Genomic DNA, 57,671 nt, shown 5'->3' on the forward strand with positions numbered 1-57,671 from the left:
ACAGCCAGGTTTGGATGAGCCATAGCGATAGTATCAAGGCTTTACCAACAAATGCGGTAAAATTAGCAAGCACACATGATGTAGAATTTGCGGCTTACAAAATTGAAGGTGAAACTACTTATGCTATTCAATATCATCCGGAGGTTTTCCATTCTACAGATGGATCAAAAATGCTAGAAAACTTTTTAGTTAATATTGCTGAAGTTCCTCAAAACTTTACACCTAACGCTTTCGTAGAAGAAATGGTGGGAGAATTAAAAGAGAAATTAGGAAACGACAAAGTAGTTTTAGGATTATCCGGAGGAGTTGATTCTACTGTAGCAGCAGTTTTATTGCATCAGGCAATTGGTAAAAACCTATACTGTATTTTTGTAAATAACGGTTTACTTCGTAAAAACGAATTCCAAAATGTATTAGATCAATACAAAGGAATGGGCCTTAACGTAAAAGGAGTAGATGCAGGAGATCGCTTTCTGGGCGAATTGGCCGGCATCAGTGATCCGGAAACGAAACGAAAAACAATTGGCCGTGTCTTTATCGAAGTTTTTGATGATGAATCACATTTGATCGAAGAAGTAAAATGGCTGGCACAGGGAACTATTTATCCTGATGTTATCGAATCGGTTTCTGTAAAAGGACCATCGGCAACTATTAAATCGCACCACAATGTTGGTGGATTGCCGGATTATATGAAATTAAAAATTGTAGAACCACTTAGAATGCTTTTTAAAGATGAAGTAAGAAGAGTTGGTGCTACTTTAGGAATAGATCCTGAACTATTAGGAAGACATCCGTTTCCTGGACCAGGGTTATCCATCAGGATTTTAGGGGATATTACTCCGGAGAAAGTTCAGATTTTGCAAGATGTTGATGCTGTTTTTATCGATGGATTAAAATCTTGGGGATTGTACGACAAAGTTTGGCAGGCTGGAGCTATTTTACTTCCGGTTAATAGTGTAGGAGTAATGGGCGATGAGCGAACTTATGAAAAAGTAGTGGCGCTTAGAGCGGTTGAATCTACAGACGGAATGACAGCTGACTGGGTTCATTTACCTTATGACTTCCTGATGAAAGTTTCAAATGATATTATTAATAAGGTAAGAGGCGTGAATCGCGTTGTTTACGATATAAGTTCAAAACCACCTGCAACAATTGAGTGGGAATAGTACTGTTTTTCAAATTAAGGCGTTACATTTGTAACGCCTTAATTTTTAAACCTACTATTTATGAGAGAACTTTTAACGATTTCTCTTGTGTTTATTTTGTTTTTTAACAAAATAGCTGCGCAAGATTTAGTTATTGAACACAAAATTCAGAAAGGGGAAACCGCGTATTTTATCGCACAAAAATATAAGGTTTCAGTGGATGAAATTTATAAACTCAATCCCGAATCACAAAACGGAATCAAAGACAATCAAATTATTAAGATTCCGGTTCACGCTGCAGAAAAAACAAATCAAGGCCAAATTACTCATGTTGTTGGAGAAAAAGAAACCCTTTTTGGTTTATCAAAACAATACGGTATTTCTGTAGAAATGATTCAAAATTCAAATCCAATTCTTGCCAATGGACTTCAAGCTGGTCAGGAATTAATAATTCTGCAAAACAATTCAAATCCTTCAAAACCTGCAGCGATAGCTTCTTCAAAAGGATCACATCTAGTGGTTGCCAAGGAATCATTGTTCAGCATTGCCAGACAATACAATGTATCGGTACAGGATTTAGAAAACCTTAATAAAGATTTACTTCAAAACGGATTGCAAATTGGTCAGACCATTGCCATTCCAAACAAAAGAAAAACACTCGATGGAAGAGTTCGTGTAATTAATCAGGAAACCATTTTCCATTTGGTAGAAGCTAAAGAAACCAAATTTTCAATTGCAAAAGAGCATGGTATTTCTATAGATCAGTTAGAATCTCAAAACCCTGAAATTGTTAATGGATTGGTTGTCGGTAATAAACTGGCCATCAATACAAAAGAAATTAAACCAATCAACGAGACTGAAGAATTGATGTTGGCTTTAGCCGAAAAGCAGGTCGTTCTTGAAAAAGGAAAAGCCAAAACAGTTGAAATTGATGATTTAAAAGACAGATTGATTGTTCAGAAGGAAATGAATCAGAAGATTATAAAAATCAATGATTTGAAACTGAATCTGAATGATATGAACGGTTCTAAAGACAATTCAGTTGAAAAATTGCGTTTGGTTTTAGAAGCCAATAAAAATGTACAGGATATTTTAATGTCAAAACTGGATTCATTGGTCAATACGATGAATAATGATTTAGTTGAATTAAAAAGAATGGACGTTTTGAATGTGGATGAATCAAAACGATTAGAGAAACAATCCTATGTAAGTATTGGAAAAACGAATGAATTATCTTCTCAACTCAAAAAAGAACTGGCTGAAAACCGAAAAGCATACGCTGGTTTGATGAATAAGGTAGAAAGAATTGCTGTTGAAGAAAATCAGGAATACAAGAAAAAAATCCGCGAAGGCGAAAAAAATAATAAAGTCACCTCATTGCAACAGCGTCTTTCGTTGGAAGAAATAAAAAGATATAAAATTGAGCAGGAAAAAGGAGATGTGCAAAATCAATTACTAATTTCTAAAATTGATTCTTTGGATACTCAAAAAACAATCGAAGTAAAACGTCACATTAGCAAAGCTTCTTATTATAGTATGGAGGCTAGGAAGTTTGATGATAAAGTGGCTTTGATTAAATTGAAAAAATATCAGGATGAAGCGATTAAAAATCAGAATAAAGAAAATCCGGCTGTAGTTTCTAAATCAGTTTCATTAGAAGAAATGAATCAGGAACTCAAAGAAAATCCTCTTAAAAATGAGAAGAATATTAAGATTGAAGTTTTTGAAAATCTTAAAGAAGTTTCTAATGGCTATTATCTGGTTTTAGGCATTTTTACAGATGCAATACCAAGAGATAAATTAATTATGAAGCTTATTGATTCAGGTGATTTTAACGCCAGCTTCTTCTTTAATATAAACAGTCTTTCTTATTATGTATACTCAGATAAATACAATAATATGGAAGAAGCATTATATCAATGCAAGAAAAAGGAAGAAAATGAGTTATATAAAAATGTTATTATTGCTAAGTCAGAAATTGATCTAAGGGAATAATTAGTAAAGAATTAACTAGTGGTCTGATTTTTGTTTTAAGCAGAAATTAGTATCTTGTCCGCATTAAGAATTAATTGTTTTAACATCTATTTATGAAATATTTTTTCACCCTATATTCTCTTGTTTTTTTTATTACCTGTTCTGCTTTTTCACAAGAGAAAGTAATTAAATACAGTGTTTCAAACGGAGAAACTATAAGTCAGATTGCTGAAAAATTTAAGGTTACACCTTATGATATTTACCAGTTAAATCCAGATGCCAGAACTTCATTAAAACCTAATACTGTTTTATTAATACCTAATACAAGTGGTAAGAATGTTGCAGTTAAAAAAGAAATTACAGCTAATAAAAAAGCAATACCTCAAAAAGTAAAAATTCATGAAGTTCAGCCAAAAGAAACACTTTTTGGTATTGAAAAGAAATATGGAGTTACTGATGAAGCCTTAAAAGCTGCAAATCCTTTTTTAATAACTGACGGTTTGCAAATTGGCCAGACATTAACTATTCCCTCAAATGGAACTGTTATAAAAACAAATATTGCCAAAACAGCAAGTCAGGAAAAATATGTATTTCATGATGTTTTGGCAAAAGAGACCAAATATTCAATTGCAAAAAAATATAAAACTACTATTGAAGATTTAGAAAAGCGTAATCCTGAAATTGTTGCCAATCTTCCTGTTGGATATAGATTAACTATAAAAGGAAATGCTCCTAGATCAGAAGTTCCAACTTCAGTTGCAGTAAATGATTCTAAACCAATTGAAGCTAAAAAACCGGTAGAAACTCCTAAAAAAGTTACTACTTATATGGAGTATCAGGTAAAACCAAAAGAAACTTTTTACAGTTTATCAAAAACCTTTCACACCTCCCAGGAAGAATTAACGGAGCTAAATCCAGCACTTTCTGAAGGAGTAAAAGAAGGTATGGTTTTAAAAGTTCCTTCAGGTTATGTTGCAGCTGTTCCAATTATTGCACAACAGCAACCAGCTGAAAAAACTTTGGATAAACCTATAGAGAAACCAGAAGAAAAAGCCTTAGATAAGCCTGCTTCTGGTGGAATAAAAATCATTGAAACTGTTAAGTCTGATGAAGCTGATCCGGAAGTAGTCGCCTTAACTAAAAAGAGAGGCGAAAATGACCGCAAAAAATTAGTTTTATTGTTGCCTTTTAATTTGTCTAAAATTCAAAATGATACATCAGACTCTGCTAATCAGATAAAAAATGATAAATTTCTGAATATGACTCTTGATTTTTATTCAGGTGCTTTAATGGCAATTGATTCGGCTAAGGCCTTAAAATTACCAATTGATATATCTATTTATGATTCTGAGGAAACCAAAAGTACTTCTAATGTTTCCAGTTTAATTTCCCAGAATAAACTACAGGATGCTAATGCTGTTATTGGGCCTTTTTACCAAACTAACGCTGAAACAACTGCTAATTCTTTACGCTTATATAATGTGCCGGTAATTTCACCCTTATCAAAAGATTCCGCTAATCCAATCGAAAATTTATATCAGTCAATACCAACAAATGATGTTGTTCGTAATTCGATTTTTGATTATATGCGTTCTAAAAACGGAAATATCGTCGCTGTTGTAGATAAGAAAAAAGAATCAGTAATCAGTTATATCAAACAAAATCAAAAGGGCGTCATTCTTGCTTCATTGACACAAACCGGAGGTTTGGATGTAGCCAATTTAAAAAGTTTATTACTGCCAAACAAAATGAATTATGTAGTAATGGAAACTGCCAATACAGCTATGGTTAAATCCACTATAAAAGCTCTAATTGAAGCTCAGAGAAGCTGTCAGGTACAATTGGTGATTTTAGAACCCAACAGCACTTTGGATACTGATGAAATTTATTTTGAAAACCTGGTAAAACTAAAATTAATGTATCCATCTGTTTCACGTGAGAGTGATGAACCTGCAGTGTTGATTTTTGAAAAAGAATACAGATTAAAAAATAAAGTAAATCCAAATACTTATGCAACCCGTGGATTTGATGTGACTTTTGATACAATGATGCGCTTAGTTCAGGGCAAAACCTACCAGGAAACTGCGGATTTGATTACGACCGAGCAGGTTGATAATAAATTTCAATATTATAAAAAGGAAGATGGAGGACACGCTAATAAGGGTGTTTATATTTTATATTACGATTCTGACTTAACTTTAAAAGTAGCAAATTAATGACATCCAAAGTAACTTATTTAGGCGATTTAAGAACAAAATCCGTACATATACACTCGGGGAGCGAAATTATTTCAGATGCACCATTGGATAATAACGGAAAAGGAGAAGCATTTTCTCCAACAGATACAGTAGCAAATGCTCTGGCAAGCTGCATGTTTACCATTATGGGAATTAAAGCACGTGACTTAAACGTAAATTTGGTTGATTCGACAGCTGAAGTAAAAAAAATCATGAATGCAGAACCACGAAGAATTGGCGCAATTGAAATTGTTTTTGAACTGAAAAGTGATGCCGATGAAAAAAGCAGAACAATTTTAGAACGTGCTGCAATGACTTGTCCGGTTTTTTTGAGTTTGAACTCTGAAATCGAAAAGAGGATTACTTTTAACTGGAAATAAAAGATATTAAAATAAATAAAGAAGCAGGAAAAAAGAGTTTGTACAATCTTTTTTCTTGCTTCTCTTTTTTAAAATGGAACAAGACAAAAAACAACTTATAAAACTAGCCCATACCAAAATGCCTTTCGGTAAATATGAAGGCTGGTTTCTTATTGATATTCCTGAATATTACATTGTCTGGTATCACAATAAAGGATTTCCAAAAGGAGAATTAGGGCAGCAATTAGCATTGATTTATGAGCTAAAATTAAACGGTCTGGAAGAATTAATCCGAAATATTAAAAAGCAATTTCCAAAGCCATAACAGATAGATAATTTAAAATTTAGTCCTGTTATAAAATAAAAATTATGGATTACGGAAACAGGTAATCATTCTAATTAAAAATTTGCAAATTATCTCATTCCTTAATTGAGAAATTATCTAATTAAATTTGTACTTTTGCCAAGTTTTTTACACAACTACAATACAAACAACAACAGAATGAATCAAACAAAATATATTTTTGTTACAGGCGGTGTGACTTCTTCATTAGGAAAAGGAATTATCGCGGCATCTTTAGCAAAATTGTTACAAGGAAGAGGCTACCGTACAACCATTCAAAAATTTGACCCTTACATAAACGTGGATCCGGGTACATTGAATCCGTATGAGCATGGAGAATGTTATGTAACAGATGATGGTGCAGAAACGGATTTGGATTTAGGTCACTACGAGCGTTTTTTGAACGTTCCTACTTCTCAGGCTAATAATGTTACTACAGGAAGGGTTTATCTTTCGGTTATTGAAAAAGAACGAAGAGGAGAATTCCTTGGAAAAACGGTTCAGGTTGTTCCTCATATTACAAACGAAATCAAGGACAGAATGCAATTACTGGGAAAATCCGGTGATTATGATATTGTCATTACTGAAATTGGAGGAACAGTTGGTGATATTGAATCACTTCCTTACATTGAGTCTGTTCGTCAGTTGGTTTGGGAATTGGGTGAAAATAACGGAATTGTTATTCATTTAACTTTAGTTCCCTATTTGGCTGCTGCAGGGGAGTTAAAAACAAAACCTACTCAGCACTCTGTAAAAACGTTGATGGAAAGCGGTATCAAAGCAGATATTTTAGTTTGTAGAACAGAGCATGAATTGTCTCCGGAACTACGCAACAAATTAGCTTTGTTTTGTAATGTAAAAAGAGAAGCAGTAATTCAGTCTATTGATGCTTCAACAATATACGAAGTTCCAAATTTAATGCTTGAGGAAGGATTAGATGTTGTGGCTTTGAAAAAATTGGATTTACCTAAAAAAGCAGCTCCGGATTTAAAAACATGGAATACTTTTTTACGCAGGTTAAAAAATCCCAAACACACCGTCAATATTGGTTTGATTGGTAAATATGTAGAAATGCAGGATTGCTACAAATCTATCTTAGAGGCGTTCATTCATGCAGGTGCTTCAAATGAAACTAAAGTAAATGTAATCTCAATTCACTCAGAACACATTACTACAGAGAATGTGGAGGAAAAATTAAGACCTCTTGACGGAGTTTTAGTTGCCCCTGGATTTGGTGAAAGAGGTATCGAAGGAAAAATCGAGGCCGTTCGTTTTGCACGTGAAAATAATATCCCGTTTTTCGGAATTTGTTTAGGAATGCAAATGTCAATAATTGAATATTCCAGAAATATTTTAGGTTATTCTGAGGCAAATTCTACAGAGATGAATGAAAAAACAAAACATCCGGTCGTGAATTTGATGGAAGAGCAAAAAACAATTACCGATAAAGGCGGAACAATGCGTCTTGGAGCCTGGAAATGTGATATTAAGCCAAATACTTTAGCGTATAAAATTTACGGAGAAAAAACAATATCAGAGCGTCACCGTCACCGTTATGAGTACAATAATAAGTATAAAGACGAATTGCAGAAAGCTGGGTTAATTGCATCAGGAGTTAATCCTGACACAGGTCTAGTTGAAATTATAGAGTTAGAAAATCATCCATTTTTCATTGGTGTTCAATACCATCCTGAATACAAAAGTACGGTTGCTAATCCCCACCCAATTTTTGTAAACTTTGTGGCAGCTGCGGTTAATGCACATAAAAAAAATAATAATTAATATTTTAACGATGTAACTTTTTAGTTAAACTCGTAACTAATACTATAACGAATAACTTTTTAAACTATAATGGAAGAAAAAAAATTTGATCTTAATTCAATCATAGGTTTTGTATTGATATTTGGAATTTTGATTTGGATTATGTACCAAAATCAACCTTCTGATAAAGAAATTGCTGCTGAAAAAGCCAAGAAAGAATTAGTAGCGAAACAAGAAGCTCAGGCTAAAACTGATAAAACAAAAACTGCTGTTTTGCCAGTTGCTGCAGTAACTCCAGGAGATACAGTTCAGTTGGCACAACTGCAAAAAACATTAGGTGGTTTTGCATATTCTGCTACGCTTCCTTCAGCAAAAGAATCTTTTACTATAATTGAAAACGAAAAGATCAAACTAAAAATCGCTAATAAAGGTGGTTATGTAGTTGAAGCGACACTAAAAGAATTCGAAAGATTTGAAAAAGGTTCAAAGCAATTAGTTGAATTGATTAAAGACAATAATGCTAATTTGAATATTCAGTTGCAAACAACAGATAACAGAACTTTAAATTCTAAAGATCTGTTTTTTGAGCCTACGCTAACTAAAGTAGGTGGTGATCAAATTCTGTCAATGCGTTTGAAAGCAGGTGCAAATGAATTTTTAGAATACAAATATATTTTAAAACCAAATGATTATTTAGTTGGATTTGATATACGTTCTCAAGGCTTAAATAAAGTTTTAAATTCTTCTAAACCGTTAGATTTAGTCTGGGATTTGAAGACCTATAGAAATGAAAAAAGTATTTCGTATGAAAATCGTTATGCTGAGATTTATTATAGCTATGAAGATGGTAAGGAAAGTTATGTAGGTCAGGGAGATAATAAAGAAGAAACTCCTGAGAAAGTAGATTATGTTGCATTTAAACAACACTTTTTTACAACAATTCTACATACAAATACTTCTTTTGAAAAATCGAAATTGGTATCTCAAAACTTAGTTAAGGATGAAAAAATAGATACGGTTTTTACAAAACAATTTAAAGCGACTATTCCTTTAGCATTTTCTAATGGAGAGATTGATTATAAAATGAATTGGTATTTTGGGCCTTCAGATTATAAAGTATTAAAATCTTACGACAAAAATTTCCAAAAAATTATTCCGCTTGGTTGGGGTATTTTTGGATGGATTAATAAATGGATTTTTATTCCTTTATTCGGATTTTTAAGCTCCTATATTGCGTACGGAATTGCTATTATTATTTTTACAATTTTGATAAAATTAGCGATGTCGCCAATAACCTATAAATCGTTCCTGTCTCAGGCTAAAATGAAAGTTTTGCGTCCTGAAATTGCAGAGTTGGGAGAAAAATTCAAAAAAGACCCAATGAAGAAACAACAGGAAACGATGAAGTTATACAATAAAGCAGGCGTAAACCCAATGGCAGGATGTATTCCGGCATTGATTCAGCTTCCTTTTATGTATGCGTCATTTCAGTTTTTTCCATCAGCTTTTGAATTAAGACAAAAAAGTTTTCTTTGGGCAAACGATTTATCATCATTTGATGCAGTAGTAAAGTTGCCATTTCATATTCCTTTATATGGTGATCATATCAGTTTGTTTCCAATTTTGGCAGCCATTGCAATTTTCTTTTATATGAAAATGACTTCCGGTGATCAACAAATGGCGGCCCCACAGCAGGAAGGTATGCCGGATATGGCGAAAATGATGAAAATCATGATTTATGTTTCACCATTAATGATGTTAATCTTTTTCAATAGCTACGGTGCAGGATTGAGTTTGTATAACTTTATTTCTAACTTAATTACAATAGGAATTATGTTTGTTATTAAAAATTATATTGTAGATAATGATAAAATTCACGCTCAAATACAGGAGAACAAATTGAAAGAGCCTAAGAAACAAGGTAAATTTCAACAAAAACTTCAAGAGGTAATGGCGCAGCAGGAAGAGGCTAAAAAAGCTCAGAATAAAAAGAAATAATTTTCTCTACTATATTAAAAAACAAAAAGGCTAAAATCTAAGATTTTAGCCTTTTTTTTAAGAAATCTAATGAATTAGTTCACATCTACTAAATCTTTACGATAGGTTTTTCGTTGGCAGTGTATCTTCGGGTCAAAGTTTTTCCAGAGCAAATGAATGGCATTATTCTCTAACAATTCGGGCGTTCTGATACAGTTCTCAATTCCTTTTGCTGAAAAGGTCTTATAGTATTCATCAAAAATAATAGCAGTAACGCCTTTATTTTGGTAATCGGGATGAACTCCAATAAGATAAAAAACAACATCCTTACTATACTTTCTGGCACGTAATAAATGAATAAATCCAAATGGGAATAATTTTCCTTTTGCTTTTTGTAAAGCTTCCGTAAAACTAGGCATTACAATACTGAAGGCTATTAATTTATCATCTTTATCAACAACAAATTTTATATATTCAGGATTTATAAAGCTGATGTATTTCTTTTTAAAGTACTCTTTCTGAACATCTGAGATAGCAACAAAGGAAGCTAGTTTTTCATATGATTCATTAAACAAATCAAACATTTTGTCAACATATGGCATAATGTCTTTTGTTTTGGTAAAAGTCAGGGATTTTAAACCATATCTTTTTTTGATGAGTTCCTGAGCTTTGAGGAAAAATTCAGGTTTTACATTGGAAAACGGAAAAATACTTTCAATATATTCCTTTTCAACCCTGAAACCAAGCTGTTCAAAATGAGTTACATAATAGGGATTATTATACCATGTAATCATAGTTCCTATTTGATCATAACCTTCTGTAAGAACTCCAACCTTGTCTAAATTAGAAAATCCCATTGGACCTTCAACATGTTCAAGATTGTTCTTTTTTCCCAGTTCATATACTTTTTCAAGTAAGGCTTTCGTAATTTCAATATCGTCAATAACATCAAACCATCCAAAACGCACTTTCTTTTTATGTTGGTTGTTTACTTCTCCCCAGTTGATGATAGCAGTAATTCTCCCTACGATTTCATTATTTTTATAAGCTAAATAAAAATAAGCTTCAGCATTTTCAAAAGCTGGATTTTTAGTTTTGTCGAATGATTCTAACTCATCAGAGATAATAGGTGGCACCCAATATGGATTGTCTTTGTATAAAGTGAAAGGAAATTTAATATATTGAGTTAATTCCTTTTTAGTTTTCGCTTCTTTAATTGTAATCATTTAAGCTTAGTTTATAATTTATTTCCTTTAAGGATTTTGCAAAAGTATTTATTATGCTACATTATTCATATTTGGATTTTCTCTTTCTTTCCTGCTCCTGATAATCAATGTTTTTTTGATCTTCTTCTTTTATTTTTTCGTCTTTAGATTTTTTGCTTTTTGACTTTTTTTCTTTGCCAAATTGCATTTGCTGCTCTTTATATTTTGTGTCATAACGCCATGAAAATCCAACACCACCATACAGAACCGAAGGTGTGTTTTTAAAATTACTGCTTATCGAAGCATCGATTTGCATGTTTGCTGAAAGTAAATAAGCAGCCCCGCCTCTAAGAATAGCATCACTGTATAAATCACTTTTATAACCCTGGTTCTCAATGAATCCTGACCATGTGCTGTTAAAACCATGAGTAAGTGTTACAACATATCCATAACCTGAGTAATCTGTTGTAATATAATCAGCGATAATATTGGATACTAAAACCCATCTTCCATCACCAAAATGGTTTTGTGTAATTAGCATTACTTTTGGAGAAATGCCAGACTCAGCTGAAGAAAAATTTAATGTATTGGAGCCATATGCATAAGGATTGTCCTCAAAAACAAAATTGGCACCAGCAAATACAGAAATTGCGGGAATCAATTGATGCCAGTCAAATCTTTTATTTTCTTTATAACTATAAATGTTGACATCTTTTTTATAATTTTTGAATGGATCATAAATCAAATATTTAGCTCCTAATATAGTCTGCCTAAAATCATTTTTCTTAAAACTGGTAAATGGTGTAGTGAATTCTTCGCTTTGATATTGTATATCTGCAATAAGCTCCAGTTTTTCAAGAAAAAGCCCCCATCTTAACGTTAAATCTGTACCAAATCCATTGGCTGTATAATTTTGCAAATCATGTTTTTGACTAATTCCGTAAAAACCAATTTCAGCCTGAATAACAGATTTTCCAACAGAGAATGCCGACATTGTTTCACCTGGACGGTTTGAATTGATGTCATCCGTGTATTGTGCAAAAAAAAGTTGAGGAATAAAACAAAGACCAGTTATAAAAAAGTTTTTAATTTGTAACATACCTGCATTTTTTGATTAAAAAGTTATAACGCATTTCAAATGTACTATATTTTATTATTTATTTAAGATTGATATTTTAAATTTGAACGTTTGATTTATTAATTTTGGAAAAAATATACAATTATGCAAGAAGCATCTTTTTCAGGTTTGATGAAAGCTATTTTTTATATGATAGCCTTTTATTATATTTTTAAGTTTTTAGCTAAAATATTTTTACCTGTATTGGTCAAAAAAGCAGTTGAAAAAGCAGGAGAAAATTTTCAGAGACAACAACAATATAGTCATGATAATTTATGGCAAAAAAAACATACTAATAATGAGGACATAATCATCAATACTGCTAACGCAAAAAATCCCCGCGAAACCAAAAAAGTAGGTGATTATGTGGATTACGAAGAAATAGATTAAGTTTGTGCCAATTATCATAAATTTTATTCTTTAACCAAACCTGCCAAAATTGAAAGTAGTAAATAAGTTTTATCCGCATGTCCTTGTAATACTAGGATTTATTCTTGTATCCTTAATTTATTTTTATCCTGTTTTGCAGGGAAAGCAAATTTTTCAGTCCGATATAGCACAATATACCGGAATGGCAAAGGAGCAAAATGATTTTAGAGCTGCTGAAAATAAAGAGCCATATTGGACAAACTCTGCTTTTGGAGGTATGCCAACTTATCAGTTAGGAGCCAATTATCCAAATGATTATGTTGGTAAATTAGATGATTTATTACGCTTTTTGCCACGTCCTGCCGATTATTTATTTTTGTACTTCTTAGGTTTTTATGGACTTTTATTAGTTTTGAAAACAGATCCTTTAAAAGCATTTATTGGCGCCATTGCATTTGGTTTTTCAACGTACTTAATTATCATACTTGGTGTAGGACATAATGCCAAGGCACATGCAATTGCTTATATGCCTTTGGTTATTGCAGGATTTATTCTCGTTTTTCAAAAAAAATATATTTGGGGAGGTATCCTCACAATGTTTGCGGTTGCGTTAGAGATTAATGCCAATCACTTTCAAATGACCTATTACCTGCTGATTTTTCTGTTGATACTTTCAGGTTATTTTACTTTCAATTTTATTAAAGAAAAAGAGTTCAAATCTCTTATGGTTTCTATTGGAGTTTTGACTACAGCCGGAATTTTTGCTATTGGCGCCAATGCAACCAATTTATTAGCAACAAATGAATATGCTAAATTTAGTACGCGCAGCAACAGCGAATTGACTTTTAATCCTGATGGAAGTAAAAAAACCTCTGAAAACGCTTTAAGTCACGAATATATTACAGAATACAGCTATGGAATCGCCGAAAGCTTTAACTTGATTTCACCAAGGCTTTTTGGGGGATCCAATCATGAAAATGTGGGCACAGATAGCCGTATGTATTCTTTTATGATTGAACAGGGTGTTCCTGCAGGCCAGGCTCAGGACTTTGTTTCCGGGATGCCTACTTATTGGGGAGATCAGCCAATTGTAGCTGCTCCTGCGTATATTGGAGTTATTGTTTTCTTTTTAGGAGTTTTGGCATTGTTTATTGACGATAGAAAAATTAAATATGTATTTCTTTCAGGAGCATTAGTAGCTTTAATATTATCATGGGGTAAAAACTTTGCATTATTGACTGACTTTTTTATTGATTACATTCCGATGTATGATAAGTTCAGGGCAGTTTCCTCTATTCAGGTTATATTAGAATTATGTTTTCCAGTTTTGGCTATAATGGGATTACAATCTTTTTTTAAAGCTAAAGAAGAACCTAAACTGCAACAAAAAGCATTAATTCAAACTGGAGTTTTTGGTTTAGGCATTATTATCATACTAGTAATAGCTAAAGGCTTTTTTCACTTTACAGGCAGCAATGATAATTATTTTTTACAAAGTTACGGACCTGATTTTGTCGAAGCTTTAAAAGAAGACAGAATGACTTTGTATTCAGCGGATTTGTTGCGCTCAGGATTTTTTATAATACTTGTTTTTGCACTTCTTTGGTTATTTGTCAAAAATAAACTGTCACAAAATACGACCTTGATTTTAGTTGGTCTCTTAATGATTTTTGATTTGTTCTTTGTAGATAAAAAATATGTTTCAGCAAAAGATTTTGTTAGTCCGGTAGAAATTGCGGCTCCTTTTCAGCAAACACCTTCTGATGCCCAGATTTTAAAAGATACAACTCATTACAGGGTTTTTGAAGTAAATGGAAATATGTCAAGTGCCCGTGCCTCTTATTTTCATAATTCGTTAGGAGGATATCACGCCGCAAAACCACGAAGAATGCAGCAGTTATTTGATTATCAGATTGCAAAAAATAACATGCAGGTTTTGGATATGCTGAATGTAAAATACATTATTCAAACTGACAAAGAAGGTAAAGAATTTCCAACAATCAATCCCAATACTAATGGTAATGCCTGGTTTGTAAATTCTGTTAAACTGGTAAATAAACCAGATGATGCTATGAAAGCGCTCGATTATATCGATACTAAAAAAGCAGCTGTTTTTAATGTACATGATTATGAGAGTAAATTTAAAAGTGCAAGATTAAAGAAAAAATGGGGCACTACTGGTTCAATTATAGTTATTGAATATAAGTCCAATTATATTAAATATCAGTCTGATAATACAAAAGAAGGATTGGCTGTTTTCTCTGAAATATATTATAAAAATGGATGGAATGCTTATGTTGATGGCAATTTAACAGATCATTTTCCTGTAAACTATGTTTTAAGAGCCATGGAAATTCCGGGAGGAAAACACACTATTGAATTTAAATTTGAACCTAAAGTAGTAAAAACTGGAAGTACTATTGCATTAATAAGTTCAATTGGAATGTTGTTACTTTTGATTGGTGGAGTTTATTTTGAAAAAAAGAAGAACAATACTGTTGATACAAAATTTATAAACTAAAATTAGTTATAGATTTTAGTACTATTATAGCAATCAATTTCAATAATTTTAAACGCAACAATTTTCTTGGAACAAAAAAAGCTTTTAATTATTACCTATTATTTTCCGCCTGCTGGAGGTCCTGGAGTGCAGCGATGGTTGAAATTTGTAAAATATTTGCCTGAATTTGGTATTCAGCCAATTGTTTATGTTCCTGAAAATCCTACTTATCCAATTGTTGATGAAAGATTGGTAGACCAAATTTCTGATAAGGCAGTTGTTCTTAAGAATAAAATCTGGGAACCTTATCAACTGGCTTCAGTATTTTCTAAGAATAAAATAAAAAAAATAAGTTCCGGAATTTTTCCTCACCAAAAAAAACAAACTTTTTTAGATAAGGCTTTTCTGTGGGTTCGTGGTAATCTTTTTATTCCGGATGCACGTGTTTTTTGGGTAAAGCCTTCTGTTTCCTATCTTGAGAAATATATTAAAAAGAACAATATTAATACAATTGTAACTTCAGGCCCTCCACATAGTCTCCATTTGATCGGTTTAGAATTAAAGCAGAAATTAAATGTAAAATGGTTTGCAGATTTCCGCGATCCCTGGACTACAATTGGTTACCATAAAGCATTGCGTTTATCCGGCTATGCAGCAAAAAAGCACAAAAAATTAGAGCATATAGTCTTGAATACTGCTGATACTATTATCGTAACAAGTAAAACGACAAAAACTGAATTCCAGGCTATAACTAGTAAGCCAATTTCAGTTATTACGAATGGTTATGATATAGAAAATGTTGAGAAACAAATTTTGGATACCAAATTTACTTTGGCACACATAGGATCATTTTTGTCTGATAGAAATCCTGAATTTTTGTGGGAATGCCTGATTGAATTACTTAATGAAATTCCTGATTTTAAATCTAGTTTGGAAATTAAATTAATAGGGGCTGTAAGCCAGGAAGTTCTTGATTCCATATCAGAGTTTAATTTGAGTGAATACCTGAATATTCTGGGTTATGTTTCTCATCATGAGGCTATTGTCCATCAAAAAAAATCACAGGTTTTGCTTCTTATCGAAATTAATTCTGAAGACACCAAAAGTATAATTCCAGGCAAATTATTTGAGTATATAGTTTCTGAACGCCCAATAATTGCTATTGGTCCAAAGGGTTCTGATTTTGCTGAGATTATAAAAGAAACAAATACCGGAGTATTTTTTGATTATTCTGAAAAACAGAAATTAAAAAGTGTAATTTTGGACTTTTATAATCAATTTCTGGAAGGGAGATTACAAGCAAATGGTATTGGTTTGCAACAATACGCAAGAAAAAACCTAACGAAACAATTAGTGCAGTTAATTAGTGAATAATAAGTTGCAAGAATCAGAAATCTAAATTTATAAGTCCAAAAATGGGTATTGTTTTAAATCAGTCCTTCAAAAATACGATTATAACCTACATAGGCTTTGGAATTGGAGCCATTAATACACTTTATTTATATCCGATATATTTAGGCGCTACCTATTATGCCCTTACAAATTATATTTTATCTGCAGCTAACGTCATCATGCCTTTATTTGCAATTGGAATGCAGAATACATTGGTAAAATTCTATTCACAATACAATACAGAGGAAGAAAAAGAGCAATTTTTGTCTTTTACTGCATTGTTTCCACTGTTAATGTGTATTCCGTTAGGAATTATTGGAATCTTTTTTTTTGATGATATAACAAATTTCATTTCTAAAGAAAATCCAGTTGTAAAAGAGTTTATCCTTTTAATTCCTTTTATCGGAATTTGTATGGCCTATTTTGAAATTTTTTATGCCTGGGCCAGAGTACATATGCACTCTGTTTTTGGAAATTTTATTAAAGAAGTGGGGCTGCGTTTATTTTCATCTGTAGCATTGATTGGGCTTTATTTTCATTGGATAACTTTAATAGAGTTTGTGTATCTAACTGCCGCCATTTATTTTATTGCTTTTTTGATTACTATGTTTTACGCTTTTTATATCAAAAAACCGAGATTTCAAATTACAATTCCGGAAAATGTGAAAAATGTAATGGAATATACTTTTTTCATTATTCTTTCGGGTAGTGTTGCCAATTTGCTTTTGGATGGCGATAAACTGATGCTGAACCAGTATATGAAAATAGAAAATATTGCGTATTATTCGGTAGCGACATATATTGCGCTGGTAATTTCTGTACCCAGTCGGGCTATGCATCAGATAGTATACCCGATTACTGCAAAATTAATGCATGAGGATAAACATGACGAATTGAATAATTTGTACAAAAAAACGTCTATCAATTTACAAATTGTTGGGGGTTTTGTAATGTTATGCATTTTTGTAAATATAAATCAATTGTATGAAATAGTTCCTGAGGAATACAGAGGTGGAATTCCAGTTGTTTTTATGATTGGATTGTCTAAATATTTTGACTTGATTTTAGGTAATAACAATGCTATTATTTTTAATACTAAATACTATAAAATGGTATTGTATCTCGGGTTAGGACTAGTCATTTTAACCATCATTTTAAATATGATTTTTATTCCGGTTTGGGGAATAATAGGGTCGGCATTTGCAACATTACTTTCTATCACATTTTATAGTTTGGCTAAGTTGCTTTTTGTGGTAAAACGTTTGCATTTGTACCCTTTTACTAAACAAACAGTAGAATCATTACTATTGACCTTCGTGCTTTTTTTAATGTTTTATTTTTGGGAATTCCCATTTTATCCTCTTATTAGTATTGTATTAAAATCGATAATCGTTACAATTTTATATGTTTATCTGAATTATAAATTTTCAATATCTGTTGAAATTAATCAGGTTATAAATAATCTGTTAAGAAAAATAAAAATTTAAACTCTGATTATACAATAAATAACTTAGGATTTATTTCAATAATTTAAAATTGGAAGAGCTGTCTTTAATTTAATCTGTTCATAGTATATTGCCTGGACAGAAATCAACCATTACACTAATTAATCATTATTTTACATATAAAGGCTTTTGTATGTTGATATTCCATAAGTTATTTTGCTAATTGTGTAAGTAATTATATCAAAACAGGTTTATTTTTGTTGATTATTAACTGTTTCTTTTTTATACTATTACATTTAGGATAATATCACTAAAAGTGGGTATTGTTAAAGAAGTTGTTATTTTTTAATTTTGTTAAACTAAATTTCAGAAAATTACTCTGATTTATTGAAGTAAAAATTATGATAGGTAATCAATTTAACAACGAGGAAGAAAGTTTGCAAGTGTTTTCTAATATGATATCTAAAAAGGTTCATAATGGATTTGTGCTTGAAGAAAGAAATGATAAAATGCTTTTCGCTGTACTTTCTAAAGGTGGAAAAGCTGTTGATCACGGATTTAATTTTGTTATTTTTTGTTTAACACTAGGGCTATGGTCTGTAGCATGGCTATACCTTACTATAGAAGCCTCTAAACAAAAAAAGATCTTAGTTGCCATTGATGAAGATGGCGTTCCTTTTGAAGAAAGATGTTTGGTTGCTTAAATAATCAGATGTTAAAACAAATATATAGAGCCACGAATTATTAATCGTGGCTTATTTTATTTAAGTCAGTTTTTCTTTTAGATATGCACCTGTAATTGACTTTTTATTTTTTACAATATCCTCCGGAGTTCCACTAGCTAATAAATATCCTCCGTTTTCACCTCCTTCAGGTCCGAGATCAATAATCCAGTCGGCGCATTTTATAAGATCAAGATTGTGTTCGATTACAATAATAGAATGTCCTTTTTCTATTAAAGCTTCAAACGAAGCCAGTAATTTTTTGATATCATGAAAATGTAAACCCGTGGTTGGCTCATCAAAAACAAAAAGCGCTTTTTCTTTTGTTACACCTTTTACTAAAAAGGATGCTAATTTGATACGTTGTGCCTCTCCTCCTGAAAGAGTAGAAGATGATTGGCCTAATTGTACATATCCTAAACCTACATCCTGAAGAGGCTGCAATTTCTGAGTAATTTTAGTTTGTTTGTTTTTTTCAAAAAAAGAAATTGCATCATCGATAGTCATGGTCAGAATATCATGGATGTTTTTATTATCGAAAGTGATTTCTAAAATCTCTTTTTTGAATCGTTTTCCTCCACAAGTCTCACATGGTAAAGAAACATCAGCCATAAATACCATTTCAACATTTATTGAGCCTTCCCCTTTACAGGTTTCGCATCTGCCTCCATCAACATTAAAAGAAAAATGTTTGGCCTGATAACCTCTTATTTTGGATAGTTTTTCTTTTGCATATAAATCACGAATATCATCATAAGCTTTTATATATGTAACAGGATTGGATCTTGAACTTCTTCCAATTGGGTTCTGGTCAACGTATTCTATATGTTTTATTTGAGAAAAAGAACCGCTGATTTCACTAAACTGGCCGGCTTTTTCGGAAGCATTCTCCAGTTTTTTCTGCATGGCAGGAAATAAAATTTTCTTGATCAATGTACTTTTTCCACTTCCTGAAACTCCGGTAATAACTGTTAAAACATCCAAAGGAAAAGTAACATCAATATTTTTTAGGTTATTTTCTCTGGCACCAATAATATCAATGTGATTTTTGAATTTTCTTCTTTTCTTTGGAACAGAAATTTCAAAATCTCCGTTTAGGTATTTTGCAGTCAATGAATCTGATTGTAAGATTTCATCATAAGTTCCCTGAGCGACCAAATTCCCTCCAAAAGTTCCTGCTTCCGGACCAATATCAATAATCATATCAGCAGCTTTCATAATATCTTCATCATGTTCAACTACAATTACGGTATTGCCCAAGTCACGAAGAGAAAGCAAAACTTTAATTAAGCGTTCTGAATCTTTAGGATGTAAACCTATACTTGGTTCATCTAGAATATACATAGAACCTACCAAACTGCTTCCAAGAGATGTTGCTAAGTTAATTCTTTGTGATTCTCCCCCTGAGAGTGTTGCAGAATTTCTGTTCAGTGTAAGGTAATCCAAACCAACTTCTGTTAGAAATGATAATCGATTGTTGATTTCAACCATCAAGCGTTTCGCAATTTGCTGTTCGTAAACATTCAAATCGATATTTTTAAAAAAAGTGACCAAATGTTTAATGGGCAAATCTACAAGGTCTGATACTGTTTTTCCGTTAATTTTTACGTAGGATGCCTCTTCGCGTAAACGTTTTCCCCGACAGGAATAACATTTTGTTTTTCCCCGGTATCGTGATAGCATTACACGGTTCTGAATTTTATAATTTTTTTCTTCCAGTTCCTTAAAAAAATCATTTAGACCCTGAAAGTACTGATTTCCCTTCCAGATTAAATCTTTCTGATCTTCTGTTAGTTCAAAATAAGGTTTGTGAATTGGAAAATCAAATTTGTAAGCGTGCTTTACCAATTCATCTTTGTACCAGCTCATACTATCGCCTCTCCATGGATAAATTGCGCTTTCAAAAACGGATAATGAAGTATTTGGAATGACTAAATCAGCATCAATACCAATAATATTGCCATAGCCTTCGCAAACAGGGCAAGCTCCATAAGGATTATTAAAACTAAATAGATGCACGTTTGGTTCCAGAAATGTAATACCGTCCAATTCAAAATTATTCGAATAAGTAAGTCTTCTCTCAGCACTTAATTCTTGTAAATAACAAATTCCTTTTCCTTCAAAAAAAGCAGTTTGTACAGCATCAGCCAGACGATTGTAAAATTCTTCTTCGTCTTTGACAATAATTCTGTCAATAACTAATAAGATATCCCGATTGTCCAATTTATGGAGATTGGTAGGTGTAAATTCGTCTAAACGAACCATTTCATTATCAACTAAAATGCGTGCAAAGCCTTGCTGTAAAAGAACTTTTAGTTTGTCTTCGAGTTGTCTGCCTTCCTCAAGATGAATAGGCGAAAGCAACACCCATTTACTGTCTAATTCGAAATTTTTTACATCAGTGACAACATCGCTTACCGTGTTTTTTTTGACTTCGCTCCCAGAAACTGGCGAGTAAGTACGACCAATCCTGGCAAATAGAAGTTTGATGTAATCATAAATTTCTGTGGAAGTTCCAACTGTCGAACGGGCATTGGTTGTGTTTACTTTTTGTTCAATTGCAATCGCAGGAGCAATCCCCTTAATATATTCTACTTTTGGTTTGTCTAACCGGCCTAAAAATTGTCTTGCATATGAAGATAGGCTTTCAACATACCGTCGTTGTCCTTCAGCATATAGAGTATCAAAAGCCAAGCTTGACTTTCCTGACCCTGAAAGTCCTGTAATAACTACAAGTTTATTTCTGGGTATGGCAACATCTACATTTTTCAGATTATGTACTTGTGCACCTTTAATGATAATATTATGTTTTGGGTCTAATGTTGAAAGGTCAATTTCCATAAAAAAGTCAATTTTTACAAAAGTAATCAATTTTGAATTGAGTTTTGTTAATGAGATTGTTACAAATTTTAACAGATTTACCACAAAAAAGAGAATGATTTCGAATTGATCTTTTTTATTAAAATTGACTGTTCTAATATAAAATGAGCTATTTTAGAACTGTTTTATAATAAATTAAAATCCAGCCAAATTTGAAAAATAAACTTTACATCTTTTGTTTTTTGATGAGTTCAATTATATTTTCTCAGGAATTACCTCCAATTGTAAAATATACACCTGCTATTTATGGTGCGGGAAATCAAAGCTGGATGATCTCACAGGACAATCAGAACTATATTTACTTTGCTAATAATGACGGGCTTTTAGAATATAATGGCACTAACTGGCAATTATATAAAACGCCCAATGAAACAATAATAAGATCAGTAAAAGTAATAGATAATAAAATTTATACAGGCTGTTACATGAATTTTGGCTATTGGACGCGACAATCCAATGGAAAGTTAAAATATACTTCATTAAGTGATGCCATTAAAAAAACGGTTTTAGATGATGAACAGTTTTGGAATATTTTGAAATACGATCAATGGATTTTATTTCAGTCCCTAAACAGAATTTACATATATGATACAAAAAGTAAGACTTTTAGAATTATTGCTCCTAAAAATGGTGTAGTAAAATCTTTTAACACTAAAACATCAATTTATTTTCAAACTCTTAAAGAAGGGCTTTTTGAAATTGAAAGCGGAAAAGCAAAATTAGTATCGAATAACCCTATTCTGAAAAAATTTACAATTGCCAATATCTTTGCAGCAGGGGAAGGATTATTGATTCAAACCCAATTGGGTGGTTTCTATAGATTAACCGCAAATGATTTAACGCCTTTTATAACGGAAATCGATACGGAATTAAAATCGAGTTTTGTTTACAGCAGTCAACAGCTTCAGGATGGAAATTATGCTTTAGGTACTGTTTCCAATGGGATTTTTATCCTGTCAGATTCAGGTAAGCTTAAATATCATATTTCGCAAAATAAGGGATTAAGCAATAATACCGCTTTATCGCTTTTTGAAGACAGGGATCAAAATTTATGGGTAGGGCTTGATAACGGAATTAACTGTATCAATATTCATTCTTCTGTCCATAGTTATACTGATGATACAGGTGTTTTAGGCACCGTATATGCTTCTGCAAATTATAAGGGAATGTTATATGTGGGAACCAATCAGGGATTATTTTGTAAAAAATATAACAGCGATTCTGAATTTAGATTTATAAACGGAACAAAAGGCCAGGTATGGTCACTTTTTATTCATGATGATACACTTTTTTGCGGACATGATTCGGGTACTTTTGTAATTACGAATGATTTGGCAAAAAATATATTTTCTGCTTCGGGAACCTGGAAATTTGAGAAAATCCCCAATATTAAAAATCAATTGCTTCAAGGAAATTACTATGGGATTGCAGTACTGGAAAAAGTTGGGAACCAATGGCAATTCAGAAATAAGATTAAAGGATTTGATTATTCTTCCCGTTATTTTGAAATTACAAATGATTACGATTTGTATGTAAGTCATGAATATAAAGGAATCTTCAGATTAAAAACAGATAAGCTGTTATTGGATACAAATGGTTTTTCAGCCTATTCCTCACCATTAAAAGGTAAAAATGCAAGCCTTACTAAATTCAATAACACCATTTATTATGCCTTCAAGAGCGGGATTTTTAAATTAAATAATAAAACAAAACAGTTTGAAAAAGATAAATTATTAAGTTCTGTTTTTGAAAATGACCAATATACTTCCGGTAAATTGATTGTAGATGATTCAAATAAAATATGGCTCTTTTCTAAAAATTATATTTATTACTTCTCTGCAAGCAAACTAAGTAATCAGTTAAAGCAAAATGTAATTCCAATCCCATCATCGTTAACTAATTCGATGCTGGGTTTTGAAAATATTACACAAATCTCAAAATCAACTTATTTAATAGGTACTACTGACGGATATTATACATTGAATATTGATGATTTGAGTTTTAAAAACTATACTGTTTTAATTTCAGAAATAACGACAAACAAGCTCAATCAAACTCAGAATAATGTTGCATTATCTGAAGAAGGAAGTTTTAGCTCTGATGAAAATAATATTACTTTTAATTATACAGTGCCTGAATATAATAAATACATCAATTCAGAATATCAGTATTTATTAGAGAGCTTTCAGGATGATTGGAGTGAATGGAGTACTAGAGCTACCGTAAATTTTAAAAACTTGCCACCTGGGAAATATACTTTTCAGGTAAGGGCAAAATATGCAAATAGTATATTAGAAAATACTGCCAGCTATACTTTTGTAGTTTTGAAACCTTGGTATTCTACAAATTTTGCTTATTTCATTTATTTTATTTTAATCCTTGTAGTTGCGTATTTTATAAACAAGGCTTATCGTAATTTTTATCAAAAACAAAGAGAAAAATTAATAGAGGAAAACAATCTTTTATTAGAGATAAAAGAGCTTGAAAATGAGCAGGAATTAATGAGGGTCAGAAATGAGCAGCTTTCTCAGGATGTTGATACAAAAAACAGAGAATTGGCAGTTTCTACAATGAGTTTAAACAGTAAGAACGAATTATTGGCTTTTATTAAAGAAGATTTAAAAAGAACTTCCCAAGATGAAAATAACAACATAAAATCTGTTATTAGTACCATTAATAAAAACATTACAGAAGAAGATTCATGGAAAATTTTTAAAGAGGCATTTGATAATGCAGATAAGGATTTTCTAAAAAAAATGAAACAGCTTCATCCTTTGTTAACACCAAACGATTTACGGTTATGTGCCTACTTAAGACTCAACCTTTCTTCCAAGGAAATAGCTCCATTATTCAATATTTCCGTTAGGAGCGTTGAAATTAAACGCTATCGTTTGCGTAAAAAATTAGATTTGACACATGAAAAAGGTTTAGTAGAATATATATTGTCTGTATAGTATTACTGAAACTCTTTAAATTGCCTATACAACACCACAACATTTTAATTTTTTTATGATTTTTTGGTTATAATGTTAGAAAAATTAACAATATAGATTTGTATATAAATCAAGGCTCCTTTTATGGTATATTTAATTTTCAATCATTTTTTTTATATTGTATGTTTTTTGTTGAGGTTAGTTTTGTCAAATTACTAATATGTTGTAATATTTTTATCTTCAATAAAAACTAACTAATTATGAAAACTAAATTATTACTAATTGTACTCGTGCTTTTTACATCATTTGCATTTTCGCAAAGTTTTGATGTAAACGGAACAGTACTGGATGGATCAGGTTTGTCATTGCCTGGTGTTAATGTAAAGGTTAAAAGTTCGTCACAAAGTACAACCACAGACTTTGACGGATCTTTTAAATTAACAGGTCTCTCAAAAGGGACCACAATTGTTTTAAGTTATATTGGATATCGAACACAGGAAGTGGTGGTTTCAACTAACAAAATTACTGTTAAAATGATTGACGATGCCAAATCGTTGGATGAAGTGGTTGTCATTGGTTACGGTAGCCAGAAAAAGAGAGAGGTTACTGGTGCAGTAGCTGTTATAGACAGCAAAACAATTGAAGCTTTAAAACCTATTAGGGTAGAACAAGCTCTGCAAGGAACAATTTCGGGTGTAAATGTTACCAGCCAATCCGGATCACCTGGTGCAGGATTAGATATTCGTATTCGTGGTATTGCTACCAATGGAGAAAATAAGCCTAGTGCAATTATTGATGGCTACGTTGGTGATTTAAGTCTTTTAAACCCAAATGACATAGAAACGATTACAGTTTTAAAAGATGCACAAGCTGCCATTTATGGAACGATTGGTGCAAATGGGGTTATTTTAATTACCACTAAAATGGGTAAAAAAAATTCAAAACCAAAAATTGCATATAACACTTATACAGGATTTCAGGAAACGTCCAGAAAATTACCAACTTTAAATGCTACAGAGTATGCCCTTTTATTAAATGAAAGTTATGCTAATGGAGGAAAACCGCTTCCTTATCCAAATGTAACTGGTTTGGGAAAAGGTACAAATTGGCAGGATGAGGTTTTTGGAAAAGGAGTTCCTATTATCAATCACGATATTTCTATTTCCGGGGGTTCAGAAAAAGTTACTTATGCAGTAAGTGGATCACATTTAGACCAGGAAGGTATTGTAGGCGGAGATAAATCCGGTTTCCTGCGAAACACTGCCAGAGTAGCACTTGGTGCTGATGTAAGTGATAAGCTAAAAATTAAAACAAACGTCATTTATACTTATTTCACCAGAAAAACATTAAACGAAAATGGTTTAGGTTCTGTTTTGTTTAATGCTTTGAATGTTCCCGCAACTATAAAACCTTACCAAAGTAATGGCGATTTTACAGTAGTGCCAAACTCAACTGGGTTAGGAAACGAAATAATAAATCCTTTAGCACAAATTGAAAACACTTATAATGATTACAATTATAAAAAAATCAATGGAAATTTTGGTTTTGACTATAAAATGTTTAGAGGATTTGTACTATCAAGTTCAATAGGTTTTAATACTTCAAATAGCGAAAGAAGAGAGTTTGCAAAACAAATAAGCTATGGAGGTAAAGTATTTGACGTAGTTCAAAGTTCTGTTACACAGAGCACTGTTAATGATAATGATTATTCTTTTGACCTCTTTGGGACTTACAGTAATAAAATTGGAGAGGATCATAATATTACAGGTACAATTGGTACAACAATCTATAAACAATATGGGAATGGACTTTTTGCAACAGGTTATGATGTACCATATAATTCCTGGGATTTTGCTGATCTCAATTTAATAACAACGATATCTAAAGTTAAGAATAATGATTCCTATACTTATGATCAAAGGAGACTGTCTTATTTTGCCAGAGCTCAATATGATTATAAAGGCAAATATTTGTTTTCAGCAATGATAAGACGTGATGCTTCTAGTAAATTTGGGCCAGGCAATAAAGTAGGATATTTTCCTTCTTTTACAGCAGGGTGGGTGGTTTCAGATGAAGGTTTTTTCAAAGAATCAAAAGCGATTAATTTTTTGAAATTCAGAGCTAGTTATGGAACTTTAGGAAATGATCAAATTCCTAATTATGGATATTTAGGAATTTTAAACGGAGAAGCAACTTATGTATTTAATGGCGAATTAACTAGTGGAAGAGCCCAAGGACAATTGCCAAATCCTAATGTAAAATGGGAAGAAGCCAGAAAATTTGATGTTGGTACAGATATAAGATTATTGGATGATAAAATTTCTATTGTTGCAGATTATTTTATCGACACCAGAAAAGATTTATTAATTCCAAATATCCCTGTTTCAGGAATTAATGGTACTGGAGCTCCAGGAGCTAGTGCACCAACAGTAAATGCCGGTACAGTAAGAAATTCTGGTTTTGAATTTGCAATAGATTATAAGGAGAAATTTTCTGATTCTTTTTCAATGAATGTTGGGTATAATGTAACATTTATTAAAAATGAAGTGTTAGAAGTTAACAATGGAACTGGTTTTATTGAAGGAGGAGCATTTGGAGTAGGACAGCAACCACCTTCACGTATGGAAGAAGGAAAACCAATAGGATATTTTTATGGATATAAAACCGATGGTATCTTCCAAAATAAAGCTGAAGTTGATGCACATCCTTCTCAATTAGCTTTAGGAGCTGATGCATCTCCAGGAGATATTCGTTTTGTTGATGTTAATGGAGATGGTATAATTGATATTAAAGATAAAACCAATATTGGTGACCAAATTCCTGAAGCTACAATGGGATTTAATTTACAAATGAATTATAAGAGTTTAGATTTTGGTATTTATACTTTTGCTTCAATTGGTAACGATATGGTTCGTAACTATGAAAGAAATTTAACTGACGTCAACCATTCAAATTATATCTTGGGCAGATGGACAGGAGAAGGAACTTCCAATTCAATTCCGAGAGTGACTACAGGAGCTACTTCAAATAATAATTTTTCTGATTATTACGTTGAAGATGCATCTTATCTTAGGATTCAAAACATACAATTAGGATATACTCTGAACCCTATGATTACTCAAAAAGCAGGAATCACGAAATTAAGACTTTATGGGGCAGTTAATAATTTATACACATTTACCAAATATAGAGGATTTGACCCAGGTGCCTCATTCGGTCCAACCAATAGAGATCAGGTTTCTCAATCTCCAATCGGAGCAGGAATTGATTATGGATTCTATCCAATTCCAAGAACGTATCTTTTGGGATTAAATCTTAACTTTTAATTGTTATCAAAATGAAAAAATATATATACATATTCCTTTTCACAGGAATGCTGTTTTCAACTGTTTTTATTTCCTGTTCAGATGATTTTGTAGAAACTAAGCCTGCATATTCAATAGATTCTGAAAATTATTTTAATTCAGAAGAAGATTATAATAATGCATTAATAGCAGCTTATGATTTACTTCAGTCTTCTTATGTAAATGTTTTATTGGGAGAAATTGCCTCAGATAATACATTGGCAGGAGGAGAAAGTGCTACAGATGTTATCGGTTTTCAGCAAATTGACGATATGATTCATACACAGGCCAACAGTAATCTTAAAAATATCTGGGACTGGATGTTTGCAGGAGTTCAAAGAGCCAATTATATACTTGAATTTCAGGATAAAATTGATTTTGAAGGAAAAACGCAAATTATAGCCCAGGCTCGTTTTCTTAGAGCCTATTACCAATTTGAATTAGTAAAATGGTTTGGAGGTATACCAATGAAAGGGGATGCCAGATTTAAACTAGGTGATGAAACTACAATACCACGTTCATCAGTAGAGGAAGTATATGCTGCTATCGAAGCTGATTTAACTTTTGCAATAGCTAATTTATCTCCAACTGCAGTTCAAAAAGGAAGAGTTACAAAAGGTGCTGCTCAGGCATTATTAGGAAAAGCGTATTTATATCAAAATAAATTTGCACAGGCGGCAACAACATTAGAAGGTTTGATAAGTACTTCGCCTTATTCCTTAGTGACAGATTATAATTCATTGTTTGAAATGGAAGGAGAAAACGGACCTGAATCTGTTTTTGAAATTCAGTATACTGATGTTGAAGGTGCAGGTTTTCCATGTTTACAATGTAGTGAAGGAAACGTAGCGGTTGGTTTTAGCGGTATACGAGGCTATGATGGACCATTGTTTACTTCAGGTTTTAGTTTTAATATTCCAACTCAGGAAAGTTCTGATGCCTTTGAGGTTGGAGACAAACGTAAAGATGTAGCAATTTTGGATATTACAGCCTGGGCTGCCGCAAATACAAATTATGATAATGCGAAGAAAGAGAAAGGAATCTTATACGGTAAAGGAAACGAAGATACCGGATTTTTTAACCGAAAATATATACCAAGAAAAAGAAGCACAACTTCAGCTGGAGATTTGAATTTAACGAATCCAAATAATTACAGAGCGATTCGTTATGCAGATGTACTTTTAATGGCTGCAGAAGCATATAACAGAGGCGGAATTGATGATGGCAAAGCCAGAGGATACCTTAATGAGGTTAGAAAACGTGCTTTTGGAGATACAAATCACAACATATCAGCATCAGGACCAGCATTAACTGATTTTATTTTGGCTGAAAGAAGACTTGAATTATTTGGAGAGGGGCATCGTTTTTTCGATTTAGTAAGAACTGGAAAAGCCGCAGGAACAATACCTGGGTTCAAGGCTGGTAAAAATGAATTATTTCCAATTCCAATCGAAGAAATTCAATTCGCTAATGGAAATTGGAAACAAAATCCGGAATATTAAAAAACATCAATTATGAAAAATATACATTTAATTATAAATCTTTTCGTTTTAACAATGTTGATTGCTTGTTCAAACGATAACCTTGACGTTGATTTAGATGGTGCTCCTGTACCGACTAACATTTCTGCTCTTACAACGGTAACGCAGGATAATACTGGAAAAGTAACTTTTTTGCCTAAAGGAGAAGGAGTAACGCAATACAAAATTAATTTTGGTGATGGTACTCCTGAATCAGCTTATATTGGATCTGGAGAAACCATTGTACATACTTACAAAGAAGGTACCTATAAATCCAAGATTACCGCAATGGGAATCAACGGAAAAACAACTGAAGTAGATCATGACGTTGTAGTTTCATTTAAAGCACCTGAAAATTTAAAAGTAGTTATTACCAATGATTTATCAGTATCCAAAAAAGTAACAATTACTGCAAAAGCTGATTTTGCATTATTTTATGATGTTTATTTTGGAGAAACAGGAAAACCCGATCCTGTTTCGGCTAACAATGGAGAATCAGTTTCATATACTTATAAAGACGCAGGAGTTTATACTATTAAGGTAGTAGCAAAAAGTGCAGCAGTTAAAACTACTGAGTATACAGCAGAGGTGACTGCAATACTTGTACTTAACCCAACAGCTTCAGCACCAATACCACCGAATAGACAAGTAGATGATGTAATTTCTATTTATGGTTCTAAATATACTAATGTAGCAGGAACTGATTTTTATCCGAACTGGGGACAATCTACTACTTTGACAGAATTTGATTTAGCTGGAGATAAAATGCTGAATTATAACAACCTGAATTATCAGGGAATTGCATTGGCAGATGGTATAACAATCGATGTTACCGGAATGGAGTATTTTCATATGGATATTTGGACTGCAGATTTAGAGAAAATCGAAACTTTCTTAATTAGTAAAACAAATGGAGAAAAACCAGTAGCAAAAAGCCTGACAGCAAACGGATGGACAAGTATTGAAATTCCGATTTCGGCATTTACAAGCCAGAATTTAACAGTTGCCGATATTTTCCAATTGAAATTAGTCGGAACTCCTGCGGGAAAAAATGTTTATATAGATAATATTTATTTCTATAAAGCAGCTTCGGAATCTATTAAATTGCCACTTGATTTTGAATCGGCTTTGTTAACGTATACTTGGGGTGGTTTCGGTAATGTTGATGCATCTGTTATTGCAAATCCAAATAAAACCGGAATTAATGTATCTGAGAAAGTTTTAAAATTAGATAAAAAATCAGGAGCAGAAACTTGGGGAGGAGCAAGTTTAAATCTTGAAAACACCCTTGATTATACTAAAGGGACGACCGTTAAAATAAATGTTTGGTCTCCTAAAGCAGGAGCCGATATATTATACAAAATGGAACTCTCAACATCTCCAAAAGACGGAAACGGTAACCCAACGGTAGCTATAGAGGTTCATGCGAACACTACGGTGGCAAATGCATGGCAAACACTAACATTTGATCTTACAACTGCATCAGGTTTTAGTACAAACATTAAATATGACAGAGTGATTTTATTCCCTGATTTTGGATTAGCAGGCTCAGGATCAGTATATTACTTTGACGATATAAAACAATCCAATTAAAAAAAGAGATAATCATGAACAAAAAAATAATTATAAAGATAATTTCCTTATTTGCAATTCTTCTGATGACGGGTTGTCAAAAAGATGATTTCACTTTTGGAGATATAAGTACCCCAACTAATGTTAAAATAACAGTTGAAATTGTTGGAAAAACTGCTGAAGATCCTTTTGGAGACGGATCTGGAATTGTAAAACTTGTGGCAACTGCTGATAATGCTATTTCATACAAATATGTATTTAGCGATGGTACTTCTGAGAATTCTCCAAGTGGTGAATTCAGTAAAAGATTTACTAAAACCGGTGTAAATAAATATACTGTCACTGCTATTGCTTACGGTAAAGGCGGTATAGCTTCCAATGCAACAATTGAAGTTGAGGTTTTAAGTAACTTCAGTGATCCTGAAGCAGTTGGATTTTTAACTGGCGGGACGTCTAAAAAATGGTATTGGTCAGCTTCTGAACCAGGACATTTAGGTGTTGGACAAAATGACGGGGATGCTACTAAAAATTACTTCGCCAATTACTATCAGGCAGGTGTTTTTGAAAAAGCAGGATCACCAGCCAGCAGTTGTTTGTATGAAAATGAGTTGACATTCTCCCTTGATGGAGATGTTTTACAATTCCAGTTAAATAATGGAGGATCTACTTTCTTTAATGCTTCTTTTGCAAGCGTGGCAGGAGGAACTTCACCAGATGATGCTTGTTTAGCATACAATACAGGAGGATTGAAAACAGTTTCATTAAGCCCTTCAGGATCTGTGGTAATGGCTAATCCTGATCATGCAACACAAACCAGAGGTACAACAATGAACTTCTCTGATGGCGGTTTTATGGGGTATTATATTGGACAAAGTTCTTATGAAATATTGTCTATTACGGCTAATAGAATGGTTGTTAGAGCTGTAATGGGAGGTAATCCCGCATTAGCGTGGTATCACATATTTACTACTACAAAGCCTACGCAGGTTCCGGATACAAATGTTGATTATACAAATTTAATATGGTCAGATGAGTTTAACACAGATGGTGCACCAGATGCAACAAAGTGGGGATATAATTTAGGAACCGGAGATAATGGCTGGGGAAATAATGAAAAACAAAATTATACCAATTCACCTGTAAACGTAATTATTCAGGGGGGAAATCTTAAAATTACAGCAAAAAAAGAGTCCTCCGGTGGAGCAGCTTACTCATCTGCCAGATTAGTAACAGACAGTAAATTCAAGTTTACTTACGGAAAAATAGAAATCAGGGCCAAACTTCCAACAGGGGCCGGAACCTGGCCTGCTATCTGGATGTTAGGTCAAAATTATGCTACAAAGCCATGGCCCGCATGTGGGGAAATTGATATTATGGAACATGTTGGAAACAATCAGAATGTTGTACTTGGGACACTCCACTATCCCGGGCGTTCCGGTGGAAGTGCCGATTCAGGTAGTAAAACAATTGCAAATGTTTCAACAGAATTTCATGTATATAAAGCAGTTTGGAGTCCTTCATCGGTAAAAATTTATGCTGATGAAACTTTAATACATTCTGTAGCTAATACTTCTTCATTACCATTTAATAGTGATTTCTTTTTAATCTTAAATGTTGCAATGGGAGGCAATTTAGGGGGTAATATTGACGCTGCTTTTACAGAATCATCAATGGAAGTTGATTACGTAAGGGTTTATCAATAAAAGGATAATTAAATGTAAAATTAGGGAGTCAGTTTTGACTGATTCCCTAATTTTTTTATGAATAAAATAAATTATAAATGAAAAAAATAGTATTGTTATTAATGATAACCAGTTTTTGTCTGGCTCAAAACACAGAGAGAAAACTAGTCTGGGAGGAAAATTTCAACGGAAAGAAATTAAATGAATCTGTGTGGAATTACAATCTTGGTGACGGGTGTCCTGATCTTTGTGGGTGGGGAAATAATGAAAGACAGTTTTACACCAAAAAAAATCATAAAATTAAATCTGGTAAGTTAATTATTCAAGCAAAAAAAGAAGGGAGTCAGTACACTTCAACAAAAATTACAACTAAAGGAAAAAAAGAATTTTTATACGGCAGAATTGAAGCAAGGGCAAAATTGCCTATAGGTCATGGATTATGGCCGGCCTTTTGGATGTTGGGTGCTAATATCGATGAAGTTAAATGGCCTAAAACTGGTGAAATTGATATAATTGAGTACATAGGAAGAGATCCTCACATGGTTTATACAACCTTACACACTCAGGATAGTCATGGTAATACAATTAATACTAAAAGGACAGAATTTCCTACTATAGAGGAGGGGTATCATACATATGCAATCGAGTGGAACAGAGATAAAATAGATTTTTTTGTTGATAGTATTTTGGTTTATACTTTTAATCCGGAAATCAAGAATGATGATACCTGGCCTTTTGACAAGCCTTTTTATATTATTGTCAATTTGGCAATTGGAGGAAATTTTGGAGGACCTGATGTTGATGATACTATTTTACCTCAAAAATTTCTGATTGATTATATTCGTGTATATCAGTAAATCATATTTGTAAAATTATCGCTACACATAAGATTTTAATATTTTTTAAAATGCTTATTTTTAATATTTTGTGCTTTAATTAAAATGTTAAAAACATTCACAGTATTTAGTGTTTATTTAGAGTTTTCTGTGAATCCAGAAGTTTTATCTGTGTGTTTTATGATTTTTATTGTTAATTATTATACGTTTCATTTGCAATTTAAAATAATTATTTGTTAAATTTGGAAACGTTATTTAACAAAAACCTTAAAACAAGAAGCCTATAATATAAAATTACTTTTTTAAAAATTTCAATTCTATTAGAAACTAAAAAAAGTAGTATTATGGCTGATTTGCATATTCCTGACTCTCTGTTGGTTAAAAATTATATTGAAGGAAATGAAAATTCCTTATCAATATTAATAAAAAGGCATGAGTCCAAAATATATGGATTTATATACTCAAAAATTGCTGATAGAGATATTTCGAACGATATTTTTCAGGATACTTTTATTAAAGTAATTAAGACTTTAAAGAATAATTCCTATAACGAAGAAGGAAAGTTTTTACCTTGGGTGATGCGTATTTCACATAATCTTATTGTCGATCATTTTCGCAAGACAAAAAAAATGCCAATGTACAGGGAAACAGAAGAGTTTTCTATTTTTTCTATTATGTCAGATGATTCTTTGACTATAGAAAGTAAAATGATTTTTGATCAGGTAGAAATTGATTTAAAAAAAATAATTCAGGAACTTCCGGATGATCAAAAGGAAGTTTTGGTAATGCGGATGTATCAGGATATGAGTTTTAAGGAAATATCTGAAATTACAGGCGTTAGTATCAATACAGCCCTTGGCAGAATGCGTTATGCGTTAATGAATCTGAGAAAAGTTATCGATAAGCATCAGATTATTTTAACTAACTAATACTATTTTGATCCTTAGTTCGTTATACTATTATAAAACATTTCACAGTATGGCGAAAATTTACTTTAAAAAGACATTAGTTACTAAAAACTTAAAACCTAAAAAAGAAGTTATTTCCTTTCTATTAAATTATTCACAAGCATTAACGGTTGTGAAGTTTGATAATAAAAGTTTTGAGATTATAGCTAATTAAACAGCCCACTTGCTTTGGTCGGATGTTTATTTCGAAAAAATCCAAAAGGTCGTTTTGGTTAAAAACTCACTATCAATATTAAAATACTGATAGTGAGTTTTTTGTGTTTAGTTTAACTTAATAACTAATTATAAGATTTAAGTTACGGATTTTATGATTAATTTGTTAAATTTCATAGCTATGTTAGTTCATTTAATATTTTTTTTTAGTTTAGTTAAAAAATAACACTTTATTTCACTAAATTCATAAAGAAAATTTTATCAAAAAAATTATGTTCAGAATATATTACTAACTATAATGTTTAACTAACTAACCTTAACTATTATGAAGAAAAATTACTCTATTATATTTTATTTGCTTGTTATGCGAATTAATGTTTGAGAGAATCTAAATTCTAAATCAATAATAGACAAAAATCTTTTGTTTATTATTTTTTAAGTATTATTCTTAAATGATTCCGATGCAAAATATGACCTTCATATTACGTCTGAATAGTCAAACAACACTAATATTAACAGTCAAATATAATTGAAATGAAAAAAAACCTTAAGATATTATCATTTCTTATATTGATAAATATCACAGCATTTGCTCAAAAAGATGAAATTAAAGAGGCTCAGTCTTATTTTGATAAAGGAAAAGTACAAGAGTCATTAGCAATTTTAAAAAAAATAGAATATCTGGTTATCAATGCCCCGGATGAGTTAAAATCCGATTTTTATTATCTAAAAGGAAATGTTTACAAAGAGCTCGCTATCAAAAATATAGATGCAGCAGCTAATTTTTCTTTAGCCGCTGCTGCATATCAGGATGTATTATTATACGAAAATGATTCTCATAATTATAAATATGCATTTAAGGCAAATTTAGCTTTAAAAGAGATGAAATCTAAACTTGTTAATGGCGCTCATGCTGATTATAAGGAAGGGAAATTTAAAGAAAGCGCCAGCAAGAGTTATGAGGTTTATTTATTTGATAAAAAAGATACTTTGAATTTGTATAATGCTGCAGCCGCTTCCTTAACCGGTCAGGATTACATTTCCTCAATTAAGTATTATGCAGAACTTAAAAAAATAAACTATTCCGGAAAAGGAGTTGTTTATTATGCTACAGATAAAAAAACAAAGCAAGAAGAAGCTTTTAGTTCTATTAGCGCAAGGGATTCAAATATTAAGGAGGGTTTCTATGAAAAGCCAAGAAATGTATTTCCACCTTCTAAAAAAGAAGATATTATAATTGCTTTGGCATTTTCTTATTTAGAGATAAATGATTATGATAATGCAGAAAAGTATTATCAGGAAGCCTTGCAAGTAAACCCTAATTGTGTAAACTGTTATATCAATCTTGTTTATATTAAAATGCAACTAAAAAAAGCATTAGTGGATAAAATGGACGTATTAGGAAACAGTGCAAATGAAATGAAAGAATATGATAAATTAAATGTTCAAAAAGATGAAATCGTAAAAAGTTCAATTCCGTATCTTAAGAAAGTATTAGTTATAGAGCCAAAAAATGAAGATGCTATAAAATCGCTTTTAGGTATCTACAGAGCACTTGATATGACTAATGAATACAATGCCTTAAAAAGCAGTAGATAAATAAAAAGGAGCTGCTAAATTTTCTTTTTAGCAGCTTCTTCTATTAATGATTTTTTCCCGATTGTCTTTGTAATAATATCTTTTTCCAGATTCCAGCCTCTTGCAGGAGAATATTCGCGTCCATACCAAATAATCTGTAAATGCAGATCGTTCCATAATTCTCTTGGAAATAATCTTTTGGCATCTTTTTCGGTCTGTACAACATTTTTTCCATTTGAAAGATTCCATCGGTGCATCAGTCTGTGAATATGTGTATCAACGGGAAAAGCAGGAACACCAAATGCCTGGGACATCACCACGCTCGCTGTTTTATGCCCAACTGCCGGTAATGCTTCAAGAGCCTCGAAACTCTGCGGAACTTTTCCATCATGTTTATCAATCAGAATATGCGACAATCCATGAATTCCCTTGGATTTCATCGGCGATAATCCGCAAGGGCGAATAATCTCCTTGATTTCTTCTATTGACATTTTAATCATATCATATGGATTATCAGCCTTTGCAAAAAGCAACGGTGTAATTTGGTTCACACGTACATCCGTGCATTGTGCCGAAAGTAAAACTGCTATCAATAATGTGTAAGGATCTTTATGTTCAAGCGGCACAGGAATAGTAGGGTAGAGTTCTTTTAACGTATTTATAACAAATGTTACACGAGCTTCTTTATTCATTTCCGTATTTTTAATGCTGTAAAAGTAGCACAATTTTCAGGATGTGCCTAATCCGGTTTTACGTTGCAACTCCTCATTGTGGCAGTAACATTTTTTTGCATTCGCAAGAGCTTCCGCTGGTCGCTTTGCCAATGCAAAAAATGCAGACTACCACAAATCGGGGGTTTTCACTACAACCTGGGGCAGAAAACAATTAACAATTGATAATTAACAATTATAAAAATGACAACAATACAAAAAGGAGATAAGGCTCCAAATTTTTCAGGAACTGATCAGGACGGAAAAACACATCAATTGGCGGATTATAAAGGAAAAAAATTAGTGGTTTTCTTTTATCCAAAAGCCAATACACCAGGATGTACAGGAGAAGCTTGCGATTTAAGAGATAATTTCGAACGTTTTAAAACCAATAATTATGAACTTTTGGGTGTAAGTGCTGATAGTCAAAAATCGCAGTTAAAATTTAAGGATAAATACGAATTCCCTTTTCCGCTATTAGCTGACGAAGACAAATCAGTAATCAATGCATTTGGTGTTTGGGGACCAAAGAAATTTATGGGTAGGGAATTTGACGGAATTAACCGCACTACTTTCGTTATCGATGAAAACGGAATAATTGATGAGGTAATTTCACAGGTTAAAACTAAAGAACATGCTGCACAAATTCTAAAATAGTAATGTTACATTCTAAGTATAAAATGCCCTCCTGGAAGGGCATTTTATATTTGAAGAAAGATTTATTTATTCTAAAACAAGACCTATTTGTCCGTCATCGTCCAATTCTGTTTCAACAGATTCATCATCTGGCAATTCCGTTTTTTCAGCAATTTCTTCAACAGGTTCTTCATATGGTAGTGGATCCAGTAAATTCACTTGTTTTAATTTATCAGTGGTCAGTTGATTTCCTAAAGCCTTAAATCCTTTTACTGCAATAAAATCTTCAATATCAATATGTAAATTTTCTTTTTGAACGCCTTTTACTTTTGCAAAAATCAACTGCGCAACCGGACGATAATCCGTTGATACAATTTCTAATTGCGAATTTGGATGTTCTGTAATAAAACTTTCTTCTTTCCCTTCATTTTCAACAAGGAAGCGTTTCAAATAATAACGTTCTTTTTCACCATCATAATAAATAGCCGAAATAGGTTTTTTAGGATTCCATTTCTCCAGGACAATCATGTCTTCATCAAAATGAGTCGACAATTCCGGAATTATTACCTTCAGTTTACCACTTTGATTAATAATCAGTATTTTATCACTTGGCTTGAATTCTCCCAGTAATTCTCCTCTTGCATCAACATTTAGGCGTTTTACCGTATCGTCAAACCAGACTTTTCTTGGCAATAAGGTAGAAATTCCTTTCTCCTTTAATTCGATTTTCTTGATTGGATATTTGGTAACTAAGTTTCCTTTTGAAGCTCGGCCTTTAATGGCTAAACTGGCAAAATCAATATCAAATTTCAGTTTTTTAATGGTTCCAACCTGACGCAATAAAATGGTAATAACTTCCGCTTCACCGTTTGGATTATGTGAAAAATAAACTACCTGTGAACCTGCTGTTTCATTCGTCAGATCATAAGGCTTATCACGTGTTACACCCGTAACATTAAAACGCTTAATATAAGAAGGTCCGGATTTTCCATCACGATAAATCATGTTGTAAATCGTACGTTTGTCACTTTTGTCAAAAATAGCGATGTGAATAATATCTTTACCAACAAATGTCTTGGCATCGACTTTTGTAATCATCATTTTACCATCCCGTAAAAACACAATCACATCATCAATATCCGAACAATCGGTTAGGTATTCGTCTTTCTTTAAACTTGTTCCCACAAAACCTTCTTCACGGTTTACATATAGTTTTGTATTTCTTAAAACAACTTTTGTAGCTTCAACATTATCAAAAACGCGAAGTTCCGTCTGGCGTTCTCTTCCTTTTCCGTATTTCTCTTTTAATTTGGTAAAGTAAGCAATGGCGAATTCTGTAAGATTGGCTAAATGATGCTCAACTTCCTTCATTTCATCTTCTAACTTAGCAATAAAATCATCGGCTTTGTCAGAGTCAAAACGGGTAATACGAATCATCGGAATCTGAGTCAGTTTTTGTAAATCTTCATCAGTAATCTCTCTCACAAATGATTTTTTGAATGGCTCAAAACTGTCATGTAAATATATATAAAGAGATTCTCTATCCGAATACAATTTGAAATCAATGTACATTTCTTCACGAATGAAGATTTTCTCCAAAGTCGAGAAATGCCATTTGTTTTTTAATTCTTCTAACTGAATTTCTAATTCCTGTTTAAGTAAATCGACAGTTCTGTGTGTCGAAATCTTCAGCATTTCAGAAACTCCGATAAACAAAGGTTTGTTGTCTTCAATAACACAGCCTAAAGGTGCGACCGAAGTTTCGCAGGCTGTAAAAGCAAATAAAGCATCAATCGTTTTGTCCGGAGAAACACCTGGGAAAAGGTGAATCAAAATCTCAACATCTGCTGCTGTATTGTCTTCGATTTTTTTAATTTTGATTTTGCCTTTATCATTGGCTTTCAAAATACTGTCAATCAATGTTGTGGTATTGGTCGAAAACGGAATCTGCGTAATCACCAATGTATTTTTGTCTAATTGTGCAATTTTTGCACGCACACGAACACGCCCGCCACGAAGTCCATCATTATAATTCGACACATCGGCAATACCCTGTGTCATGAAATCAGGATATAAGGTGAAGGATTTTCCTTTTAGAATTTTGATCGAAGCATCAATTAACTCATTGAAGTTATGCGGTAAAACCTTTGTTGAAAGCCCAACTGCGATACCTTCAGCTCCCTGTGCCAAAAGCAATGGGAATTTTACCGGAAGATTGTTCGGTTCTGCACGACGTCCGTCATAGGAAACTCCCCAATCAGTAATTTTTGGAGAATATAAAACTTCCAAAGCAAATTTTGACAAACGCGCCTCTATATAACGAGAAGCCGCAGCCCCATCACCTGTTAAGATATTTCCCCAGTTTCCCTGACAGTCAATTAACAATTCTTTCTGACCAATTTGCACCATCGCATCACCAATACTCGCATCTCCGTGTGGGTGATACTGCATGGTGTGACCAACAACATTGGCAACTTTATTATAACGGCCATCATCCAGCTCTTTAAGCGAGTGCATAATACGGCGCTGAACAGGTTTAAACCCATCTTCAATAGCCGGAACTGCACGTTCCAGAATTACATATGAAGCATAATCCAGAAACCAGTCTTTGTACATTCCGGTTACTTTCGTAATCACGTCTTCGCCTTCTTCTTCCTGATTTTCGTAAAAATGCTGTCCTTCAAAATGCTTGGCCTCTACATCAATAATTTCATCATCTCCTTCCTGATTTTCATCAAGCTGGTTTTCGTCTGAATTATTTTCGTCGTCGTTTGGAATTATGTTGTCGTCTTCTTCGTCTTTCATTTATTTATATTCGAAAATTATAAATTTGATTCTTATTTAATGGACTTTGATTGTATAGCTAAATTTAGTTTCTTTTTTTAATTTGAATTGTATTTATCCAAAATTGTATTCTTCAAAATAAAAGGTTTTAATTCTTCATAACTGAAAAACACATGAGGTTCTCCGGCTGCAAAACCAAGTAATTCGTATGGCGCATATGAAAAAGTGATACCTGTAGGTAATAGATAAAAATTGTCAGTCATCGGTATTTTATCTGCCAATACTCCATCTCCATAATCTGACTTAATTCTGTTTTCATAAAAAGCAATAAAATCCTTATCAGCTGTATTTATTATTTGTTCGATAGTAATATTTTTTCCTGTCGCTACATCGTAATTATTGTAAGCAGTACGCATCATACCATGAGCTCCACCCATATAGCTATATGAAAAATCAGAAACAACATAAATGTTGGAATCTACGAAAACCGGTGATGCAACATTCAGATTCTCAGAACTGTAATTCTCTTCTTCGTTTTTGGATTTTTCCAAACTAAAATTATGTTTCCACTTTTTATAATTTTTAATACTTAAAGAATCGGAGGTCAAATATTTTAGTTTTGTTTCGAGATTATCAAAAACAGCATTATCGGAAACAATTTCAGCAAAAAAGTTATAATCCCTTGAAGGAGTAAATTTTCTCATAGATTCATCGTTTTTGAATGCTTCTCTGGAGTCAAAAAGTGTATAATCTATTTCGTCATAACAGCTGTAAACGGGAAATGTTTTACTTGGATAAATTTTATAATTCTTTTTATCCAATAGATATTCTATATACATTTCTTCAGTTGAAAGATTATACAATTTAAGCTTACCAATAATTTTATCACTATCGTTATCGTAGATGTTTGCGATATAATAATCTTCCTTTTTATCCTTATCAAAATAGCAATAAAAAATATCGTTTTCTCCGTCAATATACACAGATGCTGTTTTTGAATAACCTCCGTATTCAGATGACAACTGATTGGAGAGATGGATTTGTATATTCTTATTTCCATTTATTTTTCCTTGAAAAGAATATATAAAAGGACTTTCTAATTGCAAAGTGTCACCATTTATTACAATTGTATTTTCATTTAATTTGTAAATCAGGCTATCCTTGTTTTTCTCAATTTTAATTTCCTTTAATGGTTTTACAACTAATAATTTTTTCTCATCATTTTTGGATTGACAGGAAAAAATTATTGTAGTTACTAAAAGGAGTAGAGTTTTTCTCATAAAATTATATTTCTTCAACCGCATCCAATTCCACCTTCAAATTCCTGATGATAAATTCCTGCCTGTCCGGCGTATTTTTTCCCATATAAAAAGACAATAATTGTTCAATAGAAGTATTCTTATCCATCATAATCGGGTCAAGCCGAATTGTTTCTCCAATAAAGTTTTTAAATTCATCCGGTGAAATTTCCCCCAAACCCTTAAATCGTGTAATTTCCGGTTTTGGTTTTAATTTTTCGATCGCATCTCTTCTTTCCTCATCAGAATAACAATAGATAGTTTCTTTTTTATTTCTCACCCTGAAAAGTGGTGTCTGTAAAATATACAAATGCCCTTCTTTGATTAATTCAGGAAAAAACTGCAAAAAGAACGTAATCAGTAATAAACGAATATGCATTCCGTCAACATCGGCATCGGTAGCGATTACAATGTTGTTGTAACGTAATTTTTCCAGTCCATCTTCGATATCCAAAGCGGCTTGCAATAAATTAAACTCTTCGTTTTCGTAAACTATCTTTTTGGTCATTCCATAGGAATTCAAAGGCTTACCACGCAAACTGAAAACCGCCTGCGTATTTACGTCACGCGATTTGGTAATTGATCCGGAAGCCGAATCTCCCTCAGTGATAAAAAGCGTGCTTTCTAAGTTTCTGGGATTTTTGGTATCCGGAAGGTGTGCTCTGCAATCCCTTAATTTTTTATTGTGAAGATTGGCTTTTTTTGCTCGGTCTGTTGCCAGTTTACGAATTCCTGATAACTCTTTACGTTCACGTTCTGCCTGCAAAATTTTACGTAATAAAGCTTCGGCAGTTGGCGGGTTCTTATGTAAATAGTTGTCTAATTTATTTTTGATAAAATCATTTACAAAAGTACGAACAGAAACTGCAGGCGTTCCGTCATCAGAACCCATGTCTGTAGAACCTAATTTGGTTTTGGTCTGCGACTCAAAAACAGGTTCCATAACTTTAATACTAATGGCACTTACAATCGATTTGCGAACATCTGAAGCTTCGAAATTTTTGTTGTAAAATTCCCGAATAGTTTTTACAAGTGCTTCTCTGTAAGCCACTAAGTGCGTTCCTCCCTGTGTGGTATTCTGGCCATTTACAAAAGAGTGGTATTCTTCGCTATACTGTGTTTTACTATGTGTTAAAGCGATTTCAATATCGTGATCTTTCAGGTGAATAATTGGATACTCCAAATCATCTGCACTAATGGTTTCTTCCAATAAATCCCTAAGACCATTTTCTGAAATGTATTTTTCCCCGTTGAATATAATCGTCAAACCGTTGTTTAAGTAACAATAGTTTTTAACCATTTTAATCACATATTCCATACGGAATTTGTAATTTTTAAAGATACTTTCATCTGGCGTAAAAGTTACTTTTGTTCCTTTACGTTTTGTCGTTTCAATTACCTCTTCTTCTAAAACCAGATTTCCTCCTGAAAATTCTGCCGCTTTTTGCTTTTCATCACGAACAGATTCTACACGGAAAGCGCTTGAAAGTGCATTTACAGCTTTTGTCCCGACACCATTTAAACCTACCGATTTCTGGAAAGCTTTAGAATCGTACTTTCCACCCGTGTTCATTTTTGAAACTACATCAACTACTTTTCCTAACGGAATTCCACGTCCGTAATCACGAACAGAAACTGTCTTCTCTTTGATAGTTACCTCGATAGTTTTTCCGGCACCCATTACAAACTCATCAATACAGTTGTCCAATACCTCTTTCAAAAGGATATAAATCCCATCATCCGGCGAAGATCCGTCTCCTAATTTTCCGATATACATTCCGGGACGCATACGTATATGCTCTTTCCAATCGAGTGATCTAATATTATCTTCGTTATATTGATTTTGCTCTGGCATAAATGAATTTGGATTTTTGGCTAATGTACCATTTCTGCATAAAAAATGAAAGCGTATTTTTTTAAAGTTATCAATAAAGTGACCTTAAAAATACAATTCACTGATTTTAAAAAACAGGAACCGTTAAAAATATAAAAAATCTGTTGCCAAACAAAAAAACAGGATTTAATTCCAAGGACTTGTTTTTCAAGGTAATCATTTATGATCTTAGCACGACTGTAATTTTACTTTATAGAAATTTAGAAAATCGGAAATAAGACTTGTTCTCGATTTTGATGATGTGAATTATTTTGATTTGGGAATAATCTTGAAAGAAACAATACTATTTGTGTCTGCAAAAATAGTGATATACTTTCCAATGCTTTTGTCATAAGCAATCTCAAATTCTAAACCACCGCGTTTTTCTTTTGTATTTTGAACGTAAACAGGCTGATTTTTTTCATTCAGGTAAAACAGCTGATTTGACTTTGAAACATTTTTTATTTCAAAACTGATTTTATCTCCATTATTAGCTTCGATAATTCCGGATTCAGGAGATTTAATTTTATAATCTTCCTCAATCGTTTTATTGTAAATTAACGGACCGTTCAAAAAATCACTTTTATTTAATATGTTACCAAAAAAAGAACCCGAATCAGGAAAATGTTTGGCAAAGAAATAATCGGGTTCTGTATCGAAATAAATTGGCGTAAATTCGGTTACCATTCTGCCTTTGCTATTGTCATAATAACCCTGTGCCCAGGTAGCATCGACTAATCGCCATTTTTTATCAATGAGGACTATGTTCCAGGCATGATTTGAAAAAGTATTTTTTCGGCCAATATCTGCTAATCCAATTTTTGAGTCACCTGTAATTATCTCTGATTTTAATCCTGTCAATTCTGCTAAATGTTGGTATAAAGCCGTAAAACCTTCGCAAACCCCTTTTTGGGATTTAAAAGTTTTTTGAATTAATTTATTTTTCAGATCTTGTATTTTTCTTTGTTTTTCTGCTTCTGTAGAATAGATAAAGCCTTGACTCTTTTGAGGTTTAAGGTAAAGAGCATAATCGTATTTTATGTTAAATGCAATCCAGCTGTAAATGGCTCTTGCCTTATCATATTCAGAACCAAAATCTTTTTGAATTCTTTCGGCTAATTTTTCTGTCGAATTAAAACTTTTAGGATACTTAAAAACAGCCTGATCAACTGCATTGTGTTTTTGTCCAAAAGCAGCATTCAGAACAATAAAGTTCACGATAAAAAAATAAGTATTAAATTTTTTTATGGACATAGATTAGAAACTAGATTTAATGATGTCTTTGAGTTGTTTATCTAACTCAGTATTTGAAATTTTATTTTCTTCTAAATCGAAATTAGTATGGAAAGAAGGCAATGAAAAAATCGCTTTCAGATCTGCTCCATATCTCGGAAATGCATTTTTAGCGATTTCCAATACCGAAGCACCACCTCTTGGTCCCGGAGAAGTTGCCATCAACAACATTGGTTTTTGCTGGAAAACTTCTTTGTTAATTCTGGAACTCCAATCAAAAACATTCTTGAAAGCAACAGAATAGCTTCCGTTATTTTCCGCAAGGGAAACGACAACAATATCGGCAGATTCAATTTTATCAAGGAATGATTTTGCTTTTTCGTGCTGGCCAATTTGTTTTTCAAGGTCAACACTAAATATTGGCATCTCAAAATCGTTAAGATCTAAAACTTCCACCTGTGCATTTTCAAATAAATTGGCTGTGTAAGAGGCTAAATGTTTATTGATTGATTGTTGGCTGTTACTACCTCCAAAGGCTATGATTTTCATGTTTTTATTTTTAAAGTTAATAAAATTAGATTATGATTTAGAAAAGGATATGTTAATAATTAAAAAGTCCAAAAAAGAATATATTCAGTTTTGGACTTTTTAGCTTGTTTAAATAATCTTAATTATTTTCTAATTCTTTTTCAGGATGATATCCAAAAAGGTGGTGTTCTTTTATGATTTCAGCAACTCCCGATGGAAGCATAGGCTCCCAGCCGGTTTTTCCCTGGCCAATCATTTTTAAAACTTCGCGCGAAAATACATTTAAAATTGAAGGATCATAATCAACAATATCAACGACTTTTCCATTGAATTTAAAGAATTTATACAATTCCTTCATTCTGGGATGGACCTTTAAATTATCAGAAGTTATAATTTCTCCATTGTCACCCAGCATCGGATATAAAAATACTTTCATGTCGCGGTAGAATAACTTTCCAAAAGCTTCGAGAATTCCACCACTTAAATGGCGATAGTATTTTTCATCAAAAATGTCAACTAAATTGTTTACTCCCATTGCTAATCCCATACGCGCCTTGGTATAATTAGCAAAATATTCCACTACCTTATAATACTCCTGAAAGTTCGAAATCATTACGGTCTGACCTAAGGAACATAATAGTTCGGCCCTGTCCATAAAATCACGTTCATCAATTTCTCCATCAGAACGCAAATTCGAAAGTGTGATTTCAAAAACTACAAGTGTATTTTCTTTTTCTACCTTATTTTCTTCAAGAAACATTTTTAGGGATTTTCTGTACATGTCGACGTTTACGTTGGTAACCGGACGAAAACTTCCCCTGAAAGCTAAAAGATTTTTTTTGTATAATAGGGCAGCCGGTAAAACGTTTTTTCCATCTGGATTGAACATCACGGCATCTGTCATTCCGTTCTTCACAAGTTGTAAACTCATCAAACGATTATCAACATCGGCAAAACGTGGTCCAGAGAAATTAATTGTGTCAATTTCAAGCTGATCCTTGTCCAAATGATCATACAAATAACGAAGTAATCGTTTTGGGTCATTATATTTATAAAAAGCGCCGTAAATTAGATTAACACCTAAAATCCCAAGCGTTTCCTGTTGCAGTCGGGCATCAGTTTCTTTAAAACGAATGTGTAATATAATTTCGTTGTAAGCTTCTTCAGGTTCAATCTGATATCTTATTCCAACCCAGCCGTGACCTTTAAATTGTTTTGCAAAATCTATCGTTGCAACCGTATTGGCATAACTGAAAAAAAGTTTGCTTGGGTGTTTTTCCCTGCTTAAACGCTCTTCAATAAGTTCACCCTCAAAGGTTAACATTTTCTTGAGACGATTTTCAGTCACATACCTGCCATCACCTTCGATTCCGTAAACGGCATCACTGAAATCTTTATCGTAAGCAGACATCGCTTTTGCAATTGTACCTGATGAACCTCCGGACCTGAAAAAATGCCTGACTGTTTCCTGTCCAGCGCCAATTTCTGCAAAAGTACCGTAAATATTCTCGTTTAAATTAATGCGCAGTGCTTTGTCTTTTATGGAAGGAACCTGAGCGATGACCTTGTCACCTTTGAGTTTTATTTCTGTACCCATTTTATTTTAAATAGATTTGTTACAAAGTTAGCAAATTAGGGTTCTAATGAAAGAGAAATAATCCCTATTTTTGTAAAAAAATCAAGTTCAATTGAAGGTCTATTTTTTAGGTACCGGTACTTCTCAGGGCATTCCCATTATAGGGATTGATCATCCTGTTTGCAAAAGCAATGATGCTAAAGACAAAAGGCTTCGTGTTTCTATCTGGATAACATGGGAAGATCATTCTTATGTTGTTGATTGTGGTCCTGATTTCAGGCAGCAAATGCTTTCTTGCGGCTGTCAAAAACTGGACGCAATATTATTTACACATGAACATGCCGATCATACAGCAGGGTTGGATGATATTCGCCCTTATAATTTTAGACAGGGCGAAATTCCGGTTTATGCGCATCAGCGCGTAATTGACAATCTAAAGCGCCGTTTTGATTATGTTTTTGAAACGGTAAACAAATATCCAGGTGCTCCCAGTGTAAAAACAATTGAAGTAAACAATAACAAACCTTTTGCGATTGGAGATAAAATGGCTATTCCTGTTAATGTTATGCATGGTGATTTACAGGTTTTTGGGTATCGAATTGATGATTTTGCGTATTTAACCGATGTAAAAACAATTGCTGAACCCGAAATAGCAAAATTAAAAAACCTGAAAGTACTGGTTGTTAACGCCTTGCGCGTTGACCCACATGATACGCATTTTAATTTGCAGGAAGCACTTGATTTTATCGATTTGGTCAGGCCGCAAAAAGCTTATTTAACTCATATCAGCCATGTTTTGGGTTTTCATGAAGAAGTACAAAAACAGCTTCCTGAAAATGTTTTCCTGGCCTACGATAATTTAGAAATTACAATTTAATTATACTACAAAATGAAAAAATCCTTAATGCTTTACCTTTTTATCTTGGCAATATTAATGAATGTTTTTACTTATATGTTTTACAGCAAAGAAGTAAAATTTGAAAAGGATAGATATGAGAAAACCACTAAAAAATTAAGGGACAGTATTAATTTGGTATCAGGTAAATTAGCTGAAGCCAATTATTTTTCTTTGGATTATAATGAAAATGCACAGAATTATTTTGACAACAGCGCCTCTGGCGGAAAAATTATACAATACGAAAAACTGATTCCGGTTGTAACTGAGAAATTAATGGACCTGAATGCCAATCCAAATGGGAATCCTTACACTGGGCAGGATAAAATTGGGGCCAACAAATTTATTATCAACAAAGTAAAAGTCTTAAACCACAGATGGATTATTGCTGATTACAGTGATGGTGAAATTTGGGGAGAAGTGTTATTGAAGTATTTTGTTAATGATGATGAATCAATTTCTTTTGAAGTGAATCAGTCGTTATTGTATCAGAAATAATTTAGTCACAGTTTTAGTTTTTAACTTTAGTTTAGAAACTAAAACTGCGATAAAAACAGAATATTACTCAGCAAGCCAATTCTTAAAATCAAAGAAATTCTGAGGCGCAACTCCATGTCCAACAGGATATTCTTTATAAGTTATCGGAATATTTAGCTTTTCTAAAATAGCAGGTGTTTTTCTGGCCCATTCAATCGGGATTACCTGATCTACAGTTCCGTGGGAAGCGAATATTTTAAGATTTTTAAAGTCATTTTTTTCAAAACCTTCTTTTATAATTTCTTCATTAAAATAACCGCTCATTGCCACTACACGCTGAATTTTTTCAGGATAAGAAAGCGCAACAGAATAACTCAGAATTGAACCCTGACTAAAGCCAACTAATGTTATATTATTTGCATCGATTGGATAATTATCAACCAGCTCATCAATAAACTTAGCGATTAAATCTCGTGAAATTTTTGCTTGTTCGTTATCTGAAAATTTATTCTGGTCAGCATCAAAATTAATCGCGTACCACGCATAAGCGCCGTATTGCAAATCATAAGGCGCTCTTGCAGAAACAATGTAATAATGATCCGGGAGTTCAGTAGCAAACGAAAACAAATCAGCTTCGTTACTTCCATATCCATGTAATAAAATTAAAACGGGATTTTTATCTAAGATAACCTTTGGTTCTCTTATTTTATGTTCTAATGATAGATTCATTTTAAATGGTGAATTTTGAATTGTAAATTTTGAATTTAATGCATTTGTGAATCAAAAATTAACCGATACTTTTAAACCATTTCTGAAAAAGATTTCCAACTAACGGAATTGGCCTTGTCTGTCCCTGAATAGCGCTGAAGATACCGTAAGTCCATAATATGGAAATACAGATCCACATTGGGAAAGTGATCATGAAACTGTCAAAATTACTGATTATAGCTCCGAAAGAAATAAAAGCCAAAGAGAGTCCTAACGCCTGACGAATATGGAAAGAAGCAAAACTATTTTTGTTTTCAGCATTCATAGACATGGCAATTAAAACACCAATAATCAAAATATAACTGGTAATAGCAATAGATTTTCCTTCTTCGATTGAATTGTTCATTTTATTATTTTGTAACAAGTTGATTTTGATTTAAAATCCCGTAAACTGAACCTTTTATTTCGGTTCCTAAAAAAGCAGAATTTTTAGATTTAGACAGAATGTTCTCCTTAGTAAAAGTTGATTTTCCTTCAGGAGTGAAAAATGTAAAATTGGCTTTTGAACCTTCAGCAATTGAATTATTCTCAATTCCGAAAATGCCTTTTCCTAAAGTTAATTTTGCGATTACAGTTTCTAAAGGCAAAACGGTAAGCAAAGCTCCAAAAGCACTTTCAAGTCCAATTGTTCCATTTTTGGCGGTATCAAATTCCATTTTTTTGAATTCGATATCAATTGGATTATGGTCTGAAGTAATTAAGTTAATTGTTCCGTCTAAAACGGCGTTAATAAGAGCTTTTCTGTCCGTTTCAGTTCGCAATGGCGGTGTAACTTTAAAACGTGTATCGAAACCTTCTAATTTTTCATCCGTTAAGACTAAATGATGTACAGAAACACTACAGGTTACTTGTAGACCTTTTGCTTTTGAATCCTTAATTAATTCAACTGATTTTGCTGTAGAAATGGTCGGTATATGAAGTTTTCCACCGGTATATTCGAGTAAAAACAAGTTTCGTGCGATTTGTAATTCTTCGGCTAAATTTGGAATTCCTTTTAAACCTAATCTTGTCGATACAATTCCTTCATTGGCCACACCGTTTCCTTTTATATTTTGATCTTGTGAATAAGCAATCAGTAAACCATCAAAATCCTGTACATATTGCAACGCAATTTTTAGGAGATTGGCGTTATCGATACTTTTGTTGTAATCTCCAAATGCAACCGCTCCGGATTTTTTCATATCAAACAATTCAGCCATATCTTTTCCTTCGCTGGCTTTTGTTAAGGCCCCAATAGGGAAGAGTTCAGTGGCAAAACCATTCGCTTTGTTTTTTACGAAATTTACCTGCGATTGGTTGTCAATAACAGGGTAGGAGTTGGGTTGTAAAGCAATGGCAGTAAATCCGCTTTTTGCAGCAGTATTTAATCCGTTTGCAATAGTTTCCCGGTCTTCATAACCTGGTTCTCCAAGCGAAACACTACTGTCAAACCAACCTTGAGAAAGATGTAGATTATCAAATTTTACTTCGGTAGAATCCTCAATATCAAGAAGTGAAGGGCCAATTTTTTCTATAATACCATCTGCAATTAAAAGATCAACAGTCTGATTATGAAACTGACTTTTTGAATCAATAATTTTGGCGCTTCTGATGATTATTTTCATAAGTAGATAATTTATTTATATTGAATCGTAAATATTATAAAAGTAATTACTTTACGAACTTAATAATTGCCATTTCTAATGCTAAAAATAACAGTGCAAAGATAACAAACCATTTCCAAATTTGGTTGTCTGTCCGATCAGTTTGCAAGGTGTTGAAAATCGTTGAAATCGTATCGGCAGTTTTAAAATCAGAAACTATGTTGGTATTTACCTGACTCAAATCACTTTCGCTTCTTTTATAATTGAAACTTACTTTTTCAACGGATTCCTTTTTGTCAAAAATGCCGTAATTCCCGGCTGTTTCCGGGAAATCATTAAACGTTAATTTGACTTTATTATTCAATATCTGTTGAATTGGAATAAAAGAATCATCATTTCCCTTTACTTCTAAAATGGCATCTTTACTTAATAAAACATCGACAAAATAAGGCAGATTGTTTCCGATTGTCAATGCATTTACACCCGTTTTCTGATTGTTTTGTCCCATTTTATAAAACAACGGAACAATGATAGGAGATTGTTGAAAATTAGAATTTACAGAATTTATGGGTGCTGAAAATACGGAAACTCCTGAAACAGGATTTGGAATCATAGTTACAAATATACTTTGGTCTTCGTAAGATAAAACCGCAGGATACGGACTGGAAATATCAAATGAACTATTTGTTTTAGGATATTGAAAATTGGTAATTTTATTTTCAAATACTCCTGAAAATAACGGATGATCAAAATTGATTTTCGTAACTAGTTTACTTCCTGCTTTAAACCTTTTAAACTGCAATCTTCCAAAATTCTCTAAAAAGGAATTTAAATTTGAAATTGAAATTTTTTCAGAAGGAATCACCACTAAATTTCCTCCTTTTGAAACAAATGATTTTAAAGTAGTTTGTAATGCCTGAGGAACTTCTGTTAGTTCGTTTAAAATGATAGTATTTTGTTTTTCCAGACTGTTGTAATCTAATGAACTAATAGAATAATTATTATAATTGAATTCTGATGAAGTGTAAATTCTCGATAAGAAGTTACTCTTTTCAGGTTCTCCAATGCTAATAATATTTGTTTTTTTAGCTTTGGAAATACTGAAAAAAAGTTTGTTGTCATAAGCAAGACCATTATCTTCAATTGTCACATACCCATGAAAAGCTTCTTTTGGAATGGTAAAATTGATTTTCTTTTTCTTTGAATCAAAATTGATAATTGTTTTGGCAATCAATTTATTCTGATTGTATAAAGAGGTTTGAACAGGTTTGAAATCTTCACCATAAGCTGATAAGTTTACACTAATCTCGTAAAAATTTTCCAGTGACTGATTAATAAAAACACTGTCAATAGAAATGTTGTTTTTTTGTTCTGCTTCAGGAATAATGAAATAAGGTTTTTGTTCAGAATCAATGTTTTGTATGTCTTTCTCTGACAGACTTACGGCATCCGTAATAATAACGATGTCTTTTTTTTGAGCCGTTTTATGTGCTTTTATCTTAGCCATAATTATTGAAAGCTCAAATGGAGTAGCGCTGTAGTTTAAATTTTGTAAAGCACTTTTAGAAGATTTGATATCCGTGTTCCAAAAATTTTCGGTGTTGGTTAACAATGAAAACTGAATGTTTTCGGGAGTGTTTTCCAATAATTCCTGAACACTGCGTTTTAATAGTTCCCCTTTTTTGCCTTTTGCCTGCATGCTAAAAGAATTGTCAAGAATAATATACATTTCATTTGATGCATTTTTACTGTCTTTGGCTTCAAAAAAAGGCTGTGCAAATGCTACGATAATACAGGTAAGTAATAATAACCGTGTTGCTAATAATAATCTTTTTTTGATTTTTGAACTTTTTCTTGTCTGGATGGAAAGTTCTTTTAAAAAGCGGACATTAGTGAAATAAGAGGTTTTAAAACGCCTTAATTGAAATAAATGAACCAAAATTGGAACAATCAATAAGAACAGAAAGTATAGAATTTCAGGGTTTTTAAAATGCATTCTGGCTTCGATTTACTTCACTGGGTTATATTTAGTAAAGATACTGGTCAAAAATACAAATTTTTAGTTAAAAATAAATAAAATAAGTAAGGTTGATTTAATCACAAAAAAGATATGGTTTATTGGTCTAATTGGGTTTTACTGATTTGAAAAATGTAACTTTTGAAAAACCATTTGTAACAAAAATGAAATTTTCTAAAGATATAATTGTCTATTTTAGCTATTCAAAAAACCACTTTAAAATATGAAAAAAATGTATTTAATATTATTTTCGGTTTTAGCTGTTACTACATCTAAAGCCCAGAATAAATTTAATTTGTTAGTCGGAACTTATACCAATACTTGCCAGAGTGACGGAATATACGTTTATGAATTCGATAGTACTACTGGTGAATTCAAATTAAAAAATTTTTCAGAAAAAGTTGTAAGTCCAAGTTACCTGTCAGTTTCAGCAGACAATAAATTTATTTATGCCGTAAATGAAAATGGGACGCAAAGTACTGTGAGTGCTTTTAGTTATGATTCTAAATCAGGAAAAGTAAAATTGATTAATAAAAACGCTGCTTTAGGAGCTGACCCTTGTCATTTGATTAATGACAGCAAAAATGTTATTGCTGCTAATTATTCAGGTGGAAGTATAGCTGTATTTAAGAAAAATGCTGATGGTAGTATTACTGAAGGACAACAATTAATTCAGCATGAAGGAAAAGGACCAAATCAAGCACGCCAGGAAAAGCCGCACGTACATATGCTTGCCTTTTCTCCGGATAAAAAATTTGTATTAGCAAATGATTTAGGTCTTGACAAAGTTTTTATCTATAAATATAATCCTGGTGCAGCACATGAAATTTTAACGTTAAAAGGAAGTGTTGATGTTAAAAAAGGAAGTGGTCCCAGACATTTCACTTTTAGTAAAGACGGTAAATTTGTCTATTTAATTCAGGAATTAGACGGCACACTGACAACTTTTAGTTTTGATAAAAATGGAAGTTTAAAATTAGTTAAGGAAACCAGTATTCTCGCCAAAGGATTTACCGGAGGAACTGGTGCAGCAGCTATAAAGATTTCACCTGATGGGAAATTTTTATATGTAACTGATCGCGTAGATGCCAACAATATTACTGTTTACAAAATTCTTAAAAACGGAAGTTTGGAATTGGTAGAGCAGATAAGCACATTAGGTAAAGGACCCAGGGATTTTGCAATTGATCCGACAGGTAATTATTTACTGGTGGGACATCAGCACACTAACGAAATTATTATTTTTAAAAGAGATAAAGCTACAGGGGAACTTAAAACTACAGGAAAGAAAATAGAATTATGTTCGCCAGTTGGTTTGGTTTTTACAAAGATTTAAAAATAAAATCCCCAAATTCTAAACTAAATTTGGGGATTTTTATTTTATTTATTCTTGTCTTTTCGTTTTTTATCTCTGGTTTTCAACATATTTCGATTGACAGAACCGTGTGTTTTTTTCTTGGTTACTCCAGGTCCGCCTAAGTTGACTTTTTTATTCTTTTTGCTCTTTTCCTGAAAAGCACCATCACCTTCCAATTTCTGTTTTTTCATCAAAAATTTGATCGGCAGTTTGTCTTTTTCAGGTTCAATTAATTTTGTTGAAATTTCTACTTCTTCCGGAAAAGTGGCAACGGCTAATTCGGTATTCATTAACACTTCGATACCCACTTTTGATTCTTCTTCCCGAGGAGCAATAAGACTAATAGCTGTTCCAGTAGCATCTGCACGACCTGTACGGCCAATACGGTGCATGTATAATTCCGGCAATTCCGGCATTTCAAAATTGATTACATGCGTAATATTTGAAATATCCAAACCCCTTGCCATAATATCTGTGGTAATCAAGCCACGAAGATTTCCTTCCTGAAAGGATGCCATCGTGCTCAAACGATAATTTTGAGATTTATTGGAGTGAATAACTCCAAACTGACCTTCAAAATCCTCCTCAATTCGTTCGTGAACCATATCTGAGATCTTCTTGTTGTTGACAAAGACCAGCACCCGGCTCATGTCTTCGTTAGTTTGCAATAAGTGTTTAAGAAGATTAATTTTAGTATTAAAATTTGGGGCCTGATAGCTGATTTGTGTAATATTCTCAAGAGGTGTTCCGGATGCTGATAAGGTAACTTCTTCAGGATAATCAAAATAATCGTTCAGAATTGCATCAACTTCATCGGTCATTGTTGCTGAAAATAAGATATTTTGACGTTTTTTGGGCATCATGGCTAAAATAGCTGTCAACTGGGTACGAAATCCTAAATTCAACATTTCGTCAAATTCATCGATAACCAATTTTTGCATTTCTTCAAAACGTATTACATTATCCAATGTTAAATCCATGATTCTTCCTGGAGTTCCTACCAAAATATCACAACCTTTATAAACTGTTGTTTTTTGTGTATTGATGTTGACACCACCAAAAATTCCAACAGTTCGTACAGACATGTATTGGGTTAGTTTCTCTACTTCTTCAACAACCTGAACCACAAGCTCACGTGTTGGAACAAGAATAACTATTTTTGGAGTATGTCCCGGTGTAAATTTGTATAATTTTAAAAGAGGTAATAAGTAGGCAAATGTTTTACCTGTTCCGGTTTGTGCAATTCCCATCATATCGCGGCCAGACATAATCACAGAAAAGGATTTTTCCTGAATAGGAGTAGGGGTAACAAATCCTAATTCGTCGATTGCTTTTTGTACTGATTTTGGGAGATTGAATTTTTCGAACGTGCTCATTTGCTTTTAAATTTTGTGCAAAGGTACGTTAAATTCGTGGTTAGATTATCAGATTTTTATAATCATCTCATAATCTTGCGGTTAAACCGTTTTGTTTTCCATTAAAAACCTTCAAATACGCCCAGGCCAAATAATGCAAAATCATATTTTACAGGATCAGTTGCATCCATTTTTCGAAGTTTTTTATCTAATTCCGCTAATGCTTTTCCGTCGTTTTGTTTTCTTTCCAGAATGCCTAATTTTCGGGCTACATTACCGGAATGGATATCCAGCGGACAAGATAATATGGAAGGTGGAATAGTTTTCCAGATTCCCAAATCGACGCCTTTTGTATCCTGACGCACCATCCAGCGCAGGTACATATTAATTCTTTTAGCCGCTGAATTATTAAGCGGATCTGAAATGTGTTTTTGAGTTCGTGATAAATGCTCGATTTCAAAAAATATTTTTTTGAATTCATGAATTCCTTTTTGAAGGCTTTCCTTTTCCTGATTTTTTGCAAATACGGCTTCTAGTCCGTTATGGTTTTTATAAATGTGTTGTAGTCCTTTTATAAAACATGTAAAGTCTTTCCCGTTAAAGGTTCGGTGTACAAAATTTTCCAATCGCTGAAGATCTTCATCAGAATGCGACATGACAAAATCATAAGGAGCATTTCCCATTAAACTCATCATTTGATGGGAGTTTTTGATAATCATCTTTCGGTTTCCCCAGGCAATAGTAGCGCTCAGAAACCCAGCAATTTCAATATCTTCTTTTATCGAGAATAAATGCGGAATCTGAACAGGATCACTTTCTATGAAATCCTGATTGTTATATTGAATGACTTTTTCGTCGAGAAATTCTTTAAGCTCTTTCTGATTCATAATTTTGAAAAATGTTCTTGTTATTCCAGATCCATAGCCCGGATGGGAACGACATCCTTTTGTGCCGGTGTTCGGCATAAAAGATATAGTGTACAGCCGGAATAGCTTCTAATTACTGATCAGGCCATCAACCATTACTAATTTCCTGTCTGCCATATTGGCCAGTTCTTCGTTATGGGTTACGATAACAAAGGTCTGTCCGAATTCATCACGAAGCTTAAAAAACAATTGATGTAAGTTTTCAGCAGAATTGGTGTCCAGATTACCGGAAGGCTCATCTGCAAAAATGACATCAGGTTTATTAATTAAAGCTCTGGCAACAGCAACACGCTGCTGTTCTCCGCCGGAAAGTTCGTTTGGCTTATGATTGATTCTGTGGGATAAGCCTAAATAGTCTAATAATTTTTTGGCTTCGACCTCGGTTTCAGAAGGTTTTTTTCCTGCAATATAAGCGGGAATACAGACATTTTCGAGAGCAGTAAACTCAGGCAGAAGCTGATGAAACTGAAAAATAAAGCCTAAATTTAAGTTTCTGAATTTTGATAGTGCCTTATCATTTAGGCCTAAAATATTCTGTTCATTTATAGTTAAGGAAGTTTGAGAATCTGATTGTGAAGGTTTGTCTAAAGTTCCTAAAATTTGCAGCAGAGTTGTTTTTCCGGCACCAGAAGCGCCTACAATTGAAACAATTTCCCCTTTTTTTATATGTAAATCAACTCCTTTTAGAACCTCAAGCTGATCGTAGAATTTATGTATGTTTTTTGCGTGTATCATTGGAAACTATTTTTACAAAGAAACAAAGATTCTGGCGATATTAAAATGTGTCTAACACAATTTTAGGAAGAAATCATAAATGGGAATTTAGAAAGAATATTGTATCACGAAATAAATTGAATTAAGCTATTTATGTCTAAATTCGGTAAATATCTAATACATAACAACATGCAGGAATTAGAAGAAATACATGATAACAGAATTAATAAGCTCCTTTTAGGTTTGCTTTTTGATGGTATTGGAATGATTTCATTTTCAATACCGCTTCTGGGCGAATTTTCCGATGTGATTTGGGCACCTATTGCTGCTTTTTTAATGACAAAAATGTATAAAGGACGAGTAGGGCGGGTTGCCAGTGTTTTAACTTTTGTAGAAGAGATTATCCCGTTTACAGATATAATTCCGTCTTTTACAATTACCTGGGTTTATACCTATTATTTTCAGAACAAGTATAAAACTAATCCTTAAATAAAAAACCTAATCCCATACTTTTGAGCATTTTTTTTTCGAAATTCCAAAAAAAGCGGAATTGCCCAAATAGGGTTCCAATTGCGACAAGGAGGATTTGATAAATAGGAAAAATGATCAATAACCGAATTAAAGTAAACCAGCCTCCAAAATCTTCTTTAGTTATATGTAGTAATTCACAAAAAGGTTTGGACAACCACGCAGATGCCGATCCTGTGATAGCAAATACGATAAATATAATGATGAGTTGAAAATTAGAAGTAATACCCCAGCGTTGCTTTAATCGATTCATTTTAATTTATAATGATTACAAATATAACAACATTATTGTATTGGTACATACCCTGCCAGCTTTTGTTTGTAGGTATTTTGAAAATAAATCATATAATTATAAATCAGGTAATTTACTTCGTATCCGTAATGAATATCTGGTCTGTAAT

At 32.7% G+C, this 57,671-nt stretch carries 45 protein-coding genes (1 of these 45 running past the window's edge); 26 read left to right on the plus strand and 19 right to left on the minus strand.

Annotation, left to right across the window (positions count from 1 at the left end; genetic code table 11):
- The 7 genes from guaA to yidC all read left to right on the plus strand — a co-directional run.
- On the plus strand, positions 1–1,166 hold a 1,166-nt coding region (guaA, locus tag ABI657_RS04100), incomplete at its 5' end, for a glutamine-hydrolyzing GMP synthase (RefSeq protein WP_348095970.1).
- 60 nt (positions 1,167–1,226) lie between these two features.
- Positions 1,227–3,140: a LysM peptidoglycan-binding domain-containing protein gene (locus ABI657_RS04105; RefSeq protein ID WP_348095971.1), complete on the plus strand. Its 1,914-nt coding sequence runs from the start codon at positions 1,227–1,229 to the stop codon at positions 3,138–3,140.
- A 92-nt stretch (positions 3,141–3,232) separates the two neighbouring features.
- Positions 3,233–5,335, plus strand: a complete 2,103-nt coding sequence (locus ABI657_RS04110) for a LysM peptidoglycan-binding domain-containing protein (protein WP_348095972.1) — start codon at positions 3,233–3,235, stop codon at positions 5,333–5,335.
- Complete coding sequence (locus ABI657_RS04115) at positions 5,335–5,736, plus strand: OsmC family protein (RefSeq protein WP_348095973.1); 402 nt, start codon at positions 5,335–5,337, stop codon at positions 5,734–5,736. Before ABI657_RS04110 ends, ABI657_RS04115 begins: the two co-directional genes overlap by 1 nt.
- 73 nt (positions 5,737–5,809) lie before the next feature.
- Positions 5,810–6,040, plus strand: coding sequence for a DUF3820 family protein (locus ABI657_RS04120; RefSeq protein WP_348095974.1), 231 nt, complete (start codon positions 5,810–5,812; stop codon positions 6,038–6,040).
- A 177-nt stretch (positions 6,041–6,217) separates the two neighbouring features.
- Positions 6,218–7,840, plus strand: a complete 1,623-nt coding sequence (locus ABI657_RS04125; RefSeq protein WP_348095975.1) for a CTP synthase — start codon at positions 6,218–6,220, stop codon at positions 7,838–7,840.
- Between the two features lie 69 nt (positions 7,841–7,909).
- Entirely contained in the window at positions 7,910–9,817 is a 1,908-nt protein-coding gene (yidC, locus tag ABI657_RS04130; RefSeq protein WP_348095976.1) for a membrane protein insertase YidC, read from the plus strand.
- A gap of 74 nt (positions 9,818–9,891) precedes the next feature.
- Here the strand turns inward: yidC and ABI657_RS04135 are convergent, their stop codons facing one another.
- Both ABI657_RS04135 and ABI657_RS04140 read right to left on the minus strand, forming a co-directional pair.
- On the minus strand, positions 9,892–11,022 hold the full coding sequence (locus tag ABI657_RS04135) for a GTP cyclohydrolase (RefSeq protein WP_348095977.1): 1,131 nt from the start codon (positions 11,020–11,022) through the stop codon (positions 9,892–9,894).
- A gap of 61 nt (positions 11,023–11,083) precedes the next feature.
- Positions 11,084–12,100, minus strand: coding sequence for a transporter (locus ABI657_RS04140; protein WP_348095978.1), 1,017 nt, complete (start codon positions 12,098–12,100; stop codon positions 11,084–11,086).
- 123 nt (positions 12,101–12,223) lie between these two features.
- On the opposite strand from ABI657_RS04140, the gene ABI657_RS04145 reads away from it, so the two are divergent.
- The 5 genes from ABI657_RS04145 to ABI657_RS04165 all read left to right on the plus strand — a co-directional run bounded on the left by ABI657_RS04145 (position 12,224) and on the right by ABI657_RS04165 (position 18,528).
- On the plus strand, positions 12,224–12,508 hold the full coding sequence (locus ABI657_RS04145; RefSeq protein WP_348095979.1) for a DUF4834 family protein: 285 nt from the start codon (positions 12,224–12,226) through the stop codon (positions 12,506–12,508).
- 49 nt (positions 12,509–12,557) lie between these two features.
- Positions 12,558–15,008, plus strand: coding sequence for a YfhO family protein (locus tag ABI657_RS04150; RefSeq protein ID WP_348095980.1), 2,451 nt, complete (start codon positions 12,558–12,560; stop codon positions 15,006–15,008).
- A 66-nt stretch (positions 15,009–15,074) separates the two neighbouring features.
- Positions 15,075–16,361, plus strand: a complete 1,287-nt coding sequence (locus ABI657_RS04155) for a glycosyltransferase family 4 protein (protein WP_348095981.1) — start codon at positions 15,075–15,077, stop codon at positions 16,359–16,361.
- Positions 16,362–16,402: 41 nt separating this feature from the next.
- The gene (locus ABI657_RS04160; protein WP_348095982.1) at positions 16,403–17,866 is read left to right on the plus strand and encodes a polysaccharide biosynthesis C-terminal domain-containing protein; all 1,464 of its coding nucleotides are present in this window, start codon (positions 16,403–16,405) and stop codon (positions 17,864–17,866) included.
- A 359-nt stretch (positions 17,867–18,225) separates the two neighbouring features.
- The gene (locus tag ABI657_RS04165) at positions 18,226–18,528 is read left to right on the plus strand and encodes a hypothetical protein (protein ID WP_348095983.1); all 303 of its coding nucleotides are present in this window, start codon (positions 18,226–18,228) and stop codon (positions 18,526–18,528) included.
- A gap of 60 nt (positions 18,529–18,588) precedes the next feature.
- Here the strand turns inward: ABI657_RS04165 and uvrA are convergent, their stop codons facing one another.
- Positions 18,589–21,387 carry an excinuclease ABC subunit UvrA gene (uvrA, locus tag ABI657_RS04170; protein ID WP_348095984.1) on the minus strand — a complete coding sequence of 933 codons (2,799 nt, stop codon included), beginning with the start codon at positions 21,385–21,387 and terminating at the stop codon, positions 18,589–18,591.
- A 224-nt stretch (positions 21,388–21,611) separates the two neighbouring features.
- Here uvrA and ABI657_RS04175 point away from each other — a divergent pair, with 224 nt between their 5' ends.
- The 9 genes from ABI657_RS04175 to ABI657_RS04215 all read left to right on the plus strand — a co-directional run bounded on the left by ABI657_RS04175 (position 21,612) and on the right by ABI657_RS04215 (position 36,033).
- Entirely contained in the window at positions 21,612–24,380 is a 2,769-nt protein-coding gene (locus ABI657_RS04175) for a triple tyrosine motif-containing protein (RefSeq protein ID WP_348095985.1), read from the plus strand.
- Positions 24,381–24,619: 239 nt separating this feature from the next.
- A complete protein-coding gene (locus ABI657_RS04180; protein WP_348095986.1) occupies positions 24,620–27,685 on the plus strand; it encodes a TonB-dependent receptor in 3,066 nt (1,021 codons plus the stop codon).
- Between the two features lie 11 nt (positions 27,686–27,696).
- A complete protein-coding gene (locus ABI657_RS04185) occupies positions 27,697–29,205 on the plus strand; it encodes a RagB/SusD family nutrient uptake outer membrane protein (RefSeq protein ID WP_348095987.1) in 1,509 nt (502 codons plus the stop codon).
- Positions 29,206–29,217: 12 nt separating this feature from the next.
- The gene (locus ABI657_RS04190; RefSeq protein WP_348095988.1) at positions 29,218–30,816 is read left to right on the plus strand and encodes a hypothetical protein; all 1,599 of its coding nucleotides are present in this window, start codon (positions 29,218–29,220) and stop codon (positions 30,814–30,816) included.
- A 14-nt stretch (positions 30,817–30,830) separates the two neighbouring features.
- Positions 30,831–32,498, plus strand: a complete 1,668-nt coding sequence (locus ABI657_RS04195; protein WP_348095989.1) for a glycoside hydrolase family 16 protein — start codon at positions 30,831–30,833, stop codon at positions 32,496–32,498.
- 77 nt (positions 32,499–32,575) lie between these two features.
- Positions 32,576–33,334, plus strand: coding sequence for a glycoside hydrolase family 16 protein (locus ABI657_RS04200; protein WP_348095990.1), 759 nt, complete (start codon positions 32,576–32,578; stop codon positions 33,332–33,334).
- Between the two features lie 323 nt (positions 33,335–33,657).
- Positions 33,658–34,242 (plus strand): sigma-70 family RNA polymerase sigma factor, encoded by a 585-nt coding sequence (locus ABI657_RS04205; protein WP_348095991.1) that lies wholly within the window; start codon positions 33,658–33,660, stop codon positions 34,240–34,242.
- A gap of 49 nt (positions 34,243–34,291) precedes the next feature.
- Positions 34,292–34,435, plus strand: coding sequence for a hypothetical protein (locus tag ABI657_RS04210; RefSeq protein WP_348095992.1), 144 nt, complete (start codon positions 34,292–34,294; stop codon positions 34,433–34,435).
- Positions 34,436–34,968: 533 nt separating this feature from the next.
- Positions 34,969–36,033: a tetratricopeptide repeat protein gene (locus tag ABI657_RS04215; protein ID WP_348095993.1), complete on the plus strand. Its 1,065-nt coding sequence runs from the start codon at positions 34,969–34,971 to the stop codon at positions 36,031–36,033.
- A gap of 14 nt (positions 36,034–36,047) precedes the next feature.
- Here the strand turns inward: ABI657_RS04215 and nth are convergent, their stop codons facing one another.
- Positions 36,048–36,704 carry an endonuclease III gene (gene nth, locus ABI657_RS04220; protein ID WP_348095994.1) on the minus strand — a complete coding sequence of 219 codons (657 nt, stop codon included), beginning with the start codon at positions 36,702–36,704 and terminating at the stop codon, positions 36,048–36,050.
- A 222-nt stretch (positions 36,705–36,926) separates the two neighbouring features.
- Between nth and bcp the strand changes: the two genes are divergently transcribed.
- A complete protein-coding gene (gene bcp / locus ABI657_RS04225) occupies positions 36,927–37,379 on the plus strand; it encodes a thioredoxin-dependent thiol peroxidase (protein ID WP_348095995.1) in 453 nt (150 codons plus the stop codon).
- A gap of 66 nt (positions 37,380–37,445) precedes the next feature.
- On the opposite strand, the gene ABI657_RS04230 is transcribed toward bcp, so the two are convergent.
- From ABI657_RS04230 to ABI657_RS04255, 6 genes are all read right to left on the minus strand, one after another.
- Positions 37,446–40,163, minus strand: coding sequence for a DNA gyrase/topoisomerase IV subunit A (locus ABI657_RS04230; protein ID WP_348095996.1), 2,718 nt, complete (start codon positions 40,161–40,163; stop codon positions 37,446–37,448).
- Between the two features lie 77 nt (positions 40,164–40,240).
- A complete protein-coding gene (locus ABI657_RS04235; RefSeq protein WP_348095997.1) occupies positions 40,241–41,422 on the minus strand; it encodes an RsiV family protein in 1,182 nt (393 codons plus the stop codon).
- 4 nt (positions 41,423–41,426) lie between these two features.
- On the minus strand, positions 41,427–43,295 hold the full coding sequence (locus ABI657_RS04240; protein ID WP_348095998.1) for a DNA topoisomerase IV subunit B: 1,869 nt from the start codon (positions 43,293–43,295) through the stop codon (positions 41,427–41,429).
- Positions 43,296–43,580: 285 nt separating this feature from the next.
- On the minus strand, positions 43,581–44,567 hold the full coding sequence (locus tag ABI657_RS04245) for a transglutaminase domain-containing protein (RefSeq protein ID WP_348095999.1): 987 nt from the start codon (positions 44,565–44,567) through the stop codon (positions 43,581–43,583).
- A 3-nt stretch (positions 44,568–44,570) separates the two neighbouring features.
- Positions 44,571–45,095 (minus strand): NAD(P)H-dependent oxidoreductase, encoded by a 525-nt coding sequence (locus ABI657_RS04250; RefSeq protein WP_348096000.1) that lies wholly within the window; start codon positions 45,093–45,095, stop codon positions 44,571–44,573.
- Between the two features lie 118 nt (positions 45,096–45,213).
- The gene (locus ABI657_RS04255; protein ID WP_348096001.1) at positions 45,214–46,671 is read right to left on the minus strand and encodes a TonB-dependent receptor; all 1,458 of its coding nucleotides are present in this window, start codon (positions 46,669–46,671) and stop codon (positions 45,214–45,216) included.
- 91 nt (positions 46,672–46,762) lie between these two features.
- On the opposite strand from ABI657_RS04255, the gene ABI657_RS04260 reads away from it, so the two are divergent.
- Both ABI657_RS04260 and ABI657_RS04265 read left to right on the plus strand, forming a co-directional pair.
- A complete protein-coding gene (locus tag ABI657_RS04260) occupies positions 46,763–47,527 on the plus strand; it encodes an MBL fold metallo-hydrolase (RefSeq protein WP_348096002.1) in 765 nt (254 codons plus the stop codon).
- A gap of 12 nt (positions 47,528–47,539) precedes the next feature.
- Positions 47,540–48,043 (plus strand): hypothetical protein, encoded by a 504-nt coding sequence (locus ABI657_RS04265; RefSeq protein WP_348096003.1) that lies wholly within the window; start codon positions 47,540–47,542, stop codon positions 48,041–48,043.
- A 63-nt stretch (positions 48,044–48,106) separates the two neighbouring features.
- Here the strand turns inward: ABI657_RS04265 and ABI657_RS04270 are convergent, their stop codons facing one another.
- From ABI657_RS04270 to ABI657_RS04285, 4 genes are read right to left on the minus strand one after another with little or no spacing between them, the layout of a single operon-like run.
- Positions 48,107–48,751 (minus strand): alpha/beta fold hydrolase, encoded by a 645-nt coding sequence (locus ABI657_RS04270; protein WP_348096004.1) that lies wholly within the window; start codon positions 48,749–48,751, stop codon positions 48,107–48,109.
- A gap of 58 nt (positions 48,752–48,809) precedes the next feature.
- Positions 48,810–49,136: a hypothetical protein gene (locus tag ABI657_RS04275; protein ID WP_348096005.1), complete on the minus strand. Its 327-nt coding sequence runs from the start codon at positions 49,134–49,136 to the stop codon at positions 48,810–48,812.
- A 4-nt stretch (positions 49,137–49,140) separates the two neighbouring features.
- A complete protein-coding gene (locus tag ABI657_RS04280; protein WP_348096006.1) occupies positions 49,141–50,394 on the minus strand; it encodes a dihydroorotase in 1,254 nt (417 codons plus the stop codon).
- Between the two features lie 46 nt (positions 50,395–50,440).
- Positions 50,441–52,369, minus strand: coding sequence for a BatA and WFA domain-containing protein (locus ABI657_RS04285; protein ID WP_348096007.1), 1,929 nt, complete (start codon positions 52,367–52,369; stop codon positions 50,441–50,443).
- A 244-nt stretch (positions 52,370–52,613) separates the two neighbouring features.
- Here ABI657_RS04285 and ABI657_RS04290 point away from each other — a divergent pair, with 244 nt between their 5' ends.
- The gene (locus ABI657_RS04290; RefSeq protein ID WP_348096008.1) at positions 52,614–53,726 is read left to right on the plus strand and encodes a lactonase family protein; all 1,113 of its coding nucleotides are present in this window, start codon (positions 52,614–52,616) and stop codon (positions 53,724–53,726) included.
- A 44-nt stretch (positions 53,727–53,770) separates the two neighbouring features.
- Here ABI657_RS04290 and ABI657_RS04295 read toward each other — a convergent pair whose 3' ends face one another.
- From ABI657_RS04295 to ABI657_RS04305, 3 genes are all read right to left on the minus strand, one after another.
- On the minus strand, positions 53,771–55,123 hold the full coding sequence (locus tag ABI657_RS04295) for a DEAD/DEAH box helicase (protein WP_348096009.1): 1,353 nt from the start codon (positions 55,121–55,123) through the stop codon (positions 53,771–53,773).
- Between the two features lie 101 nt (positions 55,124–55,224).
- Positions 55,225–55,989 carry a TIGR02757 family protein gene (locus ABI657_RS04300; RefSeq protein ID WP_348096010.1) on the minus strand — a complete coding sequence of 255 codons (765 nt, stop codon included), beginning with the start codon at positions 55,987–55,989 and terminating at the stop codon, positions 55,225–55,227.
- A 108-nt stretch (positions 55,990–56,097) separates the two neighbouring features.
- Positions 56,098–56,763 carry an ABC transporter ATP-binding protein gene (locus ABI657_RS04305; protein ID WP_348096011.1) on the minus strand — a complete coding sequence of 222 codons (666 nt, stop codon included), beginning with the start codon at positions 56,761–56,763 and terminating at the stop codon, positions 56,098–56,100.
- Between the two features lie 168 nt (positions 56,764–56,931).
- Here ABI657_RS04305 and ABI657_RS04310 point away from each other — a divergent pair, with 168 nt between their 5' ends.
- Positions 56,932–57,231, plus strand: a complete 300-nt coding sequence (locus ABI657_RS04310; RefSeq protein WP_348096045.1) for a hypothetical protein — start codon at positions 56,932–56,934, stop codon at positions 57,229–57,231.
- On the opposite strand, the gene ABI657_RS04315 is transcribed toward ABI657_RS04310, so the two are convergent.
- Both ABI657_RS04315 and ABI657_RS04320 read right to left on the minus strand, forming a co-directional pair.
- Positions 57,221–57,523: a DUF6787 family protein gene (locus ABI657_RS04315; RefSeq protein ID WP_348096012.1), complete on the minus strand. Its 303-nt coding sequence runs from the start codon at positions 57,521–57,523 to the stop codon at positions 57,221–57,223. The two genes, ABI657_RS04310 and ABI657_RS04315, sit on opposite strands and share 11 nt — an antisense overlap.
- A gap of 32 nt (positions 57,524–57,555) precedes the next feature.
- Positions 57,556–57,671 carry the 3' end of a DUF6146 family protein gene (locus ABI657_RS04320; RefSeq protein ID WP_348096013.1) on the minus strand. The gene runs 316 nt beyond the window's last position, so the window shows 116 of its 432 coding nt (coding positions 317–432); its start codon lies off the right edge, out of view — the gene reads right to left on this strand; the stop codon is at positions 57,556–57,558.

This window comes from Flavobacterium sp., assembly GCF_039930565.1.
Taxonomy (GTDB): domain Bacteria; phylum Bacteroidota; class Bacteroidia; order Flavobacteriales; family Flavobacteriaceae; genus Flavobacterium.

Coding starts and splice junctions, on each gene's coding strand:
- ABI657_RS04295 (WP_348096009.1), bottom strand. CDS start 55,123: ATGAGCACGTTCGAAAAATTCAATCTCCCAAAATCAGTACAAAAAGCA.
- ABI657_RS04195 (WP_348095989.1), top strand. CDS start 30,831: ATGAACAAAAAAATAATTATAAAGATAATTTCCTTATTTGCAATTCTT.
- ABI657_RS04270 (WP_348096004.1), bottom strand. CDS start 48,751: ATGAATCTATCATTAGAACATAAAATAAGAGAACCAAAGGTTATCTTA.
- bcp (WP_348095995.1), top strand. CDS start 36,927: ATGACAACAATACAAAAAGGAGATAAGGCTCCAAATTTTTCAGGAACT.
- ABI657_RS04280 (WP_348096006.1), bottom strand. CDS start 50,394: ATGAAAATAATCATCAGAAGCGCCAAAATTATTGATTCAAAAAGTCAG.
- ABI657_RS04275 (WP_348096005.1), bottom strand. CDS start 49,136: ATGAACAATTCAATCGAAGAAGGAAAATCTATTGCTATTACCAGTTAT.
- ABI657_RS04205 (WP_348095991.1), top strand. CDS start 33,658: ATGGCTGATTTGCATATTCCTGACTCTCTGTTGGTTAAAAATTATATT.
- ABI657_RS04315 (WP_348096012.1), bottom strand. CDS start 57,523: ATGAATCGATTAAAGCAACGCTGGGGTATTACTTCTAATTTTCAACTC.
- yidC (WP_348095976.1), top strand. CDS start 7,910: ATGGAAGAAAAAAAATTTGATCTTAATTCAATCATAGGTTTTGTATTG.
- nth (WP_348095994.1), bottom strand. CDS start 36,704: ATGAATAAAGAAGCTCGTGTAACATTTGTTATAAATACGTTAAAAGAA.
- ABI657_RS04135 (WP_348095977.1), bottom strand. CDS start 11,022: ATGATTACAATTAAAGAAGCGAAAACTAAAAAGGAATTAACTCAATAT.
- ABI657_RS04115 (WP_348095973.1), top strand. CDS start 5,335: ATGACATCCAAAGTAACTTATTTAGGCGATTTAAGAACAAAATCCGTA.
- ABI657_RS04250 (WP_348096000.1), bottom strand. CDS start 45,095: ATGAAAATCATAGCCTTTGGAGGTAGTAACAGCCAACAATCAATCAAT.
- ABI657_RS04175 (WP_348095985.1), top strand. CDS start 21,612: ATGAGTTCAATTATATTTTCTCAGGAATTACCTCCAATTGTAAAATAT.
- ABI657_RS04265 (WP_348096003.1), top strand. CDS start 47,540: ATGAAAAAATCCTTAATGCTTTACCTTTTTATCTTGGCAATATTAATG.
- ABI657_RS04125 (WP_348095975.1), top strand. CDS start 6,218: ATGAATCAAACAAAATATATTTTTGTTACAGGCGGTGTGACTTCTTCA.
- ABI657_RS04245 (WP_348095999.1), bottom strand. CDS start 44,567: ATGTCCATAAAAAAATTTAATACTTATTTTTTTATCGTGAACTTTATT.
- ABI657_RS04180 (WP_348095986.1), top strand. CDS start 24,620: ATGAAAACTAAATTATTACTAATTGTACTCGTGCTTTTTACATCATTT.
- ABI657_RS04290 (WP_348096008.1), top strand. CDS start 52,614: ATGAAAAAAATGTATTTAATATTATTTTCGGTTTTAGCTGTTACTACA.
- ABI657_RS04235 (WP_348095997.1), bottom strand. CDS start 41,422: ATGAGAAAAACTCTACTCCTTTTAGTAACTACAATAATTTTTTCCTGT.
- ABI657_RS04285 (WP_348096007.1), bottom strand. CDS start 52,369: ATGCATTTTAAAAACCCTGAAATTCTATACTTTCTGTTCTTATTGATT.
- ABI657_RS04185 (WP_348095987.1), top strand. CDS start 27,697: ATGAAAAAATATATATACATATTCCTTTTCACAGGAATGCTGTTTTCA.
- ABI657_RS04140 (WP_348095978.1), bottom strand. CDS start 12,100: ATGTTACAAATTAAAAACTTTTTTATAACTGGTCTTTGTTTTATTCCT.
- ABI657_RS04215 (WP_348095993.1), top strand. CDS start 34,969: ATGAAAAAAAACCTTAAGATATTATCATTTCTTATATTGATAAATATC.
- ABI657_RS04300 (WP_348096010.1), bottom strand. CDS start 55,989: ATGAATCAGAAAGAGCTTAAAGAATTTCTCGACGAAAAAGTCATTCAA.
- ABI657_RS04120 (WP_348095974.1), top strand. CDS start 5,810: ATGGAACAAGACAAAAAACAACTTATAAAACTAGCCCATACCAAAATG.
- ABI657_RS04105 (WP_348095971.1), top strand. CDS start 1,227: ATGAGAGAACTTTTAACGATTTCTCTTGTGTTTATTTTGTTTTTTAAC.
- ABI657_RS04160 (WP_348095982.1), top strand. CDS start 16,403: ATGGGTATTGTTTTAAATCAGTCCTTCAAAAATACGATTATAACCTAC.
- ABI657_RS04230 (WP_348095996.1), bottom strand. CDS start 40,163: ATGAAAGACGAAGAAGACGACAACATAATTCCAAACGACGACGAAAAT.
- uvrA (WP_348095984.1), bottom strand. CDS start 21,387: ATGGAAATTGACCTTTCAACATTAGACCCAAAACATAATATTATCATT.
- ABI657_RS04145 (WP_348095979.1), top strand. CDS start 12,224: ATGCAAGAAGCATCTTTTTCAGGTTTGATGAAAGCTATTTTTTATATG.
- ABI657_RS04240 (WP_348095998.1), bottom strand. CDS start 43,295: ATGCCAGAGCAAAATCAATATAACGAAGATAATATTAGATCACTCGAT.
- ABI657_RS04200 (WP_348095990.1), top strand. CDS start 32,576: ATGAAAAAAATAGTATTGTTATTAATGATAACCAGTTTTTGTCTGGCT.
- ABI657_RS04210 (WP_348095992.1), top strand. CDS start 34,292: ATGGCGAAAATTTACTTTAAAAAGACATTAGTTACTAAAAACTTAAAA.
- ABI657_RS04110 (WP_348095972.1), top strand. CDS start 3,233: ATGAAATATTTTTTCACCCTATATTCTCTTGTTTTTTTTATTACCTGT.
- ABI657_RS04305 (WP_348096011.1), bottom strand. CDS start 56,763: ATGATACACGCAAAAAACATACATAAATTCTACGATCAGCTTGAGGTT.
- ABI657_RS04190 (WP_348095988.1), top strand. CDS start 29,218: ATGAAAAATATACATTTAATTATAAATCTTTTCGTTTTAACAATGTTG.
- ABI657_RS04165 (WP_348095983.1), top strand. CDS start 18,226: ATGATAGGTAATCAATTTAACAACGAGGAAGAAAGTTTGCAAGTGTTT.
- ABI657_RS04310 (WP_348096045.1), top strand. CDS start 56,932: ATGCAGGAATTAGAAGAAATACATGATAACAGAATTAATAAGCTCCTT.
- ABI657_RS04255 (WP_348096001.1), bottom strand. CDS start 46,671: ATGGGTACAGAAATAAAACTCAAAGGTGACAAGGTCATCGCTCAGGTT.